This is a genomic window from Sphingobacterium yanglingense, from assembly GCF_004363245.1.
GTDB lineage: Bacteria > Bacteroidota > Bacteroidia > Sphingobacteriales > Sphingobacteriaceae > Sphingobacterium > Sphingobacterium yanglingense.
This window is the reverse complement of sequence record NZ_SNYV01000019.1, coordinates 173,014-230,684: the sequence shown is the minus strand read 5'-3', so window position 1 is coordinate 230,684 and position 57,671 is coordinate 173,014. Positions and strand designations below refer to the sequence as shown.

Annotated in this window: 48 protein-coding genes (1 of these 48 running past the window's edge); 9 read left to right on the top strand and 39 right to left on the bottom strand. The window is 41.0% G+C overall.

Annotated features, from left to right (window positions below; genetic code table 11):
- Nucleotides 1-458: the beginning of a SusC/RagA family TonB-linked outer membrane protein gene (locus CLV99_RS22095; RefSeq protein ID WP_133586688.1), read on the bottom strand. It extends 3,178 nt beyond the left edge of the window; 458 of the gene's 3,636 nt are visible here — the first part of the coding sequence; its start codon is at nucleotides 456-458; the stop codon falls past the left edge of the window.
- A gap of 141 nt (nucleotides 459-599) precedes the next feature.
- Nucleotides 600-1,787, bottom strand: a complete 1,188-nt coding sequence (locus CLV99_RS22090; RefSeq protein WP_133586687.1) for a FecR family protein — start codon at nucleotides 1,785-1,787, stop codon at nucleotides 600-602.
- 140 nt (nucleotides 1,788-1,927) lie between these two features.
- On the opposite strand from CLV99_RS22090, the gene CLV99_RS22085 reads away from it, so the two are divergent.
- Together CLV99_RS22085 and CLV99_RS22080 are read left to right on the top strand one after the other, a co-directional pair.
- Complete coding sequence (locus CLV99_RS22085) at nucleotides 1,928-2,527, top strand: RNA polymerase sigma factor (protein ID WP_133586686.1); 600 nt, start codon at nucleotides 1,928-1,930, stop codon at nucleotides 2,525-2,527.
- Between the two features lie 407 nt (nucleotides 2,528-2,934).
- Nucleotides 2,935-3,573 carry an HdeD family acid-resistance protein gene (locus tag CLV99_RS22080; protein ID WP_133586685.1) on the top strand — a complete coding sequence of 213 codons (639 nt, stop codon included), beginning with the start codon at nucleotides 2,935-2,937 and terminating at the stop codon, nucleotides 3,571-3,573.
- 64 nt (nucleotides 3,574-3,637) lie between these two features.
- On the opposite strand, the gene CLV99_RS22075 is transcribed toward CLV99_RS22080, so the two are convergent.
- The 34 genes from CLV99_RS22075 to CLV99_RS21910 form a co-directional block, all read right to left on the bottom strand.
- The gene (locus CLV99_RS22075; RefSeq protein WP_133586684.1) at nucleotides 3,638-4,075 is read right to left on the bottom strand and encodes a WxcM-like domain-containing protein; all 438 of its coding nucleotides are present in this window, start codon (nucleotides 4,073-4,075) and stop codon (nucleotides 3,638-3,640) included.
- A gap of 247 nt (nucleotides 4,076-4,322) precedes the next feature.
- Nucleotides 4,323-6,305: a polysaccharide biosynthesis protein gene (locus CLV99_RS22070; protein WP_246032835.1), complete on the bottom strand. Its 1,983-nt coding sequence runs from the start codon at nucleotides 6,303-6,305 to the stop codon at nucleotides 4,323-4,325.
- Nucleotides 6,306-6,398: 93 nt separating this feature from the next.
- Nucleotides 6,399-7,196, bottom strand: a complete 798-nt coding sequence (locus CLV99_RS22065) for a tyrosine-protein phosphatase (RefSeq protein ID WP_246032834.1) — start codon at nucleotides 7,194-7,196, stop codon at nucleotides 6,399-6,401.
- 333 nt (nucleotides 7,197-7,529) lie between these two features.
- Nucleotides 7,530-9,992, bottom strand: coding sequence for a GumC family protein (locus CLV99_RS22060; RefSeq protein WP_246032833.1), 2,463 nt, complete (start codon nucleotides 9,990-9,992; stop codon nucleotides 7,530-7,532).
- The gene (locus CLV99_RS22055) at nucleotides 9,926-10,696 is read right to left on the bottom strand and encodes a polysaccharide biosynthesis/export family protein (protein ID WP_246032832.1); all 771 of its coding nucleotides are present in this window, start codon (nucleotides 10,694-10,696) and stop codon (nucleotides 9,926-9,928) included. The genes CLV99_RS22060 and CLV99_RS22055 overlap by 67 nt, the downstream gene beginning before the upstream one ends.
- 161 nt (nucleotides 10,697-10,857) lie before the next feature.
- Nucleotides 10,858-11,838 (bottom strand): MraY family glycosyltransferase, encoded by a 981-nt coding sequence (locus tag CLV99_RS22050; RefSeq protein ID WP_133586682.1) that lies wholly within the window; start codon nucleotides 11,836-11,838, stop codon nucleotides 10,858-10,860.
- A 95-nt stretch (nucleotides 11,839-11,933) separates the two neighbouring features.
- Nucleotides 11,934-12,833 (bottom strand): NAD-dependent epimerase/dehydratase family protein, encoded by a 900-nt coding sequence (locus CLV99_RS22045; protein WP_133586681.1) that lies wholly within the window; start codon nucleotides 12,831-12,833, stop codon nucleotides 11,934-11,936.
- Nucleotides 12,820-14,022: a glycosyltransferase family 4 protein gene (locus CLV99_RS22040; RefSeq protein WP_133586680.1), complete on the bottom strand. Its 1,203-nt coding sequence runs from the start codon at nucleotides 14,020-14,022 to the stop codon at nucleotides 12,820-12,822. The genes CLV99_RS22045 and CLV99_RS22040 overlap by 14 nt, the downstream gene beginning before the upstream one ends.
- Before the next feature lie 45 nt (nucleotides 14,023-14,067).
- Nucleotides 14,068-15,552, bottom strand: coding sequence for a glycosyl hydrolase family 28-related protein (locus CLV99_RS22035; protein WP_162850190.1), 1,485 nt, complete (start codon nucleotides 15,550-15,552; stop codon nucleotides 14,068-14,070).
- Between the two features lie 5 nt (nucleotides 15,553-15,557).
- Nucleotides 15,558-16,574, bottom strand: coding sequence for a glycosyltransferase family 4 protein (locus tag CLV99_RS22030; RefSeq protein ID WP_133586678.1), 1,017 nt, complete (start codon nucleotides 16,572-16,574; stop codon nucleotides 15,558-15,560).
- Entirely contained in the window at nucleotides 16,574-17,599 is a 1,026-nt protein-coding gene (locus CLV99_RS22025; RefSeq protein WP_133586677.1) for a glycosyltransferase, read from the bottom strand. Before CLV99_RS22025 ends, CLV99_RS22030 begins: the two co-directional genes overlap by 1 nt.
- On the bottom strand, nucleotides 17,589-18,797 hold the full coding sequence (locus CLV99_RS22020; protein ID WP_133586676.1) for a DUF6337 family protein: 1,209 nt from the start codon (nucleotides 18,795-18,797) through the stop codon (nucleotides 17,589-17,591). The genes CLV99_RS22025 and CLV99_RS22020 overlap by 11 nt, the downstream gene beginning before the upstream one ends.
- Nucleotides 18,788-20,041 carry an oligosaccharide flippase family protein gene (locus tag CLV99_RS22015; RefSeq protein WP_133586675.1) on the bottom strand — a complete coding sequence of 418 codons (1,254 nt, stop codon included), beginning with the start codon at nucleotides 20,039-20,041 and terminating at the stop codon, nucleotides 18,788-18,790. The genes CLV99_RS22020 and CLV99_RS22015 overlap by 10 nt, the downstream gene beginning before the upstream one ends.
- A 1-nt stretch (nucleotide 20,042) precedes the next feature.
- Entirely contained in the window at nucleotides 20,043-20,903 is an 861-nt protein-coding gene (gene rfbA, locus CLV99_RS22010) for a glucose-1-phosphate thymidylyltransferase RfbA (RefSeq protein ID WP_133586674.1), read from the bottom strand.
- A 129-nt stretch (nucleotides 20,904-21,032) separates the two neighbouring features.
- Entirely contained in the window at nucleotides 21,033-21,881 is an 849-nt protein-coding gene (rfbD, locus tag CLV99_RS22005; protein ID WP_133586673.1) for a dTDP-4-dehydrorhamnose reductase, read from the bottom strand.
- Nucleotides 21,882-22,050: 169 nt separating this feature from the next.
- The gene (rfbC, locus tag CLV99_RS22000; RefSeq protein ID WP_133586672.1) at nucleotides 22,051-22,611 is read right to left on the bottom strand and encodes a dTDP-4-dehydrorhamnose 3,5-epimerase; all 561 of its coding nucleotides are present in this window, start codon (nucleotides 22,609-22,611) and stop codon (nucleotides 22,051-22,053) included.
- A 58-nt stretch (nucleotides 22,612-22,669) separates the two neighbouring features.
- The gene (gene rfbB / locus CLV99_RS21995; protein WP_211348622.1) at nucleotides 22,670-23,725 is read right to left on the bottom strand and encodes a dTDP-glucose 4,6-dehydratase; all 1,056 of its coding nucleotides are present in this window, start codon (nucleotides 23,723-23,725) and stop codon (nucleotides 22,670-22,672) included.
- Nucleotides 23,722-24,942, bottom strand: coding sequence for a UDP-N-acetyl-D-mannosamine dehydrogenase (gene wecC / locus CLV99_RS21990; protein WP_211348621.1), 1,221 nt, complete (start codon nucleotides 24,940-24,942; stop codon nucleotides 23,722-23,724). Before wecC ends, rfbB (CLV99_RS21995) begins: the two co-directional genes overlap by 4 nt.
- Before the next feature lie 3 nt (nucleotides 24,943-24,945).
- A complete protein-coding gene (gene wecB, locus CLV99_RS21985; protein ID WP_133586671.1) occupies nucleotides 24,946-26,064 on the bottom strand; it encodes a non-hydrolyzing UDP-N-acetylglucosamine 2-epimerase in 1,119 nt (372 codons plus the stop codon).
- Between the two features lie 72 nt (nucleotides 26,065-26,136).
- Nucleotides 26,137-26,607: an adenylyltransferase/cytidyltransferase family protein gene (locus CLV99_RS21980; RefSeq protein WP_133586670.1), complete on the bottom strand. Its 471-nt coding sequence runs from the start codon at nucleotides 26,605-26,607 to the stop codon at nucleotides 26,137-26,139.
- A 1-nt stretch (nucleotide 26,608) separates the two neighbouring features.
- The gene (locus CLV99_RS21975) at nucleotides 26,609-27,124 is read right to left on the bottom strand and encodes a winged helix-turn-helix domain-containing protein (RefSeq protein ID WP_133586669.1); all 516 of its coding nucleotides are present in this window, start codon (nucleotides 27,122-27,124) and stop codon (nucleotides 26,609-26,611) included.
- A gap of 165 nt (nucleotides 27,125-27,289) precedes the next feature.
- Nucleotides 27,290-28,153: a glucose-1-phosphate thymidylyltransferase RfbA gene (gene rfbA, locus CLV99_RS21970; RefSeq protein ID WP_133586668.1), complete on the bottom strand. Its 864-nt coding sequence runs from the start codon at nucleotides 28,151-28,153 to the stop codon at nucleotides 27,290-27,292.
- A gap of 41 nt (nucleotides 28,154-28,194) precedes the next feature.
- The gene (locus tag CLV99_RS21965) at nucleotides 28,195-28,584 is read right to left on the bottom strand and encodes a GxxExxY protein (RefSeq protein WP_133586667.1); all 390 of its coding nucleotides are present in this window, start codon (nucleotides 28,582-28,584) and stop codon (nucleotides 28,195-28,197) included.
- Between the two features lie 22 nt (nucleotides 28,585-28,606).
- Nucleotides 28,607-29,458 (bottom strand): dTDP-4-dehydrorhamnose reductase, encoded by an 852-nt coding sequence (gene rfbD / locus CLV99_RS21960; protein ID WP_133586666.1) that lies wholly within the window; start codon nucleotides 29,456-29,458, stop codon nucleotides 28,607-28,609.
- Between the two features lie 187 nt (nucleotides 29,459-29,645).
- Nucleotides 29,646-30,197, bottom strand: a complete 552-nt coding sequence (rfbC, locus tag CLV99_RS21955) for a dTDP-4-dehydrorhamnose 3,5-epimerase (protein ID WP_133586665.1) — start codon at nucleotides 30,195-30,197, stop codon at nucleotides 29,646-29,648.
- Nucleotides 30,198-30,256: 59 nt separating this feature from the next.
- A complete protein-coding gene (locus CLV99_RS21950) occupies nucleotides 30,257-30,604 on the bottom strand; it encodes a four helix bundle protein (protein WP_133586664.1) in 348 nt (115 codons plus the stop codon).
- 26 nt (nucleotides 30,605-30,630) lie between these two features.
- On the bottom strand, nucleotides 30,631-31,683 hold the full coding sequence (rfbB, locus tag CLV99_RS21945; RefSeq protein WP_133586663.1) for a dTDP-glucose 4,6-dehydratase: 1,053 nt from the start codon (nucleotides 31,681-31,683) through the stop codon (nucleotides 30,631-30,633).
- Between the two features lie 194 nt (nucleotides 31,684-31,877).
- Nucleotides 31,878-34,154, bottom strand: coding sequence for a redoxin domain-containing protein (locus CLV99_RS21940; RefSeq protein WP_133586662.1), 2,277 nt, complete (start codon nucleotides 34,152-34,154; stop codon nucleotides 31,878-31,880).
- 66 nt (nucleotides 34,155-34,220) lie between these two features.
- Entirely contained in the window at nucleotides 34,221-35,411 is a 1,191-nt protein-coding gene (locus tag CLV99_RS21935) for a TlpA disulfide reductase family protein (protein WP_133586661.1), read from the bottom strand.
- A gap of 11 nt (nucleotides 35,412-35,422) precedes the next feature.
- Nucleotides 35,423-36,496, bottom strand: a complete 1,074-nt coding sequence (locus CLV99_RS21930; protein ID WP_133586660.1) for a TlpA disulfide reductase family protein — start codon at nucleotides 36,494-36,496, stop codon at nucleotides 35,423-35,425.
- 4 nt (nucleotides 36,497-36,500) lie between these two features.
- Nucleotides 36,501-37,907: a RagB/SusD family nutrient uptake outer membrane protein gene (locus CLV99_RS21925; RefSeq protein WP_133586659.1), complete on the bottom strand. Its 1,407-nt coding sequence runs from the start codon at nucleotides 37,905-37,907 to the stop codon at nucleotides 36,501-36,503.
- A 17-nt stretch (nucleotides 37,908-37,924) separates the two neighbouring features.
- On the bottom strand, nucleotides 37,925-41,419 hold the full coding sequence (locus CLV99_RS21920; protein WP_133586658.1) for a SusC/RagA family TonB-linked outer membrane protein: 3,495 nt from the start codon (nucleotides 41,417-41,419) through the stop codon (nucleotides 37,925-37,927).
- Nucleotides 41,420-41,581: 162 nt separating this feature from the next.
- Complete coding sequence (locus tag CLV99_RS21915; protein ID WP_133586657.1) at nucleotides 41,582-42,634, bottom strand: FecR family protein; 1,053 nt, start codon at nucleotides 42,632-42,634, stop codon at nucleotides 41,582-41,584.
- A 65-nt stretch (nucleotides 42,635-42,699) separates the two neighbouring features.
- The gene (locus CLV99_RS21910) at nucleotides 42,700-43,287 is read right to left on the bottom strand and encodes an RNA polymerase sigma factor (RefSeq protein ID WP_133586656.1); all 588 of its coding nucleotides are present in this window, start codon (nucleotides 43,285-43,287) and stop codon (nucleotides 42,700-42,702) included.
- Nucleotides 43,288-43,750: 463 nt separating this feature from the next.
- On the opposite strand from CLV99_RS21910, the gene CLV99_RS21905 reads away from it, so the two are divergent.
- The 6 genes from CLV99_RS21905 (at nucleotide 43,751) to CLV99_RS21880 (ending at nucleotide 55,679) form a co-directional block, all read left to right on the top strand.
- Nucleotides 43,751-44,140, top strand: coding sequence for a hypothetical protein (locus tag CLV99_RS21905; protein WP_133586655.1), 390 nt, complete (start codon nucleotides 43,751-43,753; stop codon nucleotides 44,138-44,140).
- A 653-nt stretch (nucleotides 44,141-44,793) separates the two neighbouring features.
- Complete coding sequence (locus CLV99_RS21900) at nucleotides 44,794-47,286, top strand: AfsR/SARP family transcriptional regulator (RefSeq protein WP_133586654.1); 2,493 nt, start codon at nucleotides 44,794-44,796, stop codon at nucleotides 47,284-47,286.
- A 254-nt stretch (nucleotides 47,287-47,540) separates the two neighbouring features.
- Complete coding sequence (locus CLV99_RS21895; protein WP_133586653.1) at nucleotides 47,541-50,672, top strand: SusC/RagA family TonB-linked outer membrane protein; 3,132 nt, start codon at nucleotides 47,541-47,543, stop codon at nucleotides 50,670-50,672.
- 11 nt (nucleotides 50,673-50,683) lie between these two features.
- Entirely contained in the window at nucleotides 50,684-52,585 is a 1,902-nt protein-coding gene (locus CLV99_RS21890; protein ID WP_133586652.1) for a RagB/SusD family nutrient uptake outer membrane protein, read from the top strand.
- Nucleotides 52,586-52,602: 17 nt separating this feature from the next.
- Nucleotides 52,603-53,307, top strand: coding sequence for a DUF3823 domain-containing protein (locus tag CLV99_RS21885; protein ID WP_133586651.1), 705 nt, complete (start codon nucleotides 52,603-52,605; stop codon nucleotides 53,305-53,307).
- 104 nt (nucleotides 53,308-53,411) lie between these two features.
- Nucleotides 53,412-55,679 carry a GH92 family glycosyl hydrolase gene (locus CLV99_RS21880; protein ID WP_133586650.1) on the top strand — a complete coding sequence of 756 codons (2,268 nt, stop codon included), beginning with the start codon at nucleotides 53,412-53,414 and terminating at the stop codon, nucleotides 55,677-55,679.
- A 241-nt stretch (nucleotides 55,680-55,920) separates the two neighbouring features.
- Here the strand turns inward: CLV99_RS21880 and CLV99_RS23275 are convergent, their stop codons facing one another.
- The 3 genes from CLV99_RS23275 to CLV99_RS21870 form a co-directional block, all read right to left on the bottom strand.
- Complete coding sequence (locus CLV99_RS23275) at nucleotides 55,921-56,061, bottom strand: hypothetical protein (protein ID WP_162850188.1); 141 nt, start codon at nucleotides 56,059-56,061, stop codon at nucleotides 55,921-55,923.
- A gap of 226 nt (nucleotides 56,062-56,287) precedes the next feature.
- Entirely contained in the window at nucleotides 56,288-56,536 is a 249-nt protein-coding gene (locus tag CLV99_RS21875) for a LytTR family transcriptional regulator DNA-binding domain-containing protein (RefSeq protein WP_162850187.1), read from the bottom strand.
- Nucleotides 56,537-56,572: 36 nt separating this feature from the next.
- A complete protein-coding gene (locus CLV99_RS21870) occupies nucleotides 56,573-56,770 on the bottom strand; it encodes a response regulator (RefSeq protein ID WP_133586648.1) in 198 nt (65 codons plus the stop codon).
- Nucleotides 56,771-57,041: 271 nt separating this feature from the next.
- On the opposite strand from CLV99_RS21870, the gene CLV99_RS21865 reads away from it, so the two are divergent.
- Nucleotides 57,042-57,440, top strand: a complete 399-nt coding sequence (locus CLV99_RS21865; protein WP_133586647.1) for a hypothetical protein — start codon at nucleotides 57,042-57,044, stop codon at nucleotides 57,438-57,440.
- Nucleotides 57,441-57,671: the final 231 nt, after the last annotated feature.

Sequence of the window (57,671 nt, the reverse complement as noted above, 5' to 3'; positions counted from 1 at the left end):
CCAGCAATTCCTTTCCCATTCACATCGACCACCTTTCCCTTTATCTCCTGTTGGATTACCTCCTCATCTCTCAATGAGGCCGGATTTACTGTAATTATACGGTCCGAAATAATATAGTTGAACGGCTGATCGGCAAATATCTCGTCGAGCACCTTTCTTATTTCCATTTTATTTGCCTCGATCGTTACCGGTTTGGCGTTGTTAAAATGGCTCGAGTTCATCAAAAAGCTATAGCCCGTCTGCTTCTGAATTTCATTCAGAGCCGTTTGTAGCCGTTGTTTTTTGAGATGAAGTGTCACCTGTTGTCCAAAACTGCTAGCAGAGGCCTGGATACAAAACAAGAACACAAGTATTGTAGTTAATTTCATTGCTAAAAGTGTAGGATAACTTAGAGCGAACATGATCCTTTGCCTATCCTCAGATTCATAGGCGGACACCATCACTTTTCGTCTTTTCATAATTGTGATTTAAGCACATCTATAAGGAGTTATACATACATTCCTTATATTTGTACTGGTTAAAAAAATTTGTAATTAGTCATTCAACGTTTTTAAACCGTCTACTGGGGGTGCTGGAACACCTCCAGTTCTGTTTTTTTACTACCTCGCTGCTGCGCGTCTTACAAGAACCCTCCTTTCTTTAATTTCAAATTTATAATTGCTGTTTATCTCTATAACTTTTAATAGTTCAGACAATTTCACATTTCTGGATACCGTCCCCGACAACTGCAAATCGTCCAGACCCTGATCAAAAAACACCATCTGTACGTCATACCAGTTCTCTACCTCGCGTAGTATCTCTTTAAAAGAACTATTATCAAATACAAACTTTTCGTTCTTCCAGGCCACAGAACTGGCCGTATGGACATCTGTAATCTCCACCTCATCTGCCACCAATGCCTGTTGTCCAGGCTTCAGGAAATAATCTTTACCTTCTGCCACAATCTTTACCCTTCCTTCTATCAATGTGGTCTTCGCATATTTCTCTCGGGATATCAAGTTGAACGAAGTTCCCAATACCTCGATAATCTGTTTTTGGGAATGCACCCTAAATGGTCTATCCTTGTCCGGTTGCACCTCAAAAAAAGCCTCTCCTTCGACAAATACATCCCGTTTATCCGATTTAAAACTAGTCGGATATCGTATAGAAGAAGCCGCATTTAGCTTGACCAGTGTACCATCATCTAATTTTATCTTCGTAAAGCCTCCCTTCGGTGTATGTATTGTCAGGTAGCTTGGTATATCTTCTGTACCCGTACTATCCTTGTAGATAATCTGTCCATCTTCATCCTTATAGACATTCAATCCATTTTTACTGTATATCAGACCCACCTCTGTCGAATCCACCCGGATAGTTTCACCCGTACCCAGAGTGATCAATGCCACAGGTTCTGCCGGGTCAATATCCCTAGTTTCGATTACCATAAGATCCTCCTCCTTCGGCAGCCATCTCCACTGGTATAGCCCCCATCCCATAGCAACACAGAGACAAGCTGCTACTGCGATCTTAGACACACGTTTCCACACAGGTTGTGCACGGTACTCCTTCAGTTCCTTTACTTTATCCCGTTCGAATAACTCATCTCTGATTCTGTCCAAGCGATACGATATTTCCTCTTCCGGAATTTCTGCTGTATACAAGTCCGGAGTTTCGATACCATTCAAGAGCATCGCTACCTCATCGTCCGACAGGTAATCCAACATAACCATCAGCTCTTCCCTTTCTACCGTATTCAATCCATCTGAAAGGTGTTTTTCCAATAAATCTTTTATTTTTTGGTTTATCATATAAGCTTCTTTTTGGCCAGTCTTTATAATGTATACGCACGAGATCTATAAACTCACTATCCCGATCAGAAAAAAATATATTTTTTTAAAAGGATAAATTCGACTAAATTCACAAGAGTATTATTCTGCTAACCATTACGATGTACAAACACACTATAGACAACGCCACATGCATTGCTTTTATCAGCGGTGATAAAAAAGCGTTCGAGTCTATATACTGTGCTTTTTCTAAATCCCTGTATCGTCGTATTCTTTATCTCATCAAGAATCCCGATGATGCCGATGAGATCCTACATAATATCTTTATCAAGATCTGGACTGGGCGGGAGCATATAGACCCTGATAACAACCTCTACGCTTATTTTATGCAAGCGGCCAACAGTATGGCTATTGACCAACTCCGCAAAAATTTACGGACTCAGGTCGTACACGACAATATCTCACTATTCGGTGAAGGGCGTACCGCCCTATCCGTTGAAGACAGCTACATCGGCAAAGAAGATTGGAAGATTCTAGAATCTGCCATTGAGCAACTACCTCCACAACGGCGACTGATCTTTAAACTCTGTAAAATTGAAGGTAAAAGTTACAAGGAGGTCAGCGAGTCCCTTTCCATTTCTCCTGCCACCATCAGTAACCAACTCGTGTTGGCGATGAAATTTTTGCGCCAGTTCGTAAAGCAGCATCACAAAGAAATCCTTTTATACTGTCTCCTTTTCGACTATATTGGACGCAGATAGTATAAGTCCACCTACCGAGGCTCAACTCAAGAATAGCCATTACGTTAAAAAAAGGTGAATTTTCTCTCAAGAACGCCCCCGGGACAATCACTACGACCGGTCAGCACATCGTCATGACGACCGCGACTACTGGAAGTAGAGAGATAGTAGAGATTACAATCAGCATTACCCGAAGAAAAAGAAATCATTCCTATCCGATTTCTTCGATTTTGATTAAGGGATCATTACAACCCAACAACACTAAAAAAGCACCTCTCTATCCGAGAAGTGCTTTTTTTATAAAACCTAAAGTCACTTTTCTTGTTAATACTTAAAGAAGTCCGTATCTTAAAGAAAAGGCATCTACTATATAATTTTACGGTCATTTATGTATTTCAATTTATCAAACAACCTTTAATATTTTAATTATGCAACATTCATTTTTCAAAACCATTAAAAACTCGGTCAAACACTGGTATATACCTTTAATCATCGGTATACTCCTTATCCTATTGGGCTTCTATACCATCAGTACTCCTGTCGCCTCCTTCTTGGCACTTACCATCCTTTTTTCTTGGTCTTTTATTATTTCGGGGTTATTAGAGATTGTCTTTGCCGTCCAGAACAAGGATGAAATCGAGGGTTGGGGTTGGTATCTTGCTGGCGGTATACTATATACTCTTTTTGGGGCATTATTATTCGCCAATCCTGCCATGTCTGCTATGACACTCACTTTCGTGATCGGCTTTTATATTATGTTCCGTTCTATACAATTGATGGCATTTTCGTTTGACCTTAAACAGTATGGTAGCAAAAACTGGGGCTGGATTACCGTGTGGGCAGTCTTAGGATTAATATTCAGCTTTATCCTACTATGGAATCCAGCTTTTGCAGGCCTTTCCTTAGTCATATGGGTCGCACTAGCTATTATATCCATTGGCTTTTCAGCCTGTTTCCTTGCTTTTCAGCTTAAGGGAATCAAGAACAAAACAGCCGACATGTCCGAAGAATGGAAACAGAAATTCCAGCACCTCAAGGACGAATTCTATCAGCAGCGTAAAGGATAACAATACTTTCAAGCAAAAAGGTCAGCAAGTACATCACTTGTTGACCTTTTTTATTCTATTATCCTTATAAAACCAAAACCCCATCCCTCTTCACAAAGTAATCTACCGGCCAGGTATAATCATCATTTGGGGCATGCTCTATACCATGATCTGCAAATACCAGGAGCTCTGCCCCTTCCTCCATAGCCTGAAAAGCCGTACCATATCCTACCGGCACATGTAATACTTCTCCTTCCTCCTCCCTCAAGATCCTACGTTCTACAGGTAATGTTGCCGAGGCGTTATCCCAGTCATCAATCTTCACCAGATCCAGTACAAACGAACCCGAGAGTACATAAAACCAGCGCTGCTCGATCCGATGGGCACGCCATCCGCGTACCAGCTCTACATCTGCGTTTCTTATACTGTAAAACCGTTTGACCTGCGTCATATCAAATTCATTGACAAAACGGATTGATCCCCGATGGTCGGAGGCTATTCCCCCTTTAATAGTATCTATCATTAATTATACAAGCTATAATATGAAGTCCAAAACATTTACACAACTTACTTTTTCAAAACGTGGCAAGGATTTTGCTCATGACGACATAGTTCTATCTTTTAACTTAACATGTCAAAACTAAATTATTTCTTTCAGAACCTCCCTAACGAAGCGCGAGTATTTACAATAGCCTTTAGTCTTTTTATTGTAGCTGCCGCTATGATGATTTCGACATACTGGCTAGAACCTTAATAAGCCACACTTCATTCTAACCCTCCAGCCCTGAAGAAATTACCTCAGACTTATCCAGCGCTTCATAAATCGAGTTCTGCGATTTAAATTCCGGCACAATCTCTTTCAATAGACCTACCAATTGCATTTGCTCTGACTCCATACAATGATCCGATTCCAAGAGTTTGCACAAGCCAATGATCAGGTTTCTCCTAGACTCCATATCCGATTGGTTGACCTCTGCAATCAATATCTTCGGATGATGCGTCTTTTTCGTGTTTTCATCATTCGCCAAAAGCTCTTCAAATATTTTTTCTCCTGGTCTCAACCCTACGATCTTGATGTCAACATCCTGTGGATAGCGTAGTCCTTTCAGTTTGATCATACGCTTGGCCAGATCTATGATTTTCACCGATTTGCCCATATCAAAAACAAAGATCTCTCCGCCTCCCCCCATTACTGCGGCCTCCTGTACGAGTAGACTAGCCTCCGGTATGGTCATAAAGTACCTCGTGATATCCGGGTGCGTTAGGGTCAAAGGTCCTCCCTTTTCCAGCTGCTTTTCAAAAAGCGGTATTACCGACCCATTTGATCCCAATACATTTCCAAACCTCGTAATAATAAAATTTGTATCCCCAATATTATTGCAAGAACTTACATATATCTCCGCAGCACGTTTCGTTGTGCCCATAATGTTTGTTGGGTTCACAGCTTTATCGGTCGATACCATTACAAACTTGTACGCTTTATATTCCACTGCCAGATCCGCTACAATACGGCTGCCATATAGATTAGTCCACAACGCATCGTAAGGATTGCTCTCCATCAATGGTACATGTTTATAAGCTGCCGCATGAAAAATATACTCGGGATGGTACGTATCAAATATCTTCCGCATATAACGCTTGTCCCGCACGTTGCCCACTACAAATCGGGTTTTCTCTGGATTTTTTAAGCGTATCGTATGCTGAAGATCATAGAGAGCTGATTCTGCCTGATCCAGGAGAATCAACATAGCATAATCCTGGAGAGCAATCTGTCTCGCCAACTCAGACCCTATGGATCCCGCAGCACCCGTGATCAGAATCACCCGTCCCTTCAGCTCTTTTTCTACAACAGGATTCTCCAGTTTTATAGGAGGTCTTCCTAATAAATCATCAATTTTCAACGCGCGTATCTCCCGCTTCTTGCCCTCCTGCCACAGTTTTCTTCCCGGTGGCATGATCTTAAGCTCCACATGCAGTGCATGAAAATGGTCCAACACACTGGCCATGCGCTCCGGATTATTGTCCTCCACCGCAATGATTACCTCTTCGATATTATGGTCACTGATGTAAGTCTCATCGACCTGTCTTATGTCGAGGACCTTAATTCCGGCCATCAGCCGACCTATACGGCTCGACTTATCTTCCACAAAAGCTAACACCTTTACCTTCGAACGTTTATCATCTCTTAGCAGCGAGTAGGCCACGAGAGCCGGACGCGAAGCGCCAAATATTAAAGCATATTTTACCTTACGGTGTGGCAGGAACAGCTTTTCGTAAATGTTACGGTAACATACCCGAGCAGCTACCATAGCTACCATCGTGAGGAAACCATGCATAAAGATCACACTGTAGGATAGGCGTAGATAATCTCCCCATACCGTTCCTTTAGCAACAAAATTACGGATCACAATAGTCGGTATAGCCAATAATAGACAAGCCAAGCCTACCACTTTGAATATATGTACCGCATCCGATATCCCCGTTTGCCGGATTATTCCCTTGTAGCTCTGTAAACACCAGAAGGTCAACGTATATACAGATACAATCAGAATAGACTTCTGTAGCATCAGATCGACCGAAAAGATACCTCTAAAACTATTGATCAACACATTGGACAATAAGTAACAGGTATATACTATGGCGACATCAATCATTAAGACCACCCAGCGCGGATTATCCTTCCGCAATCGTTTTTTTAACTCTCCTAGCCAACTATTGACTTTTATCGACAACTTATCCAATTCTTTTTGCAATTATATAAAAATAGGAAAAATACGCCGTATTCCTCCTACAAAATCGAGCTTGCAAAATCCATGCCGCTTTTAATTGAAACGACTATAAATAAACTAACCGACAGAAACTATCGATTTATTGGGAAGATGCCCCAAGAGCGAAGCATTCTGTATATTACAGGTTTTTAGCAAGTCCCGCACCGGATACTTGGTCACAACATCCTGAAGAGCAGCGAGATGCTTCTCGTGATGCGTATCTGTACCTACAAAGTCGTACATACCAGACTTGATCATCGTCAGCGCCGCTACTTTCACTTCGGTACCATAATACCGACTGATAGACAAGAGATTAAGCTGCAATAAGCAACCTGTATCCTTGATCTGCTTATACATATCAAAGTTGTAATGGTAATAATTATAACGCTCGGGGTGCGCTAGAATAGGTTTATAACCTAGTTTTTGGATATCGGCTATCGTCTGAAACAGTGCCTTGGATTCCGAAAGGTAAGACATTTCTATCAACACGTAGCCACCTGGCATCACACACAAGTTATCTTTTTCGATCAGTTTATCCAATCCCTCATCGATCATATGCTCCGCAGCAGCATAAACTTCCACCTTAGCATCCGTATTTCGTAGTTGCTTATTTAAATCGTCGTATGCACCAGCGATAGTAGATTTGGTATTAGGATGTACACCATCCATGATATGCGGTGTACATATAAATTTTTCAAAACCCAGTGCATGTAACCCTTTAATCAATGCCAAAGATTGCTCCACCGACTGACTACCATCATCTATCCCCGGTAGTAAATGATTGTGCATATCTACCTCTAAAAACGCTAGTTTTCCCAGCGTTCTTACCTTTGCTTCACCTTGTGATCTGCCAAATAACTTCGAAAAAAAACCCATTATCCCCTATTAAAATAAGTTTATGATTATCTAATTAAACGTAACTACTCTCTACTTCGCTACATAGATAGTTGTCTTACTTAATATCGATTTGGTAGAATAGCCTAGACTATATTGATGTTAAGCAAGCTAATATTGTATGCAATATACGTAATAATAAATTAACATTCAATCTGATTTGTATAATATTTATTACAACTATAAAAAACAAACTCAAAAACCAGGCCTTTTATGGCTATATACATAAAAAAACATCATTATTCTGTGCAGAATAATGATGTTTTAGCCAGTAGTAGTATCTAGGCTATCCTTTTATACTCAATCCGAAAGATGTTACTTCCTTTGTAACAATTTCTTGATTTTCCCTTTTATACGCTCACGTAGCGATTTATTTCCCATATCACCATAACCATAACCATAACCGTATCCGTAACCATAGCCCTTAGCAAAGTCCACATCATTAACCACAACGGCCATATTCTTCAGTTTACCTTCCTCATACAGCTCCTTAGGCACATTGAGCAAGCGTTTGTCCAGATAATTGGCACGGGATACATACACCGTAAGATCGGCATTGTGCGCGATCAATAAGGTATCTGTTACTAAGCTAACCGGAGCCGTATCGACGATCACATAGTCATAATGTTCCTTCCCATATTTGATCACATCATCAAAATGCCCATTCATCAATAGCTCTGCTGGATTAGGTGCAATATAGCCCGAGTAGATAATATCAAAGCGGTAACCTTCTGGGGTTTTGAGAATAATATTATCAATATCCATATCCGGATTGATTAGGTACTGCGTAATTCCCACATTAGTATGTTGTAGATGTGACAATCCTAGATAATCCAATACCTTAGGAGACCGGATATCGGCACCGATCAACAGCACCTTCTTGCCCGACATAGATAGAATACGAGCCAAATTGGTCGACACGAAAGACTTGCCTTCGCCAGAAGTGGTTGAGGTTACAAAGATCACCGCCGAATCCTTCTTGGCTCCCAACATAAAGGAGATATTAGTCCGCAATATACGGAAGGCCTCCGCTAGTGAAGAGCGATCATTATCCCGTACCACAGGATCCTCCGAGGTCGGCATCTCTCCCAAGATCGGTGCTGCCAACACTGCCTCTATATCCTTACGGGATTGAATCTTGTTGTCTAATAAGAACCTAAGATATAAGATTCCAAATGGAACTAAAAACCCCACAATCAACGCCCCCAAAAGAACAATAGATTTCTTAGGCGCTACAGGAATATCTGAGCCATAAGCCGCATCTATAATCTTTAAGTTTGCTGGCGTAGCCGAAGCCTTTATCTCTGTTTCTTCCCGCTTCTGCAACAAGAATAGATAGAGCTGCTCCACGATCTGCTGCTGGCGGGAGATATCTTTAAATCCCCGCTCCTGGTTAGGCAATTGCCCCAGTTTCCCTTCAAACTTGTTTTTCTGTGTCTGCAATGCATTTACATTCGACTGCAATACCTTTCTATAATTCTGCAGCGAGAGCTCTAGGCTTTTATTCAATTCGTCAACATTCCGGGTTATATTCTGTACTACCGGATTGTCAGATGTTGCGGACTTGAGGAGATCTTCCCTTTCCAATACCAACGCATTATAGTTTTTAATCGTTGCTTCGATAGAAGGATCTGCAAGCCCCATATTCGAGGGTAATAATGCGCGCTTACTCTCCTCAGCAGTGGATCGCATCATATCCGCCAGACGCAGCTGCGTCTGGTACTCAATCAGTTTACGTTCATTTTCCGTAGCATTCTGCATATAGAGCTGTGCTTCAGACCCCATATCTACTAGATTATTGCGATCTTTATAATCTGCCACCTTCGAATCGGCTGTAGCTAGATCCTTGGATATCAGCTCCAATCGAGAGTTTATAAAATTAGACGTCGCTCTCGTCAGTTGCATTTTATCCGCAGTTATATCTGTATTGTACTGCTCGATCAGACTGTTTAGGATCATTTCTGCCTTCGCCTTATGCGTGTGGCTCATGGAGAAGTTCACAATGAAAGACTGCTTATCCTTATTCGGCAAAACACTGATATCTTTTAGTAAATCATCCACGGTCTTATCAATCGGCTCATAATGTATCTGATACGTGCCATACGCCTTATTCGACACATTTGGTGATAGCAAAGCCTGCCCGAGTGAAGTCGATATTTTCTGTCCCAGCGTATATTGACGTGTACCTTCATCATCATCTTTCCAGCTCGCAGAGCCGCCCTCAACATGTGTAAATGTGAATGAGTAAGAAGAGGAATCAAGTTTTGGATTATTGTTATCTACCCATGTCAGTCGTACCGGCGATTCTGCCTCTAATAATTCAGTCGATTTCACATTACCTTTACTAGCATAAGTGACATTTAACCTATTGATTTCAACCACCTTACGTAGTATTCGTCTAGATTTAATCACATCAATCTGGTCTGTCACAAAGGCAGATCCGCTTCCCATTCCTGTTAACGAAGACAGCTCTGATAAGGCGACCAATTCTCCTCCTTGCTGTTTTTCATCCTGTAAGAGGATTTTTGAGTTCACATTATATATGGGCTGCGAATAACGCAGATAGACAAAAGACGCTATTAAACATAGAACTATAGATACTATAAACCATTTCCAGTAAAAAGCATACTGCTCAAACAGCTGCTTCAGGTTGATTTCTGGCTCTTCTGTTTCTATCTTTCTATAATTATTTGAAGTAGGTTGGTTCATGCTTATTTTTTCGAATTGGTCACCACCAAAGTTATAATAGTAATCATTAGGCTCGTGATAGATATCCACACGCTGGTATCCTGTCCAAAGCGGGAGTTCCGCACCTGCGAATTGTTCGGTTCTACATAGATTACATCATTCTGTGCCAGGTAATAGTAGGGCGAATTCAATACCGAATCGGACAATAGATTTAAGCGTTGCATCTGTTTCTCGCCATTCTGCTCTCGTATCAACAGCACATTATTCCGCTGTCCTTTTATCGTCATATCTCCAGCTAGCCCAAGCGCCTCCAATACCGTAACCCTTTCTTGCTTCATCGTATAGGTGCCAGGAGTACGCACCTCTCCAAGTACAGTCACCTTAAAGTTCGCAAAGGTCAAATTGACCCCAGGGTCTACAATATATTGCTTCAAGCGCTCCCTTATTCTGTCTGTAGCTTCCAACCTAGACAAACCACCTACTTTAACCTTGCCCAATACGGGAAAATCAATCTCTCCATTAGCATCAACCAAATAGGTCGGCTTAAATGCAAGATCACTAGCAGCAGCAGCCTGCATCTGATAAGCATTCTGCTGGTTGAAAGGCTGTGTTGCTTTGATATCTGCCGACGATATGGTGATCGTCAAAAGGTCTTCCTGCTGTATTCTCGGTGTATGCTTGGTATACAGGTTTTCAAGTTCTACAGAAGAAGGTTGTAGATAGATAATCTCCTTGCGCGAGGCGCAAGAGACCAAGACAAGAAGCAACAGTACAGCGAAGTAAAATTTATTCATATTAAATAATCGTCTTTTAAAAGAAATTGGCTTGTCCCAATTCAACAGCATGGCATTCCCAATAATTCAAAGCTTACAAACAAAAATCAAACCATATCAGCACAAACCAACCACAAAAGTAAAATATTAATAGTAATAATAAAACACAAATGCAAATTCCCTTAAACCTTAGCCATATTTGGGTTTACATTAACATATTTCTTAATCAAATATCCCTTCCCTAATAGATATAGCACTGACATTCCAAACAACAAACCAATCGCAAAAACTACCTGTCCATTTAAACTCTCTTGTGCCATTCGAATTACCAATAGCCCAATCAAAAGCTGAACAATGCCATACAACAACGAAACCACCAATTTATTGATTCCCGCTTCATTGCCCAAGTATTGATACAGGTGAGACCGATGCGCTTCGAAAATATTCTCTCGTTTCACTAGCCTTCGAACAATAGTCCACACTGCATCTATCCCATATACAGACAAGAATAATATATAAATTAGACTTTGCGTTTTAATAATCAAAGCCACCAGTGCAAAAAGCAGAATAAAAGCAATCGCTACCGAGCCTACATCACCTGCAAAACACTTTGCTTTTGTACGGAAATTAAAAAAAGTAAAAACCAGTACCGATAGCAAGGTATAGATCAACAAATTGGAATCGATAAAATTTACAGATTGGTTAACCCAAAGTAACAAACCTCCCACAGCCAGACTATAACAAGCCGTAATTCCATTAATCCCATCCATAAAGTTATAGGCGTTGATGACACCTACTACAACCACAAAGGCTATCAAGAGTATATACCAAGGCATAGCAAACAGATGCAGTTCATAAGCCATCAGCAATACTGAGGTAAAATGCACCAAGAGGCGAATCTTGTTCGATAGTGTCATCACATCATCCGCAAAACTCACCACCGTCATCAATGTCAATCCCAGAAAAAACCAAGGATATTGAAATCCCGATAACACGAAAAAAGCCAACGCGCCGAAGTAAAATATAATACCACCACCCCGCAATGTAATCGTCGTATGCGAAGAGCGCTCATTCGGCTTATCGATAATGTTAAACCTATCCGCTGCCTTAAAATAAGCCAGCTCTAAAATAAATAATGAAATAAATACAACTAAATAAACCATCTTTAACGCTTTAACTTCTTAACTTTTTCCCCATTTACCTTTTCCTTTGTTACTCCGTCACTCTATCACTCATTACTATGTCATCCTATCACTCGTCATTCACTTCTTTCACTAAATGACTTAATCGTCTTCTCCAATCCCTCTTTTGCTGTCAACGGCAACTTCTCTATTCCCAACCCTTGCTTAATTTTCTCGTTAGAGACCAACAAATCACTGGTCATTTTCCTAAGACGTGGTGTATTTAATGGAATAGGTACCTTATCTCCAACTTTTGCGATAGCTTTAACCAGGAGTTTCGGTAGTGCTAGAGTTGGCACACGCTTTCCGCTTACCTTCTTTATTATCTCTATAATATCTTTGGTAGAAACAGCGTCGTCATCGGCTATATGATAAATTCCTGTATCCAATTTATCTTGATGCAGTATAATTTGCTCGATAAAGTAACAAAAATTGTCCATAGAGATAAAGGACCGGCTATTATTGAAAGAAGTCAACGGGTAGGGAATCCCCTTAGAAATTAGCTTATAAAGTAGGCCTAAATTCCCCTTATCACCGGATCCATGTACCATAGGAGGGCGTAGGATTATTATTTTTTTGTCGGCCGAAAACTTCTGTTTCATTAACCATATCTCTGCTGCCCGCTTGGATAGTCCGTACCAAGAATTAGGGTGACATTCGTCAGCTTCTGTCAGTGGCTTGGATGACTCAAACTCTTCTAATGCTGCCAACGAACTCACATGAATCAGAAGTGTCGCAGATGATTCTTTAAAAACATGGAAAACTTCCTTAGTAAGTTCTAAGTTGATGTAGTAATAATCCTGTTCGGTAGCTGTTCCTCGGTGATCGTGGGCTTTGCCTACAAGATTGACCAACACATCACAGTTGTTTGCTAAGATTTTCCAGTCTTTCTCCCTTAAAGAGATACACTTTGCTTCATGTAGGCTGTTTAGCAAATTTTGACCGATAAAGCCAGAGGACCCACTAATACCTATCATGATGGACTTTCATTAATACGTCTAACATTTTGTTGGCCAGATAATACTTATCAAAGTGCTGTTTTGCAACATCCAACGCCCGTACTCCCATCGCCTCAGTCTCAACCGAATTATCTTTCATCTGTATAAGCATCTGCGCCAATTGTTTCGGATCACTAGGATCCAAAGTATAACCCACGGCATGTTCCCAAAGAAATTCTTTCATCCAGCCCTGTGTATTCTGAATGATAGGAACCCCAGCGGCCAACGATTCGAAAAATTTATTTGGAGAAGAGGTATCCAGCACCGGAGTACCTTTGAGTGGAACTAAGGAAACAAAAGCATTTTGAACATAGGCCACCAATTCTTCTTTCGACATAAGACCCAAGCGGATAAAGTTGGTCACATTTTCTTTAATTGCTAACGCCTCCAATTCCTCCCGCTGCTGCCCCTCCCCAATCAGCACGATCTTGATATCTTCACGGCCTAAGACCTGTAATTCTTTGGCGGCATTATACAGCCAATAGGAATTGTTCACCATACCGATATTTCCCGTATATATCGCATAGCTTTTCGGTGTAAGGATTGGGGTCAAAAATTCTTTCTTCGTAGAAAATAACTCAATATTCGCAGCATTGGTTACATCAGTTATATTTTCGATCCTAAATCTGCGTTTGATATTTTCTGTCATACCTGGTGAAAGCGTGACGATGTATGACGATGCCCTGTAACATACTTTTTCAAACCAATATGCGATACGCTGAACAATGGGGCTCTTTATAATCCCCAACTCAATAGCACCCTCGGGCCATAGATCCCGGGTTTCGAATACAAGTCTTCTGCCACGTATGTAACGTGCTATTAATCCAGGAATACCGATCGTTATCGGACCAGAAGATGCAATGACCACATCTGCTGGCAGCTTGACGGCATAGTAAGAACACAGTATACTATACTGAAAAAAAGACCATATCCTTTTTAAAAAAATTTGCTTATTGTCAATCGTAACATTTAACACTTTGACATGTATACCTTCAAAACACTGATTTTCAATAAGATTCGTCGCTTTCAAATCAGATTTGCTATATACACTCGTTACCACTGTGACTTCATGCCCATCTTTCACCCATTCTTTGGCAAATTCATAAACTCTAGTTCCCCAAGAGCCTTTGGGAGTAGAGAAGTACTGATAAAAGTATACAATTTTCAAAATAGTCTAAATTTTAATCCACTATATGTTATACACTACTAGTAGCTACTTTATTATTTTACCATTAAAATAATTACCTCTCGCATTTTGAGAAACATTATTAGATTTAACGGATATAACTTGTTTACTTTTAAAAAATCTATTGTTGGAAATAACTCCTTCATAGTTCATCCCGGAAAAAACAATTCCAATATTATCTACATAGAAATTGTTATCGTTTATATCTCCTTTTACCAAATTATTAGCAACAATACCATTACCTTGGGATTTAATATCATTATTTCTCATCAAAATATCACTTGAAAACTTTTTGTTACCCTGCTCCCCAATAACAAAAGCACTATAATTAGTATTTATACCATTTATATTATTTCCGATAATATTTAAATCATGAGCGCCTCCTTCGACATATAGAAAATCTCCTTTTATAATGTTCTTAGCCACGTTATTAACAATAAAAACTTTTGTTGCCTCTTGAATCTTAATAAGATAATCAACATCATTATCTGTAAAAGTATTATTTTCGATTCGCAAATTATAAGAATTCGCTTGATCATCGGAACCTATAGCATATACCTTAGATTTTGGTCTATTTATAATCGATTTAAAAGTATTGCTTTTAATTACGATGTTATTACAATTTTGATCAGCACCAGTTTTATATCTTGTCATCCATATATGACCAACTCCACCAATAAAAGAGTTATTTTCAATTCTAAAATTAGAGTTGCCAAGAATTTTAAATGACAGTTCATACCCCGTTAAATATTCATTTTGTACACTTCCATAAACAGTGTTATTTTCAAAAACGTGATCTTGTCCGGATTCAGAATATTTTGGATTTCTTGCATAATATAAGGCATGTCTATAAATCGTATTTTCAAATACATTGCCGGTAGTACTCGTATTACTTGACGATTGATATACTATACCGTAGCCACCGGCTTTAGCCTTTGGAACGAACGTCATATTTCGAAAAATATTATCATCACATTTTATGTTCTTATTCAATCGATTGAACAAAATGCCTCCAGTAAAACCATCTAGTATACAATTACTAATCACTATATTCTCAACAAAATCTCTTACGTTTATTCCATAAGCGACCATCTGATCTGTTGTATTGCTTTTTATGTTCAGATTTACAATTGTAATGTTTTTTAAATTTGGTGATACATGTATTCCTAAATCGCAATTGCCATCTCCTTTTAGTTCTTTACTACAATTTTTTGTTGAAAAACTCAGTATACAATTAACATCTCCCTTAATAATAATATTATTACTTTTCACGACCAGTTTATTTGATAGGAGATAAGTCCCTTCTGGAAAAAACACAGTTCCTCCTTTTTCGTCAAAAGAATTTAATATATTCTGGATAGCTCGAGTGTCATCAGAAATCCCGTTCCCTTTTGCCCCAACCTCTTTCACATTAATGATCACCTCCTGGACATTAGCCTGTACATTAATATGTAAAAAAAAGCCAATTAAAATTAGCCATTTTTTAATATTAAATCCTTGATTATTTTTCATAAACATCATCTGATAACAAATTTATTAATTACTTCCCATGCATATTTATCAGTATACAAGTATTTTTTTTTATTAATCTCGGATTTAAATTGCTCAAGCTTAAAAGGGTTATTTATCAAGAAAATCACTTTTTCTATAAAGTCATCTTCATCACCCCACTTAGAAATTAATCCAGTTTTCCCATCCTCTATAAATTCATTAGCATACAGCCAATTAGTAGCAACAATTGGCAAATTAGCGAAATAAGCATCTATAATAACACCTGGCATACCCTCGGTATAATACTCTGTAGGGAAGACCATAAAACTATAATGAGAAAGAGTATCAATCACCGAATCTGGATCTAATACTCCCATATAGGAGGCCCTATCTCTTTTCTCTATTTCTTCATAGAAATACTTCTTATCATTTTCATAAATAGGTCCATAAAAATCAATTTTTATATTATTTTGTTCTCCAAACTGGTCAATCATATTAAATAATACACTTAGTCCCTTTTTCCTATTTATTCTTGAAATAAAGACCAACTTATGATTGTCAACGACAGACTGGGTAGCTTGCTTATAGAATTTAAAATTCGGTATTATTTCAACATTTTTAAACCCTTTCAAAATTAGCTCATTCTTCAAAAGCGTTGTTTCTACAAATATTCCTTTAATTCCTTTTAGAAAAAATTTATGAAATGGTTTATTCTTTAAAAAATCACATAACCACCCACCTATGACAAAGTAAAATATCTTCTTTTTCATTAAAAAACAAAGAGGATATAATAACGGAAAAATAAACTTAAGGTTATTGTGTGCAGGAAGGTAAACAATTTTTTTTGCCTTAAAAATTTTGGTCAACAAAATAAAAAACTGAAATTTATCTCGTTTAAAAACCTGGGTATCAAAATAATCAACATCCAAATCATGATTATTTAACAAAGTATAAACATTACGAGTTTTAACCGTTTGGCCATCTATTTGATTAGTATCATAGCCGAAATACCCCAAAACCAAAATCCTATCACTAAACATCATTAATATTTTTTTGTACTTATCCGAAGGTAATCGCTCTTTTCAAACTTTTTAATATTCTTAACATTTTTAAGGACATCCTTCCACATATTAACAAATATAGATAACTTGAAGAATGGCTCTTTATATAATAATCTTAAAGAACTTAGCAAGTGTGCCAATACAGACAAACACCATATAGGAAAGATTAACTGCTCTTTTAGATTAGATAACCGTTGGGAATAATGATAGACCATGTTTCCTATCCTTGCTTCCGAAACTTTTACTCTTGATGCTCCGACTTTATGATATATAATAGCATTATATAAACAAACTATATCTTTATTTTCTTTTCGTAATCGAAAAGCCAACTCGAAATCTTCCTCTCCAAAGAAGAATTTTTCAGTCAGAATCCCAGTCTGTTTCAAATCTAAGAATAATGTGCAGCCCGTACCGTAATCTATTTTTTTTAATCCTTCTTGTGGCACTTCATTATAGTTCATTAATGCATAGTCATATTTTCTAACTCCCAACCAATTAATCATACCACCACAATTCCATATTACATCATTTGGTTCATAATATCGAATCTGAGGAACTACAGCCGCAATACGGTTATTTTGTTTTAATACATCAAACATCTTCCCAAGTGCATTCTCCACAATTTCCGTATCATTATTTAATAACACAGCATACTGCTCATTACTTTTCATTAAAAATTTTAACGCAACGTTATTGCCAGCTGCAAATCCTAGGTTTTCATTATTCCTAATGAAAATAATCTTGTCTCTACTATTGTAAGAAGCAAACTCTTCGGAAATTAAAACTTTATCAGATAGAAAAAGATCGGAGTCATCAATTATTGGATACTTAAAATGTTCTTTGCAATATAATTCAATATTCTGAACCTCACTTACTTCAGAACCATTGTCTACAAGAACAATTGTATAATTATTTTCAATAGTTTCATTTAAAATACTTTCGATACACTTTTGTGTATCGTTCCATCCGTTCCAGTTTAATATAATAATGTTATACCTATGTTGCATTTCTTTTTTTTGTTAAAAAAATTAAATTTAAAAACAATGCAAAAGCAATAGTTTCGTAAAAAAGCAGGGAGTTAAAATAAAAATCAAACCAACCAAAACATATTATAGATAATATAAAAGTATAAAGAGCTAAATACATTAAATTATACGTCAATAAGCCCTTTTTTAAGATTAAATGACAGATAAAAGAAAAAATGAAAATAGCTAAGATAGCAATTTTAGTCCCCCCGTACATATATAATGTTCCGAAAAATGTACGTACATTTATTACTCTACCTTCACCGATATTAGTGAAAATATCTGAAAATGCAACTTTGACTTCTTCTCTATTTCCAGAAATAAGAGCAATCGTATTAAAAATTGGTCTAAAAATCATCTCGGGTTCTAAACCAGTACTTCCAAACGAAGAAAAATAAGCATTCATTCCTGCTGTACCGGAAACATAATATAGTATCATATGATTAAAAATATCCTCTACAGGCGCCCAATCACCAAAAACCATACTATATGAAATATAGAAAACTCCAAATCCAAAAACAAGCGCAGAAATTATATGAACCAATGTAATTCGCTTATTAAAGAAAAACACCCATGCAAAGAAGTAGCTAATCAACAATAATAATATTCCACTCTTCGTACCATAAAAAACGGAAAGAGCCAGTGAAACAAATACGATATAACTACTTTGCAATTTATGAACCTTTTTCCCTTTTACAAATAAGGACAGAAATGAGAAAATAGACAAAAACTTTAATTGTAGTATAAGATGCGCCTGGAACCCCTTTCCTAAATATTCCTCCACAACATCACCTCCAGAGGTTATATACAATCTAAATGCATTGTAGAGAAAATAAGTAAGTATTATTGATAGAAAAAATGTAAAACTAGTCAGCTTTTTACTAAAGATAATAACGTCGTTTTCTTTTTCTAATGTCGATCGAGGAACTATTTTTACGGGAACAATCAAATTAGTAATCACTCCAGCAAACCAGAAGAAAAAGAGCCCAAAAACCCATATATATAGAACATCATAATTAAGTTTATAGTAGCCCAAGCGCTCAGCATTCAAATCATACAATATACATATAGCTAGGAAAGGTACAGACAAAAATATACTTGGGGTATAATATGTATTATACATTCTCCTATCCAAAATTACAATAAGAATCACTGTTAAAATCAAAGCTACTAGCCCCATGATATTACTTTTAGTTTTCTAAACACCAATAATAACAAAATCAATTCGGCAAGAACCATTGCTATCGAGGCACCGATATCTCCCCAAAAGTAAACACAAAAAAAGCACGAGATAATACTAGATAAACCACTTAGCCAAACGGCTTTTGTGAAAAATTTATTTTCTCCTCTATTCACAAGTCCAATTATACCATAGTAATAATTAAGCCCACCCAATAAAATGACAAAACTAAGTATTCTAAGATTAATCACAGTATTGTAAATCACTTCACCTAGATATAATTCTATAATAATAGAAGACAGCAAGCAGATAATTACACTTCCAAAAAGAAAAAATACTGTTAGATATCTTCCCACTTTTTGAAACGATTCCATCACAGTGGTATTATCCTGTACAAATTGCCTACTAAAATACGGATAAAGAGCTGTCACTATAATATTTGTAAAAGACTGCATTGCTTTCACCAATTTCTCAGCAGGTGCATAAAGTCCAACCACCGTATAATTTGTAACTAATCCTAAGATGATAATATTGGATTCTCTATAGAAATTCATACCGATTGTAGACAAAAACAGTTGCCAGCCCTCTTTCAGGTCCGCTTTAATTTGTGAAAATGCTGGTAAAAAGAATTTAATCTTAAATGTTAAGTACACTATAAAAGCAGAAGCTAAAGCCCCCAACATAAAACTTAGCGATTGAAAGGACATTAACAAGCCCATGTCTTGTTCCGTTTGGACAAAGTTATAAATAAAAACAAACGCCACTAATCTGACAACCAAATTAATGATAGTAATAAATTTCATTTTCTCCAAACCTTGGAATAGCCAAACAGGTATCAAGCCTTGCCCCAAAAAAATACCTGATCCTAATAAGTATAAAGATAAAGTATCTGGAATAATAAGGTATAAAACTAGTAGAATAAGAACTAAGATAAACGATATTACTAAACGAATAACAGTGATTGAACTGTATGTTTCAGAAATCAATTGTACATTTCCTTGATTTTTTGCAATCTTATTTGTAGCAGAAAAATTGAAACCATATTGAACTAAAAGGTTCATATAATTCAAGACTGTATAAGCAAATATATATCCCCCATAATTCTCCACTCCTAAACGTTTAATAAGAATAGGAATAATAATTAATGGAAAAATATAATTGACAACATTCAATACAGAAAGTGATAAAAAGCTTTCTAAAATCTTTTTAGCACTACCAGTCTTAAATTTACTAATTATAGCCACCTTACTTAACTAAGCCCACTAAATACTCACCATAGCCCGACTTGCGGAGAGGTTCCGCAATCTTAATTAACTGGAGTTTGTTTATCCAGCCCATACGATAAGCCACCTCTTCAATCGCTCCTATTTTCATACCCTGACGCTCTTCGATGACCTGTACAAACTGACCTGCTTGCATCAATGACTGAATAGTACCGGTATCCAACCAGGCGGTTCCTCGATCAAATACGCCAACCTTCAATTTGCCTCTTTTTAGGTATTCTCTATTGACATCGGTAATTTCCAGTTCACCACGATGCGATGGCTTTATATTCTTCGCAATCTCCACCACATCATTATCGTAAAAATAAAGTCCTGGAACGGCGTAATTTGACTTAGGCGCTACGGGCTTCTCTTCGATAGATACGACATTATTGTCTTTATCAAACTCGACTACGCCATAACGTTCTGGGTCATGTACAGGATAGGCGAATACGACTCCTCCATCTGGATCAGCTGAAGACTGTAATAATTTGGACATCCCTGACCCATAAAAGATATTATCGCCTAATATCAAAGCTACTTTATCATCACCAATAAACTCCTCGCCCAAGATGAAAGCCTGCGCTAATCCGTCTGGGCTTGGTTGCTCCTTGTATGTAAATTTACAACCTAACTGTGATCCGTCTCCCAATAATTTTTCGAAATTAGGTAGATCCTGTGGGGTAGAGATAATCAGTATCTCGCTGATCCCAGCCAACATCAGCGTAGACAAGGGATAGTATATCATGGGCTTATCGTAGACCGGCATCAGCTGCTTAGAGACAGCTAGTGTCAACGGGTGCAAACGTGTCCCCGAACCTCCGGCTAGTATTATTCCTTTCATTCTTTTTAGATATTAGTATTTAGATGTTAGTATTCAGACTTTGTGTCCTAATGCTAATGCCATATTGTTTGTTATTGTGCTGTGTCCCGAATTTACTTCGGGGTTATCAAGAGAACCTGTTATCTAGATTTAAAGACTAGCAAGCATTGCTTGCAAACTATCTTTCCAATCTGGCACTTCTACTTTAAATGTACGTTTTATCTTTGATTTATCGAGTAAGGAGTACTTTGGTCGCTTTGCTGGCGTTGGGTATTGTGTCGTAGAAATAGGGTTGATTGTACAATCCAATCCTTTTATTTCTCTAATGGCTACAGCAAAATCGTACCAGGATATCTCCCCTTCGTTGGAGTAGTGGTATACCCCGCCTACCCAGTCTTCGTCTTCGATGATATCGACAATAGCCTGAGCTAGGTCTTTCGCATAGGTCGGTGAACCGATTTGATCATTAATCAAGGATATTTCATCTCGCTCGGTCATCAAACGGATCATAGTCTTCACAAAGTTATTACCATAGGTTGAATATACCCACGAGGTACGGATTACAATAGACTCCGCATGCCATTTTAGAATTGCCTGTTCGCCTTTCAACTTGGTCAGGCCATAGGTGTTGATCGGATCTACAGGAGCATCTTCGGTTAGCGCGATATCGGAATTGCCGTCAAATACGTAATCGGTAGAAATAGCAATCAGTTTAGCGCCATATAATCTACAATATTGGGCAATCTCTTCGGATGCCAAATGATTAACTACATCGGCAAGTGCAGGTTCTGATTCGGCCTTGTCTACCGCCGTATACGCTGCCGCATGGATGATCAAATCGGGTTGATACATTCCTAAGATGTTTTGAATGATCAAAGTTTGGTCTAAAGGAAGTTGTTTACGGTCTAAGAAATAAGTTTCGTACCTAGGATTTGTTTCTAAGTATTCTTTTAATTCGGAACCGAGTTGGCCATTGGAACCAGTTATTAATATCTTCATATCAATCTTTTTATATCACTCAAGCCGTGACGGGCTTCCACTTTGTATCGCCAAAATGGACCAAAACTCGTCGCTTGATATTTTTGAATGTGTGGATAGTGAACTACCGAACAGCTTTTGCAGTTTTCAAAAATATAGGCGACATTATATAAGCTGTATAACCAGTAACCTACTTTACTACTTCCCTTCTAAAAACATCCTTAAAACTCGGCGCTTCTCTGTCTTTATCGGACAATAACATTTCTTCTACTGAGATCTGCCAGTCTACCGCTAGATCTTTATCTAATGGGTGTACACCACACTCGGATTCTTTGTTATAGTAGTTATCGCACTTGTAGAAGAAGGTTGCTGTCTCACTTAATACCACAAACCCATGCAGGAAGCCACGTGGAACGAACAATTGCAGATTGTTTTCTGCAGAAAGGCGGACAGCTTCGTATTGACCGAAAGTCGGAGACCCTGGTCGAGCATCAACCGCTACATCCAACACTTCACCATCCAATACACGAACCAACTTAGCTTGAGCATGCTCTCCCGACTGCGCGTGCAATCCACGAAGCACCCCCTTTGTAGAGAATGATTGGTTATCCTGTACAAAATGTGTATTCGTGCCGGTCACCTCATTGAAAGTCTTTTCATTAAAGCCTTCCATAAAATATCCTCTGCTATCACCAAATTTTGCAGGTTCTAATATATAACAGCCTTTTAGACTGGTTTCTGTAATCTTCATCTTTATTTAGTATTAAGTATTAAGATATTAGTATTTAGACTTTAAATAGATTTAAAAACTAGTTGTCCTTATATTGTTCACTATAATACTTTTGATACTCCCCAGAGGTTACATTATCTAGCCATTCTTGGTTTGACAGGAACCAGTCGATTGTGATGGATAATCCCTGTTCGAAAGTTACAGATGGCTTATAGCCTAATTCTTGGTTAATCTTCGTCGCATCGATAGCATAACGCAAATCGTGACCTGGTCTATCTTTTACAAACGTGATCAATTGCGCCGCCGTACCTGCTGGTCTTCCTAACTTCTCGTCCATCTGCTTGCACAGTTCTTTGACCAGGTCAATATTCTGCCATTCGTTAAAGCCACCAACGTTATAAGACTGTCCATTATCACCTTGATGAAATACCAGATCGATGGCCTTAGCATGATCAATTACAAAAAGCCAATCGCGGGTGAATTTACCGTCACCATAGATCGGTAGAGGCTTATTGTTTAAGATATTGTGAATACAAAGCGGAATCAATTTCTCCGGAAAATGATTGGGTCCGTAATTATTGGAACAGTTGGTTAATACTACAGGTAAATCGTACGTATCTTGATAGGCGCGTACAAAATGATCTGAAGAAGCTTTGGAAGCCGAATAAGGCGAGTGCGGATCGTAGGAAGTCTCTTCGGTAAATAACCCCGTTTCTCCCAATGTACCATACACCTCGTCGGTAGACACATGGTGAAAACGCTTGCCCTCAAAACTATCCTTCCAAATCTCCCGAGCGGCATTCAATAAATTAACCGTACCGATTACGTTCGTCATCACAAATGCTAAAGGATCACATATTGAGCGATCAACATGCGATTCTGCCGCTAGATGGATAACTCCATCGGGCTTATATTCTTGAAATACCTCTAGAATATGCTTTGCATCCGTGATATCTGCTTTAACAAAAGTATAATTGGACTTATCCTCAATATCTTTCAGGTTCTCCAAGTTACCCGCATAGGTCAAAGCATCCAGATTGATGATGTGATACGATGGATATTTATTTACGAACTCACGTACTACGTGGGAGCCAATAAAGCCTGCACCACCTGTGATAATAATTGACTTTATCATTTTTTTATTGTTACCCCACAAAAATCTAACACTGTTTTATCTGTAGAAATATCTAAAGTTTTAAACTCATTATGCGCCACTAAAAACACAATAATATCTGCCTTTTCTATCGCCTCTTTATAATCTGTTAATTTAAAAATTTTATGTTCATGAACATTAGGTTCTACTATATACATAGCTGCATCTCCAGAGTCCTGTAATACTCTTTCAGCAATATGAATAGCAGGCGATTCGCGCAAATCATCGATATTTGGTTTAAAGGCCAGCCCCATAATAGCTATCGATGGCTGGCGCCCATGTTTTAGCTCAAACTCCAAACGCGCTGTTTTCACTTTCTCCGCGCACCAAAAAGGTTTATAATTGTTTGTAGAACGTGCCTGTGCAATAATACGAGATTCCATGGGGAAGTCTGCAGTAATAAAATACGGATCTACCGCTATACAATGTCCTCCTACACCACATCCTGGCTGTAAAATATTCACCCGAGGATGCTTATTTGCTAATCTAACTAGATCCCAAACATTTATTCCAGCCTTATCACAGATTAGTGATAGCTCATTTGCAAAAGCAATCTGTACATCTCGGGATGAGTTTTCTGTCAATTTACACATCTCTGCTGTACGAGCATTTGTCGGATGTAACTCTCCTTTAACAAACTGACTGTAAAAAGCTAATGCTTTTTGTGTAGAGCCTTCATTAACACCTCCAATCACACGGTCATTATGCACCAACTCATACATTACATTCCCAGGCAAAACACGCTCAGGGCAATACGCCAAGTATATTTTATCTTTTAATTCTGGCCGTTTAGTAAATATTAATTCCATCATCTTCTCTGTAGTCCCAACAGGAGAAGTCGATTCGATAATATATAGATCACCCTCTTTTAATAAAGGGATAATACCATCAGTAGCAGCTTGTACATAGGAAATGTCGGGCTGATGATCTCCCTTAAACGGAGTAGGCACCACAACTAAATATGTATCTGCACCAACTGGCTTCGTAGCAGCCTTTAGAAACCCTCGGCTTACAGCTTCGGCAACTACCTTATCCAATTCGGGTTCTACAATATGGATTTTACCTGCATTGATAGTATCAACTACATGTTGTGAGATATCTACCCCGTGTACTTTTATACCACTATTTGCGATTAGAGCAGAGGTAGGTAATCCGATATAACCTAAACCCACCGTTACTACTTTTGCTTGTATTGACATGATTTATCTTAAATTTTTGATGAAATTAACAATCCGCTCACAAGCTTTTCCATCGCCATAAGGGTTATGTAGTTCACTCATTTGCTTATATCGAGCTGTATAATCCAAAAGCTGCTGAGCTTCTGAAACAATTTTTTGCCTATCAGTACCTACAAGAATAACTGTCCCTGCATCTACCGCCTCCGGTCTTTCGGTAGTATCACGCATGACTAAAACTGGTTTCCCCAGACTCGGCGCCTCTTCCTGCACACCACCGGAATCAGTAATTATCAGATAAGACTGATTCATCAACCAAACAAAAGCTGGATAGGCTAAAGGATCAATTAACTGTATATTATCAATCCCAGACAGGATTTCATATACGGGGCCTTTTACGTTAGGATTCAAATGGACAGGATAAATAATCTGCACATCTGGATTCTTTAATGCAATTTCCTTCAATGCTTCACAAATATTAATAAATCCTTGTCCATGATTCTCCCGTCGATGTCCCGTCACTAATATCAACCTCCTAGATGCATCAACAAGTGTTTTTAGTTCATTAATCTCTTCATTATCTAAATCCCTTACACGCGCAGAACTTTCAAACAAGGCGTCAATAACGGTATTACCCGTTACCAAAATAGTATCTACAGCAATATTCTCTGCTAAAAGATTCTTTTCGGAAGCTACAGTCGGGGCAAAATGGAAATCAGCAATACGTCCAGTGATCTGTCTATTAATTTCTTCTGGAAACGGAGAGCGCTTATTATGTGTACGAAGCCCTGCTTCTACATGGCAAACCCGTGCCCCTGAATAAAAAGCAGCGATTCCAGCTGCCATGGTAGTACTGGTATCTCCATGTACATAGACATAATCTGGTTGATACTCCTCTAAAATAGGCTTTAAACCAATAATAATATCTGAGGTTAAAGAATACAAACTCTGATTAGGCCTCATCAAATCCATATCATAATCTGGTACAAGATTAAAGAAATCTAAAACCTGATCCAACATTTCCCTATGTTGCGCGGTTACACAAACCCTAGTTTCCATATCTGGATGTTTCCTAAATTCTTTTACCAAAGGGGCCATTTTAATAGCTTCTGGTCGTGTCCCGAATACAATAAGATTTTTCTTCATTTACAGTTTTTTATAATTGTGATTTGCTAAAGAAATCCTGTTACTTAATATATACTATGTAGCTCTCTTTTGCTACCCCTTCCCATTTTTCAAGTTCTCCTTGTCCGCTACAATCTTACGTAGTCCCGAACTCGAAAAACGATGATCTCTACCGTTGAAATACAGTTCAATCCCTTTATCTTCGCAGTACTGACGACCAGTAAAATCTCTATTCTTATACTCATCGCCCACAATGCGTACATCTAGCTTAAAGGACCGTAAGATATCTTCCAGATCCTGCTCCGTAGAGTAAGGGACAATCTCATCCACATACTGACAACCACGCAATTGAATATAGCGTTCAACAACGGTCTGTGTGGGCGCATTCTTCTCCGGCCGATCCAATGTAGGATCCATTTGCAGACCACAGATCAAATAATCACATTGACGCTTTGCCTCAGCCAACATCATAATGTGTCCAGCATGCAACAGATCAAAGGTCGAGAAAGTAATTCCCACCCGAGGTCCCGGATTGTAATCCTGTTTTTTCTCCTTATTATCCATATTAAAAGCTTTCTTTTTGATATAGTACTATTTTCGATTTTGCCAATTCAGGTACCTGTGTATACAAGCTCACCTTTTTATTCAGCAATTTTTCAGCCTTGCCTGCTGCCTGCAATAAATATGCCGAATCCACATTATTGCCAATCACTAAGACCTCAATATGTCCAGAATCTAGTCCTTGCGCATAGTCGCCAAGCAACGCAACTTGCTGTACATCACCAGCTCGCTCCAATACCTGATCCACAATTTGATCAATACCTAAAAAATCATGAATTAATCCCTGCAATGAACCAAACAGTGTATGTTTGGAATTTGCACGATAGAAAACCTTCTGCTCACCTTCTTCGCGAACAAGATAACCTGCCTCTGTCAATTGATTGAGCTCTTTGCGAATTGCATTGGTCGATTCATTAAATTCTTCGGCAATACCACGCAGGTACCCGCGATTGCTCGCCGACACAAAAAATTTAATTAATAACTTGAGTCTCGTCTTGGACGTAATCAATGATTGCAACATTGGCTAATAGTGTTGAGTCACAAAAGTACTCATAAAAAAATGAAGTAGGTTAGAAAAAGTGAGAAAAGTTAAGAAGGTTATAGAGTGAAAATGTAAAATCGTGAAACGGTGACAAGCGGTGAAGTAACCGACCATAAACGAAAAAGTGACAGCTTTCACTACCACCTATTTCTTAACCAATCTCATTAGATATTCGCCATACCCTGATTTTTTTAAGGATTCGGCAATCTGAATCAACTGTTCTCTGTCAATATACCCCATGCGATAGGCCACTTCTTCAATCGCCCCGATTTTCATTCCTTGGCGTTCCTCAATGACTTGTACAAACTGGCCGGCCTGCATCAAGGACTGAATTGTACCTGTATCCAACCAGGCTGTTCCCCGATCGAATACACCTACTTTCAGCTTCCCTCTTCTCAGATATTCTCTATTGACATCAGTAATCTCTAACTCCCCACGATGCGATGGCTTTATACCTTTAGCAATCTCTACAACATCATTATCGTAAAAATAAAGGCCGGGTACAGCATAATTAGATTTCGGCTCCACTGGTTTTTCCTCAATAGAAACAACTTTATTTTCTGCATCAAACTCAACTACGCCATAGCGCTCAGGATCATGTACAGGATAGGCAAATACAACGCCTCCATCTGGATCTGCCGAGGATTGCAACAGCTTAGACATTCCTGACCCATAAAAGATGTTATCTCCTAATATCAAAGCTACTTTATCGTCTCCGATAAATTCCTCACCTAATATAAATGCCTGCGCAAGACCGTCTGGAGAAGGTTGCTCTTTATACGAAAACTTACACCCCAACTGTGATCCATCGCCCAATAATTTTTCAAAATTAGATAGATCCTGCGGGGTGGAGATAATCAGTATCTCATTAATCCCTGCCAACATCAGTGTAGACAAAGGGTAATATATCATCGGTTTATCATAGACTGGCATCAACTGCTTGGATACAGCCAGTGTCAAAGGGTGTAATCGTGTACCGGAGCCGCCGGCGAGTATTATTCCTTTCATTCGTGATCTAATTAAAGCGAATTTTCACAAATTAATGCGAATTACGCAGGTTTACTATTAACGATTCTTTTATATGTCAATGACGACTGTCCAAAATTAATCAATATCCCAAGCCTCTTATTTGTTGCTCGTAAATAATTTAATAATTGTTTATTGAACGCTTCCGCCAAAAAATTAACTGATTTAATCTCTAAAATTATATCCTCAAAACAAATAAAGTCTGCTTTAAAATACTTACTCAACTTTTGATCTTCATAATATAAATCTAGTTTCTTTTCTTGTTCAAAAGGAATACCCTCCTTCTTTAACTCTTTAGCGAGGACTTCTGAATAAACCGACTCCAAAAAGCCTGCTCCTAAATTCGAATGAATTTTCATACAGATACCTATGATCTGAAAGCTTTCATTTTTATAGACAATCTCTTTATTCATTGCTCAACTAAATTCGCATCAATTAGCTTAAATTTGCTAGCATTTGCACTAAACTATCTTTCCAACTTGGTACTTCTACTTTAAATGTACGTTTTATCTTTGATTTATCGAGCAGGGAGTACTTCGGACGCTTTGCGGGCGTTGGGTATTGTGTAGTAGGGATAGGGTTGATTTTGCAATCCAGTCCTTTTATCTCTTTAATGGCTATCGCAAAATCGTACCAGGATATTTCTCCTGCGTTGGAGTAATGATACAGTCCGCCTACCCAATCCTCGCCTTCGATGATATCGACAATAGCCTGAGCTAGGTCTTTGGCATAAGTTGGCGAACCGATTTGATCGTTAATAACGGAGATTTCGTCTCTTTCTGTCATCAAACGGATCATGGTCTTTACAAAGTTATTCCCATAAGTTGAATAAACCCATGAAGTGCGAATCACGATACTCTCTGCATGCCATTTCAGAATTGCCTGCTCGCCTTTTAGCTTGGTCAAGCCATAGGTATTGATCGGATCTACAGGCGCGTCTTCGGTCAAAGCAACATCAGAATTCCCATCAAACACGTAATCGGTAGAAATAGCAATTAATTTTGCACCATGCAATCTACAGTATTGAGCAATTTCTTCTGAAGCTAAATGATTAATGGCATCTGCAAGTGCAGGTTCTGATTCAGCCTTATCTACAGCCGTATAGGCGGCAGCATGAATAATCAAATCAGGCTGGTACATTCCTAAGATATCCTGAATAATCAAGGTTTGTTCTAAAGGGAGTTGTTTGCGGTCAAGGAAGTAACATTCTTTGTCTGCATGATCTTTTAATAAATCCTTTAGTTCTGAGCCTAACTGACCATTAGAACCGGTTATTAATATCTTCATCTCAATTTCTTTATGTCACTCAAGTGTTTTATGTCACTCAAGCCGTGACAGGCTCACACTTTTGTCTTGTCAAAAGTGTGCAAAACCGTGTTGCTTAAAAATTTTGAATGTAAGGATTGTGAACTCACTGCAATTTTCAAAATTTTGTTAGGCAACATAATTATTATTTGTACAATTACTGCTTCTTCTACAAAGTAGCTTTAAACTCAGCGAATGATTGTGCTTCTCTGTCTTTATCGGACAATAACATTTCTTCTACTGGGATCGCCCAGTCTATTGCAAGATCTGCATCTAATGGGTGCACACCACACTCGGATTCTTTGTTATAATAGTTATCGCATTTGTAAAAGAACGTTGCTGTCTCGCTTAATACTACAAACCCGTGCAGGAAGCCACGTGGAACGAACAACTGTAGGTTGTTTTCTGCAGAAAGTCGTACAGCTTCGTATTGACCGAAAGTCGAAGATTCTGGTCTAACATCGACCGCTACATCCAACACTTCACCATCCAATACACGCACTAGCTTAGCTTGAGCATGTTCACCCGACTGCGCATGCAATCCACGAAGCACCCCCTTAGTGGAGAACGATTGATTATCCTGCACAAAATGCGTATTCGTGCCCGTCACTTCATTGAAGATCTTTTCATTAAAGCCTTCCATGAAATACCCCCGGCTATCACCAAATTTTGCAGGTTCTAATATATAACAGCCTTTTAGACTGGTTTCTGTGATTTTCATTCTTTGTTGTTGATATAGTTGAGAGAGTTACATTGTGATAAAGTGACAGGGTTACATTGTTAGACCTTTATGCTGTTGATTAGTTTTGTCAGCATATTCCTTATAAAAAATATACTAGAGAAAATCTCCTTAGCTTCAGCGATATAATCTAAACGTTGCGCAATCTTAAGTTGGGTATCCAACTCAGACAAAGAGCCTTGTGCAATAAAAAGAAACCTTATCCATTCGGCTTTACTTTGCCTGCCAGCACCTTCTGCTATATTTGACGGTACAGAAACTGCTGATCTCCGGATTTGACTAGTCAAACCATACACCTCTTCTTTTGGAAAAGATGCCGTCAATGCATAGACCTTTTCAACTAGCGTCATGGATTCTTGCCAAACCTTTAAATCTTCATGCGATTTCATACCTTGTAACCTTATAACTTTGTCACCTATCTGTTATACTGCTCTTGATAATACTTTTGATATTCCCCAGAGGTTACGTTGTCTAGCCATTCTTGATTTGATAGGAACCAATCAATTGTAATGGATAATCCTTGTTCGAAGGTTACAGATGGTTGATAGCCTAATTCTTGATTGATCTTCGTGGCATCGATAGCATAGCGTAAATCGTGCCCAGGTCTATCTTTTACAAAGGTGATCAATTGGTCAGCGGTCCCCGTTGGCCTACCCAATTTCTCGTCCATCTGCTTGCACAGTTCTTTGACCAGATCTATGTTTTGCCATTCGTTAAAGCCGCCAACATTGTAGGCATCACCTGTAGTGCCTTTGTGAAAGACCAGATCAATAGCTTTCGCATGATCAATAACGAACAACCAATCTCTAGTAAATTTACCATCGCCATAGATAGGTAGTGGTTTATTGTTTAAAATATTGTGGATGCACAGCGGAATTAATTTCTCTGGAAAGTGATTTGGACCGTAATTATTCGAACAGTTGGTCAATACCACTGGCAAACCATAGGTGTCGTGATACGCCCGTACAAAATGATCCGAAGAAGCTTTGGAGGCGGAGTAAGGCGAATGTGGATCGTAAGCCGTCTCTTCTGTGAATAAGCCCGTCTCTCCTAAGGTACCATACACCTCATCCGTAGATACGTGATGGAAACGCTTTCCTTCAAAATTATCTTTCCAAATCTCGCGAGCAGCATTCAACAGATTAACCGTACCAATCACATTGGTCATCACGAAAGCCAAAGGATCACTGATCGAGCGATCTACATGCGATTCTGCGGCCAAATGTATCACTCCATCGGGCTTGTATTCTTGAAAAATCGCTAAAATATGCTTCGCATCTGTAATGTCCGCTTTGACAAAGGTATAGCTCGATTTCCCTTCTATATCTTTTAAATTCTCCAGATTACCGGCATACGTCAGAGCATCCAGATTAATGATGTGATACGATGGATATTTATTTACGAATTCACGTACTACGTGGGAGCCAATAAAGCCTGCACCACCTGTGATTATTATCGTCCTCTTCATTCTACGAAAGTAAGAATATTAGAGGGTAAAGTGAAAAAGAGGTAGAAAGTTACAGCGTGACGAGGTGAAACTGTGGAGGCATTAGAAGGTTAGATAGTTAAGAGGGTTGATAGGGTTGAGAAGATTAAAAAGCTACGCCCGGGGTATTATACCACGGGCGCAATCATCTCTAATTTGGCAATAACCTCTCGGCGTTAAAACTTAAATACCTCTTTCAGCTTTGCATCGAGATCTTCATCCGATCCTGCTCCGCTGGCATAACGGCCTATGATAATACCATCAGGGCCTACTAATATTTTGCTTGGTAGCGTGTGTATACCATAAGCTTCGGATTTATCCTCCGACTTATCATACCCGCCATCCGGCGACTTTTTGAGACCACGCAATACATGTTTCCAGACCCCGATTTTATCTTGATCTACGGCTTTACGCCATGCTGCCGGATTGGTATCATCATCCGAAACACCGATGATCTCAAACCCTTTCTTTTTGTATTTGCTATACAACTGCAACAGGTGGGGATTGCCTTTACGGCAAGGTACACACCAACTGGCCCAAAAGTCAATAAGAACATATTGTCCTTTATAATCGGAAAGTTTCAACGGCTTGCCGTTAATATCCGGTCCCGAAAAATCGGCTGCTATCCCACCTGGGGATCCCCCCTGAAGGTTGGCTATTTCGTTCTTCAACTCCTGTCCTGCGGCCGAATTGCGAACCTCAGGCCCCATTTTGTCGTAGAATCCCTGTAGCTCATCCAAGCTCAAACTGCTGACATAGTAACGTAACTGTCCCGCCGATATATGCGAATTGGGATGCTCCCGGATATACGCAAGCTTTTTATCACGTATACGATCATAGTAGGGAGCCATCTGCTCGCGCAACTTTTCACACGCTTCCAATTTTTCATTTAAAATAGATTCGGCAGCCCCCTCTTTCTTCAATCGACCATACTCCATGCTTTTCTTGTTGTAGGCCTCACTTAGAGGTTTTACGAGTGCACTTTCTTCTTTTCCGATAGCATTAAACACCACATTTTCATCCTGGACTTTAGATCCGGCAATCAGTAGCTCTTGTGGTAGGTCGGTATTCCCCGTCAAACTGAGCGCTCCCGGTTCAACGTAAAAGCGCATATACTTTTCATAGGATTGAGGAGCACCTTCCTTGTCTTTTGTAAAATATGCGCTGACTTCAACAGGAGAAGACACCTTACCGATATAGCTGAAGACACCATTGAAGATGCGGGTGCTGTCGGCTACAGTCTTGCCATCGGCACCTTCATAGCGGATGTGGAAGGCGGTGTACTGTTCGGGGTTGTCGACTTTTCCCGATAGAACAAAGGTATTCTGATCCATCTGCGGAGCGCCTAATAACTCCCGAAGTTTTTCTTCCAGCTTATCCCCTCTTAGATTCTTCGCGATAATGGTTCCATTCGGATCCAGCAATAGGTTGGACGGGATGGATTTAATATCATACAGCACGCCAACTTCATTTTTCCAGCCTTTTAGATCGGAGACTTGTGTCCAGCTCAGGTTGTCCGCATGGATGGCCTCTATCCAGCGATTGTGCTGACCTGGATTGTCAAAGGATATGCCCAACACGGTGAAATTTTTATTCTTGAACTGCTGGTAGGCGGTCACCACATGAGGGTTTTCAATCCTGCAGGGCACACACCAGCTCGCCCAAAAGTCAATAAGCACATACTTCCCTTTGAAATCATTCAAGGAAACAACCTTGCCCGAGGTATCTGTCTGTGAGAAAGGTAAGGCTGTACGACCTATGCCCGTCAGCTTATCGGTCTTGATGCTGTGCTCGATATTTTTAATCGGTATGTTATTTTTAGCCTGCGGACTCACTTGCTGTAGGAGTGCATCGACTTCGGCTAGATTATCCCTATCCCGAAGGGTGAAAAACATCGGGTAGACTATGCCTGCACTATTTTTGTGCTTTAAGACAAAGGCTTTATCCAGCTTTTGCTGTTCTTCGTTCAGGGCATCCATACGTTTTCGTAGCTCGGCAGACTTCACGGTGTCCTTTCGATCGAAAGCCGCTCGGAGCTGTTCGTACAATTCCTTACTCCCGTCGACCTGTGGCCGGTTTTGAAACAGATTGTAATAGTCGGCCAGTTTACCGCCTGAGAATTTGGCATCTTTAAACTGGGGTGTTTTACTGGCTATATTTATTTTTCCTTTTTCGAAAAAGAGAAATGTCCCGTTCATCTCTCCCGAACGATCCATTTTGCCCGCTTGCAAAATATAGAAGTCCCCCTGCCCCTCTGGAATATCCAATTCAAATTTAAACCCTTTATCAGTTTGCTGTACAGAATCTTTCTGCCTATCTCCAAATCCCATAAAGTAGATCCACTCTTCCTTTGGTAGTCCTTCGAGCTTGCCTGTGATTAGGGTATTCGGTTTCTGGGCAAAAGCCTGGCTTCCTAGAGACAATACCGAAATGAAAATTAGTTTCTTTAGCATGTTATATAAAGTTAAAAAGGGGCTGTATCACAAAGCGAAGTTTATGATACAGCCCCTTAAAATTTATTAATTAAATATTCGCTTCAGCTCCGCATCTACATCTTCTTTGGATGTTGTATGTACCAGGATCTTACCCGCCTTGTCCAACAGCACATAGGTGGGTAGACTCGGGATGTCATACAATGTAGCTATGCGGGCGGGTCTATTTTTAACCGGAAAATCATCTGCAACCTGCAACCAAGGCATTTTTTCCATGTCCAGTGCTTTAAACCAGTCCGGCCATCCGCTATCATTGGTCACGCCGACGATCTCTAAACCTTTATTATGGTACTGCGCATAGACCTCTTTCCAGTGGGGAATAGCTTTACGGCAGGGACCACACCAGCTGGCCCAAAAATCCAACAGCACGTATTGGCCGCGCAGTGCGGATAATGTAAACTCCGTGCTGTCCGTCTTTAACGCTTTGAAATTTGGTGCTTCTTGTCCGGGCAGTAATGCTTTTTTGATGACTAGAATATTTTCTAGTTCTTTAACGTAAGCCGACTCCTTTGCGGGAGAACTAAGCCCTGTTACCCGCTTTTCCAGATCCGATATTGGCATTGATTCGTTAAACTGCTGATACCGCTGCAATAGATAAGCAACCGCCACCGAAGAGGGATGTGCCTGGATCAAGCTGTCGATACACTGCAGTTCCCATACCTTATGCTGCTCGCCAAATGTACCCATCTCCTCGCGGATAGCTTCTTTACCTTCAGGATTTGACTCGGCTTCGTATTTTTTATTCAAGGCTGTGTATACTTCTTTAGCGGCCAGGCTCTTCGGGTGATTTTCAAAAGCATTATAGATATCTTGATTTTGAGAGCCCTTCACGTTAAACTTGGTTAGGACTGCTCCCTTTCCTCCCTCGTACGCCGTATAGTCATAGTGGGTGGCTCCCGTAGTATCCGCCTCAAACTGCAGGGTGCCCGGTTCCATAAAAAAGGAGGTCGACCAGTTGCCCGGCTCTATCAGCAAGGTCATCATCTCTGGAGTGTTCAGATCACCTTCGAGTGTAAACTTACCATTTTGAATCTGCACACTATCGATGGTGATCGATTTATGTTCGTTCTGATCTATACGCTGTAGTTTCACCATTCCATCCGGAATACCGGTGAGCTGTCCGTTCAACACGTATTTATTTTCTGTTTTATTGCTTGCGCAACCCTGTATCAACAGGAGGGCTGCTGCGAGGCAAGTTAGGGTATTTCTCATATTCATTTCAGTTGTTGTTATTCGAATATTTCAGCTAGTTTTTGTTGTAACGATTCTCCGCGTAGGTCTTTCGCAATGATTTTGCCTGTAGGGTCTACCAACAATGTGCTCGGTATACCGCGTATACCATAATACGTTGATACTTCATTGTCAAACCCCTTAAGCGAAGATACCTGCGTCCATGGCATAGCATCTTCTTTGATTGCTTTGTTCCATTTCTCCGCATTATCATCCAAAGAGATCCCTAATACGGTGAAGTTTTTGTCTTTGTAGGTATTATAGGCCTTGAGCACATTCGGATTTTCCGCCCGGCACGGACCGCACCAACTGGCCCAAAAGTCAACCAATACGAACTTGCCTTTGAAGTCGGCAAAACTCACCGGATTGCCATGTTGGTCATTTTGTGTAAAAGCGAGCATATCCGAACCTAGGGCACTTCGTTGGATAACCGCTAGACGATCTGTCAGCGCTTTCCCCTTCGCTGTATTTAATAGTCCCTTGTCCAATAAGTCATATAATGGTTTCACCTCTTCGAAACTGCCCATGGCAGACCGGTCTTCGACTAGGCTCAGACTGAACGCACTTTTAGGGTGAGCAGCGATGTATTTAGCAGCACGCTGCCTCCGCTCCTCTCGGATACTTTCCATCTCCTGCTCAATTTTCAGCTGCTCTTCGGTCGTTCCTTTGCCCCATTTTTCATAAAGTGGATTAGTCCGTTCCTCTAGATCGGCCAATGTCGCAGCATAGGCGTCGGCCTCATCTTGAAGTTTACTGCCCGTCACGCGTAGATTATAAAGCGAATCTTTATGTGCATCTATTTTAATCGTGCCCGCCTCTAAAAAGGCTTCGGCATAACCGGATGGAAACATAAAGCCGACTTTCTGGGGCTCCCTTAAGAGTCCTTTCCAGCTAAAAAGGTCATTTTTCACCTGTATCGTATCTGACTTCTGGGTAGCGCCATCCATATAGTACATAACAAATTCAGCGTTTCCTATATCTTTTATGCGCCCTGAAACAGTGGCTTCCTGCGCTTGAACAGCTATCGCTGAAATAACAATCGCGGTGGTGGTAATATAATGTTTGTAGTTCATCGTGTTAAAATTTGTTATAGCCTGGATTTTGTTCACCTATGATGGGATTTTTTCGAAATTCCTCTGCAGGTATGGGCAGAATTATCCGATCTCTATCCAGGATGCTGGGTTTGATTTGTTGTATGGTCTGCAGTGGTAGACGGCATAATGTAGTCCAATCCTGACCATCTTCAAACGATAAGTTACGGGCTACTTCTCTATACACCTCGACCAATACCTCGGCCCGGGTCTGTAGTTGTTCTATATGATCAACATTGGTGAATCCGGCATGGCCAAGGATAGTCTTGAGGATGGCCTTAGCGTCGTCGATATTCCCATTGGACCGCAAGATGGCTTCGGCTCTTAAGAGGTATATTTCCGTAAGACGTAGCGCATAAGAATCCTCTTGTTTCGTGCCTCTGTATTTAAGTACGGCATCCTCTTCATCTTGATTGACACCAATCATCCAAACCTTTCGGGGGTCATTATTAGTAAATAAGCTCTTGAAGTAGTCGGTCGTCAGATAAGAGGGCGACTCCCTAAAATAATAAGCTTCCGTCTTAATAACCTGATTCGGCTTCGGCATGATACCAAACATAATCTCTTTACTGCTTATCCCTTTTGTACTAAAGATATCGCGTACATACGTCTCCAGCTCATAAGGCGAGTTCTCGATAATGTCGTTGGTAAGAGAAAGAATTTCCGTGTAATCCGTGGAAGAGCCACGGAGGATAAGCACCCGGCATTTCATCCCTTTTGCGATCCACTGGTTTGCATAGTGGTTCGGATTGGCAACCGGCGCATTTTCGATGGCAAAATCTATATCCGCTAGGATAGATTCATAGCTTTCTTGTACGTTACTCCGCGATTTAGCGAGATTATCGGTGCTTATAAACTCAGTACGTAATAATACGCCATAAGTACTATTTGTGTCGTAGAACTGTGAGAAATAGCGTAAGAGGTTATAATGTCCGTATGCCCGTAGTAAACGAGCCTCTGCAATGATCTCTTCTTTGCGGGACACAGCTATCTTTTCTTCACCTAGTGCTTCGATTTGCTTGATAACCCCATTCGCAGCATTTATCAACTTGTAATTGCTTGTCCACATATCCTCCAAGGGGTAGGTCGTACTGGTGATTCGGCTATTCTCTTCAAAATCTTCCGAACCATACGGGTATCTAATATTAGCGCCCAAAACCGATGGAGACACTTCGTGGTTGCGTGACCACATCACGCTAGGCGTGCCTCGGTCATCTCCGCCTTCCGCAAAGGTCAGATAGACCCCATTCAGCGCGACCTCTGCACTTTTTTGATCAACAATAACGTTGCCCTCTACTTTAGATTGCGTAGGTAATGCATCAAGCTGTTTACTACAGGATACATGTACACCAGCAATTCCGATTGCTACGAGATAATATAAAATATTCTTCATATGTATAATTTCTTTAATTAAAAGCCCAAACGTATACCAAAGGTGTAAGTCCGTGAAGTAGGGAAAGTACTCATATCCCTACCCCCACCGATGACACTTCTAGGGTCATCGCTCACTTCTGGATCAGCTCCTGGATAGGAGGTTACTGTAAATAGATTCATTGCCGAGGCGTAGATGTTCATCTGTTTTATCCTGAATCGATCGAGCAGATCGCTGGGTAGTGAATAGCTTACATTTAGCGTTTTTAATTTTAGGTAAGAGGCATCATAGATGTTGTCATTTGTTATAAAACTGCCTTCACCATAGATTAATCTTGCACGTGTGGCATCGGTATTGGAAGCATTGTACCTGTCCAAGATACGGACACCACGATTGGCTAGACTTTGCATATTCATATCGCTTACATCTTTCTGGTAGAGCAGTTTACCGCCATAGGAAAAAGTGAAAAGGGTAGTCAATGAAAGTCTTTTGTAACGCAGTGTATTCGTATATCCTCCATAAAATTTAGGGATCGTCCTTCCGATGACCTCCTGCTTCCAAAAACCATCTTCGATCTCGTAGTCTACATCACCAATATTGACGTAGGGCTGAAAATAAATGTAATAAGGGAAACGCGTTTTAAAATCTTCGAGCTGCTCCGGCGTCTTGATGATTCCCCGGGATACCCTACCGTACAACAACCCCAGTGGCTCACCTTCCTGAACGACGCTGGTCCCTAAGTTTAGCGCGTTTCTGTCGTTAGGATCCGAGAATGCCTCTCCTTCTATATTCAATACTTCGGACATATTTTTGGATATATTGAGTGCTCCACTCCATCCAAATCGCTCCTTACGGACGAAATCGCCTTGAAGCTCAAATTCTATCCCCTTGTTCTGAATCTTCGCAATATTATAGATCACACTCGAATAGGAAGTACTCGGTGCCGGAGTGATATTGAGTAGGGCACCGTCTGTCACTTTTCGATAGAAGCCTAAGGACCCGCTGAGTCTCCCTTTGAAGAAAGAATAATCCAAAGCGGCATCTTGTTGTGTCGTCGACTCCCAGCGTATATTGGCATTACCCAGCTGCGTGGGTATCAAGGCATTGGAATTGCCGTAAGAATCTGGCGTATACAACGTGCGCCACATATGGTCACCGATAGCCTGTGTCCCGGTACGACCTGCGCTCAATCTAATCTTTAGTTCATCAATCCAAGTTTTATCCCTTAAAAAGGACTCTTCAGAAATACGCCATGCGATGGCACCGGAAGGGAAGTAGCCGGTCTGGTTGCTCGGTCCAAATTTTGAAGACGCATCCGATCGCCCCGTAAACGTCAACAGGTATTTGTCTTTGAACACATAATTGGCCCGGATATAAAACGACAATAAGGCATTCTGAGCCGATGGGTTAGCACCTTGGACACGCACCGGCGTAGCTGCAGAGCTAAGGTTGTTCAAAAAAAAGTCATCGGGATAGCCCCGTCCGGTTGCTGAAAAGGATGCTATCCTATTTTGTTCCCAAGAGGTACCGCCCAATACATTGAGTCGGTGATTTTCATTGAAATCTTTATTCCAGGTCAAGGTGTTTTCTATAAATGTACTCAGCGAGTTGGTATGCGAGTTTGAACCTAATCCCCCGCCAGTAGACTCTCTACCGTAGAATCCACCTACCTCTAGGTAGCTTGGCGTATAGTTAATCTGGTTGTATAGATTTAGATTGGTAGAGATTGTACTTTTAAATTGTAAATCTTTCAAAATATCGTACTCCCCCGAAATCGATCCCAGCAAAAGATAAGTTTTAGCATTATTTGTGGTGGAGGTCAATGCCAGAGGATTTTGATAACCTCTATAATCTTGGCTCAAATCCCCCAAATTGGTAAAAGAACCATCTTGATTATAGACTTCGGCTGTTGGAGGGGCAGTCAATGCCTGTCCATATGCACCACTGATCAGATTATTGTCGGTATAGCCGTAGTTAATATTGGTGATCAACTTGAACTTTGTCCCGATCTGGTTGTCCAGATTTATCTTGCCTGATAGGCGTTTGAAATCTGAACCCAATACAGTACCCGTTTGATCGGTATAGTTTAATGAAGTGTAATATCTTGATTCAAGCCCCCCTCCAGTCACGGATATATCGGCATTATTGGTATACCCCGTCCGCAATACTAAATCCAGCCAATCTGTGTCAGCGTTGCCAAAAAAACTAGGATCATTTAATATACGTAATGATTGTAGAGAAGCCGTATTGGTCAGATTAAGTCCTAATCGTGTACGTTCATCGATCAGGTTTTGCGCCGCCTCTTTCAGTAAGCTTTTGTATTGGGAAGCATTTAACACCTTTTCTGGGAGCGAATTGTTAATACCTGTATAGTAGTTGACATTTAGTTGAGGTTTCATATTTTGCTTACCTCTTTTGGTGGTAATGATCACAACGCCATTTGCCGCTTTGGAACCATAGATGGCCGTTGCCGACGCATCTTTCAAGATATTAATGCTTTCTATGTCATTGAAATTAAGACCTGCCAAATTATTCAATCCCCGCGAAAATGCCCCCGATACACTGTTATTAAATCCTTCTGGCCCATTAGCCGCTTCGATAGGATTGACAATATCCGATTGGGAGTTGATGTAATTGTCCGTGACCACCGTCGGAATACCATCTATGATATATAGCGGATCATTGGTCCCAACCAACGAAGTACCTCCACGTACACGAATCCGTACAGCACCGCCTGGCGAACCATCTGCTTTAGTGACTTGCACACCTGCCGCCTTTCCTGTCAAGGCATCATCCACAGTCATAAAAGGTACATCACGGATCTCATCGACCTTGATCGAAGCGACCGAACCGGTGAGGTCTTTACGTCTCGTACTTCCGTACCCTACGACTACCGTCTCTTCTAGGGTATTTACTCCGGCAGTCATTGTCACCTTTATACCTTCCTGTAGGTGCGAGGAGGTGATGGTGATCGTTTGCGAAACCCGACCCAGGCAGGAGATCCGCAGTGTTTGCCCTGGATTGGCCTCAATGACAAAGCGTCCATTCTGATCCGTTAATACCGCATTATTATTTGCTCCTGAAATAGTCACTCCCGGTATAACTTTTCCCTGCTCATCGGTCACTACCCCTTGTACCTTTGCCTGTAGGCTGGTCGGTTTACGCACCTTTGACAACACGATAAGATAGTCCTTGCTGAGGGTAAAACTCAGATCGGTACCAGCCAGTAATTCTTGAAGTATATCTTTGACCGGCCTGTTGTGGCTCTGCACTTCAAAAGAGCTGCCTAAATCTTCGACAAGGTCTTCGCCATACACAAATCTGTATTTGGTCTGGGCTTCTATTTCCTTGAGTACGGATCCAAGCCTGACCGCCTTCATGTTTAATGTAGCGCGATCATTTTGAGCCCAGGTATTGCCAATAGCGGTCAGATTGAATAGCAGGGCGAGGATGAGGGTCAGTTTCACAACAATGAGTGTTTTTAAAAGTCTCGGGCAATATCTTCCCTTAACGCATATTGCGTTTTTTTTCATAATTTTGAAATGTTAATGTAAACGATTAGTAACCAGGCCTGAGATTAGCCGTCGCAGCCTGTTCTGTTAGTTAACGATTTTAGGGGCGTGCCTGGCATGCTCCTTTTCTTTTATCTACTTTTAACTTTCTGTATACGTCATATTATTGATCTATGTGGTTAGTTAGTTTATACTTATTGTTCTTGGTCCTGTTTTTTTATAATGAAAAGGCATACTCGCCTTTAAACTCTCCAGCACACTTTGTAGTTCTTCACTTTCATCAAAAGCAGCCGTATATTTTCGATCTTTAATACCTGCAGTATCAAATTCAATCTTGATGTTATACCAGCGTTCCAGGGTTTTTGCAATAGAGGATAGGGGCTCATTGACAAAAACCAGTTTTTGTTCAGTCCATGAAGTTTCTACCAATCTTTGCTTACTATCATAATGGGTCATCGATGCCAATTTGTATGCCGTGCTATCGGGCACTTCGACACCGATGCTGCTGCTGGACAGTTCGCTTACGGAGGCGACCACTTTATCCATAGGTTTTAACCTTATGGGTGCTATGTCTTTATTTTTTAAGATCACTTCGGCACTACCTTCTAGTAGCGAGGCTTCGGCATGGTCTTCATTGGCATAGGCCCGGATATTAAGTGTGGTGCCCAGTACGCGTACCGCAATAGTACTGGTACCGATTGTAAACGGAAGGTCTGGGTTTTTAGCCACTTCCATATAGGCCTCTCCCGCTAGTTTGATAGCTCTATTGGTCTTTCCAAACCCTTCCATAACCTCTAACTTGCTGTCTGCATTGAGTTTTACCAACGTACCATCAGCTAGTGTGATCGTTTTTCGTTGGGAGGGTTGTGTCGCATAGACGACATCATTGTTAGCGCCATCATTCATCAAGATCCATAGCGAGGCAATAGAAATAAATAGGACTGCAATACTGGCCGCCGCATAATAACGCCAATTACGACGCTTAGGCAGCTCTTTAAGCGCTCCGTCGAGTAGCATCGGTTTCAGTTTCTGGTAGTTTTCTTCTGCATCGATCGAAGACAGGGCTTGCTGCATGTCCATGAGGGTTATTTTGGCCTGCTCTAGAAGTTGCTTTTTTTGGGGATTATGCATTATATATTCCTCCCATCTTTCGACATCGGCACTGTTTTGTTTCAAAACATAGCGGACAAAAGATTCATCAAGCAAAAAGTCATGAATAGATTGGTAACCCTTCATAAGATTTAAAAAATTAGTCGTTTTAATATATAGAGAGCGGGTGCTCTTATTTTTACCAGTTTTTTTTAGAAAAAAATCAAAAGAGACAATAACTGCTTTAAATTCAATAGGCTAGAATCCTCCTTTAAGGTGGAGATAGCAGTATGTATTTGGTTGTAGATAGCCCTTTTGGTCAATTGGGTCTGTTTGGCGATCTCATCATAGCTTAGCTCTTCATAATAGCGCATGCGGATGAGTTCGCGTTGCCGTTTAGGTAATTTAAGAATAGCATTCTTGAGAAGGGACATCCGTCTACTTTCTTCCTGCTGAACAATAAACTGAAAATCCTGTATGTCCATGTCCGCATCCCATTCGCCCGACAAACTAAGTTTTTCCAGTACTTTATTCTTATTGAGGTCCTTTAACAGTTGGCGCTGGTAGCTTTTAAAGATGTAGCTACCTACGTGGTTTGCGTAAGAAAGTCCTGCACGATTTTCCCAGATATACAAAAACGTAGAGTTAATACTATCCTTGAGTGTATCCCGGTCGTCCGAATATTTTAAGCCATATTGCAGTAAACCATTGTAATAGCTGACATACAATTTTTGAAGAGCATCTTGATCTCCTGCACATAACGCCCCCCACAGCTGTTGTTCTTGTATATCCCTATTCATTTGCCATTCTTTGATCTAAGACGAAATCAAGATTTCATAACGCCTATTAGACTATAACCAAACTTAATAAAATTATTTTAAAACGCATTCGCATCTTTCTGCATTAATGGCGATGCCAATCCATTAACGAGATTTGGTCATCATTCATAATTATTAGATTGACAAGATAAAATAAAACTGTGTAACTAAAAACGGCATAAATGATTAATCATTGGTCCGATCCGGTATCGATGATAGTGCGATAAGCATTCCTTTAAGCCGGGAGGCTCTTCCTTTTTGTCTTGACACAAAAACGAAGGAAAAAAGTCAAGGCTTTGAAATAGTTACGCTAAAAGATCATTATGGCCCTAAAAGTATTTGAGCCGCTACGCTTTTTAAATCCTTTTTTTAACGGGTCGCAATGGTCTTTATTAACGCTACTATTCCATAGGCTATTAATTCTAACAGTTTTAAATAATTAAAAATGCAAACAATAATAACAACTCGTCCTACTTCGCTAGCCCGGGGCTGGCAACGGGAACTCTCTTTAAAAGAAAAGCTATTCTTTGCCTTTCTATTGCTGATTATCGGCTGGATTATGGTATCTATCCTACTGCAGCTGCTCGATACGGCTATAGGCGTCCTCGATTTTGGCACCTTGACCATTGCTGTCTTTGGCCTACTGCTCGGCTGGCTAGCGGTATATATCAGCATATGGCTACAGGAGCTACTGTGGCATTCCTTTAAATCGTTTCGTAAACAATTTGATCATCACTTTAATCAACTATCATCATGGCAACAGTGTATTCTTTATTTTTCGGTGTTCTTTTTACTGCTATATGCAGTTTTAAAGGGGATAGCAGTCGTGTTTTAAGTTTTCTATTCTCGCTCAAGCCGCGAGTGGCTCATACTTTCTTGCTTGATCAAGAAAGTACGCAAAGAAATCAAGGCTTGGTTGCTCGGCTAAATTGTCTTCTTATTTCTGGCAATAAGATAAACTCACTTCGCTCAAACAGGTCTGATTGCTCGTCAGAAATAATCGACAATTCTTTACGCCTTACACAACCTAGGCCGTTTTATCGGGATAGTGCTAGTAGATCCTTACAATCAGAAATAATGTCGCCCGTGAAACCGAGCTTGCGAGCTCACCAAAGGTAATCTGTCATTGGTAGGCGCAGCAGCAACGAAGCAATCTACGTTTTTGATCCCAATAATCAGGACTTCGCTGTAATGTTAGATTGCTTTGTCGTCATTCCTCCTTCGCGCAATGACGTTGAGAAAAGGCTTTTAAATTAAGAACGTCTGAAGAAATTCACTTCAGGCGTATTTTATTGTAATCCTATTAATCCTCTTTTAAACGCTGTAAATTTAAACTTATTCATTCGCCGGGCAATATCTAAGGAAAAATACTTTGGACTTCTCGGCTTTGTTTCCGAGGTAAAAAAACTATCTTTAAATTCGCTTTAAACAAGCTAATTGCTAACCTTTATAAGTCTACTAAAAATTATTTAGTAGTTTGCATACACGATGAGAGATAAGTTTATTGCAGTTCAATTTTCAATCCATGCTATTGCATTCTTACTCCTTGCCTTATCGCATGTAGTTTTTGCGCAGGGACACGGATTATCCTTTCATAGCTATGAAAAAGTTCAGAATGAGCGCACTTCACTATTCTTTCCTTCTGCCTTTGAATTATCGAAAAACCAAGATATCCTCTTACGATTCGATTTAAAATTTAAGCCCAATCAAGTATCTTACTACGGCTACGTATTTCGTATCATTCTAGACGATCAATTTAACATAGACCTTATCTGCGACGATTTCAGTAACCAAAACAAGATGTTCAGCATGGTTGTTGGTAACCAACAGCATGTCTTGAAACTACCTCACAGTGCACCTGGGCTTTATGGCTGGTTGCCAGTGCAGGTGAAAATTTCTCCGCAGTGGGACGCACTGGAAATAAAGATCAATGGAGTCGTACAGACTGTTCGCTTTAACTATAAAGGTAAGGGGCAGGCCAAGCTGTGTTTTGGATCAAATAATATTGCAGGATTTTCCACCACGGATGTGCCTCCTATGTCGGTGCGAAATCTACGGGTTCTGGATAAAGGCGAGCTAGTGAGCCGTTGGCTATTAGCAGAAAGCCAAGGTCATGACGTGTCGGATAGTCTAGGCAGAATAAACGGCGTAACCGATAACCCCAACTGGATAAGAGCCCTACATAGCCGCTGGCAACGGGTAGCCGATATCAAGTTAGGGCCTGCCAGCAGTGTAGCTTTCGACAAGACCAATGAACGAGTCATCTATGTGAGCGATACGGCATTATACATCGTCGATCTAGCTACAAATAGCGTTCAGCGTATTGTCTACAGCAGCGGTCCGCTAGGCTTACAGCACGGTAATCAATCGATGTACCTATCCGAAACCAATAGTCTTTATAACTTTCTACCCGACGAATCCGTATTAAATGTGTTCGATTTTGAAAAGCGGAGCTGGACGAGAACCTTCAAAACTCGTGAAAAAACCGCTTTTTGGCATTCCAATAAGTTTTATTCTCCGCGAGATTCGGCTATCTACGTGCTTGGCGGCTATGGTTATTACATGTATAAAGGTGGGTTAATGAAAGGAAGCTTGCAGACGGCACAATTTGACACGGTATTCACTGTTAACCCGGTCTATTCTCCGCGCTATCTTTCGGGTGTGGGCACCACCTCCGAGGGAGCCTATATTTTTGGTGGATTTGGCAGCCAATCAGGCAAGCAGGGACTAAATCCACACCATTACTACGATATGCTCTATTTCGATTTTGCGACACGCCGGATGCGCAAATTGTGGGAGCTCCCGCGCAGCACCGAAGAATTTGTACTCGCAAATTCCATGTGGATAGACACTTTACAGCAGCATTTTTATGCCTTGACGTATCCAAAGAATATATTTGATAGCGCTATCCAACTGGTACGTGGCTCCTTATCAGGTGGTGCCCTCACTCCCTTGGCAGACAGTATCCCCTTCCTCTTTCAAGATATTAATTCCTATGCCGATCTCTATTTTGCGGCTAAAAATGAACAGCTCATCGCTGTAACCTTATACGATGATGGGACAGAGACCAGCGCGCAGGTGTATAGCCTTTATTTTCCGCCGATGACAGCAGCGTCAGCGGCGCCAGTAGATCGATCATACCCAATCGGATTATTAGCTGGTATCCTTGCTTTGTTGGGACTAAGCCTATGGGGGGTCAGAAAAAAACAGCAGCCACCTATTCTCTCCCAGCCCTTGGACAACGATGTAGTCAAACAGCCTGTCAATAGGGTGTATTTATTTGGAAATTTTCAGGTATTGGATCGTGAAGGCAGCGATATTACGAAAGAATTCACCCCGGTACTAAAACAGCTATTCTTATTTATTGCTTTGCAAACGATCTTGAACAGGTCTGGTGCCAGCTCAGAGCGGTTGTACGAGTTGCTGTGGTCCGACAAAGACCTGAAAAGTGCCAGAAACAACCTTTTGGTCAATATTGGTAAACTAAAAAACGTGTTGGCTGCACTAGATAACATCCACTTGTCCAAGGATACGGGCTACTGGCGATTGCAGTTTGACGAGCATAGACAGGTAGACTTAAGCGATTTTTGGCACATACGGTTTACGCCCGAAAACCGAATCGAACAGATGTTAACCTTATCCGCTTTCTTAGAACGTGGCCCATTTCTAATGGACCTGGATTTCGAATGGATGGACGAAGCGAAAGGATTGGTTGCTTCTAAAGTAGCGGATAGCTATGCTACATTTTTAAAAGAATTCCCTATCCTTACATTTACAGATACCCATCTGATCATCGCAAAACGTATCGGGCATTATGATCTGATGAACGAAGATGCGATGATGGTGCGTTGTTTTATCTTATCGCAAATGGGCTCCCATCAGGAAGCCAAACAGGCCTACGAGTCCTTTGCCGTAGAGTACCAAAAGCTTTATGACGAAGAGTATGGAACCCCTTTCAAGAAGATTATAGCTCGATATTAATATTTTTAAACTCAATTTATAATACTGAAAATCAGTAATTTATATTTTATTTTTGAAAATTAATAAAATATTAAGTCAAAATTATCCATCTCCGTCTTAATTCGTACTATCCAATATATAAACCATAACACGATGGACAAACTATCTATTATCAAAGACAGTTCCTAGTGACTATGCCTAAAAAAGTATAGCCTTTAAGCTGTACACTTTGCTAAATTGAAAAGTATAACTAATTAAACCATCCTTTATAACTTATGAGCATACATCGAAAAAAAACGACGCTTTATATCATGCTTCCTGTTGCATTAGCTTGTTGTATGGGGCCTACCTATGCTGCTGCGCATCGAAGCAATGACGGGATTGTGCTAAATCAGGCACAACAGCATAGCGTGACTGGCAAAATCGTAGACAGCACCGGACAGCCCCTATCTGGTGTCACGGTCCATGTCAAAAATACGGATAGATCGGTCGCAACAGACAGTCAGGGACAATTTAATATAGAAGCCTTTGTGGGACAATTCTTGGTAATCAGTTACCTCGGTGCAAGCGACAAAGAGGTTGTCGTATCCCGTGAATTCATGCAAATCACATTGGAGGTCGATCAAAAAGGATTGGATGAAGTGGTCGTGGTAGGTTATGGCACCCAGAAAAAAGGTAATGTAACAGCCGCGATAGCTACGATCCAATCCAAAGACATATTGACCACCACCAATTCCAGTCTGGCGCAAAGTCTTCAGGGCAAAATCCCGGGCTTACAGATCCGTCAGGGGAATGCCGAGCCAGGCAGCTTTACCTCATCCATCAATATTCGCGGTTTTGGTGAGCCCCTGTATGTGATCGACGGTATCGTGCGCGACGGTGGTGTCGAATTTCAACAGCTTACACCAAATGATATTGAAAGTATTTCGGTGTTGAAAGATGCTTCTGCAGCGATATATGGGCTTAACGCGGCCAATGGCGTTATATTAGTGACCACAAAAAAAGGGCACTCGGGCAAGCCCGATTTTACGTACACTGGCGCACTGGGTGCACAGAAGCCAACCTATGTCACCAAAATGGCATCGGCAGCACAATACCTAGAGATGTATCGCGATGCCATTTATTACCGTGATGGGATCGTGAATATTAATACCGAAGAGTTGGATAAGTGGCGGCAGGGAGTCGAAGGCTATCAAAGTACCAACTGGTATGACGAGACATTTAAAAAATCAGCACTGCAGACTCAACATGATTTTTCGATCAGAGGTGGTACAGATGCCATCAATTACTTTGCAAGCGTAGGCTATTTCAATGAGCAGGGATTGTTCAAAAGCGGTGACATGAAATATGACCGCTACAACTTCAGGACCAATCTCACAGCAAAACTGAGTGACCGCCTAAAAGCAGACATCATGCTATCGGGTAGACATAGCCTGCGTCAATATCCGGGCGGTGATGGATTTATCTGGATGTACAAAGGAACATTTATCAGTCACCCGACCGATGCCCCTTACATTAACCGGGATCCTAACTACCCCGCTAATATCTATAATCAGCAAAATGCAGTCATCATGTCACAGCGGGACTATGCCGGCTATACAGACAGTAAGAATAAAGACTTTATATCCTCAGTAGGATTGACTTACGATGTACCCTTTGTCGAGGGATTGAAAGCCATCGGTACATTAGCATACGATAGCCGGAATATGTTCAACAAAAATGTATGGAAGAACTATAGAGTCTACAATCGCGACATGAGCTCTCTGATCACCAACACTCCACGCATAGCCAATGCCATCGACGATATTGATCGCGTTGTATTCCAAGCACAGCTGGCTTATGACCGTACTTTCAGTGCGGCCCACAATCTGCAGGCTACAGGGATCTTTGAGCAAAAGCGCTTTAAAAAGAAATTTGCGTATTTATGGCGTGAATACGAGTTCTTTACCACCGATGTGGTCGACTATGCATCAGGAAGACAGACGAATCAGGGTAGTGAAATAGAAGAGGCCAACCTCTCGTATGTCGGCCGGATCAATTACGATTACAAAGGCCGGTATCTATTGGGCGCATCCTTTCGATACGATGGTTCGTACCGCTATGCACCAGGCAAGCGCTGGGGATTCTTCCCAGGCATATCCGCAGGATGGCGTATTTCGGAAGAGCCATTTATCAAAAATAATATTGCTTTTATCAACAACTTAAAGTTAAGGGGATCATTTGGCCGTATTGGCGAGAATGTAGGCGATCCATTTCAGCATGTATTGGGCTTCTCACCCGTGACGAACCAGGGAGCCGAATTTGCCGACGGAACCTATACGGGAGGCCTTGCAGCACCGGGAGTGATCAACCCCAGCTTTACCTGGGTGACCTCTGATATCGGGGACATCGGTTTAGAAGCGGCCTTATTCAATAATAAGCTGCGTTTTGAAGTCGATTATTACCAAAGAGAAAAAACAGGTAAACTGATCATACGCAACGGAGGCCTGCCCAATACCTTTGGTGGCAGTATGCCAATCGAAAATTTTGAGAGTGAGCTGACTCGGGGTTTTGATTTTGTAGTCGGTCACCAGCATAAAATAGGCGAGTTCGAATACGGATTAAGTGTCAATATGAATCTGGCTCGCACCATGCATAAGATTGTCGACAAACCCGAGGCGACAAGCAGCTGGGACAGGTGGCGATCGGGCTATGCCGACCGGTGGAACGATCTAAGTTGGGGCTATCAACGCACCGGGCAGTTCCAAAGCATGGATGCTATTTACAATGCCATAGTTTATGATAGGGATAATGGAAATCGGCAATTGCTTCCCGGCGACTATACGTACGAGGATGTAAATGGCGATGGTCTTATTGACGACAAGGACATGCTACCAAATTTTAGAAACCGTACCCCCAAGCTGTTTTACGGATTTGTGATCAATGCGGCATGGCGCGGTGTAGACCTAAACATGGTATTTCAAGGTGCTTCGATGTACTCAATACGTTTTAACGAAGTCTTTTCACAGATGTTTTTCAATAATGGTAATCTCCCGGAATATTTTTATGACCGCTGGCACCTGGCCGATCCATCCGACCCTAATAGCGAATGGGTCTCAGGCAAATGGCCTGCAAACCGGTTTTCAGAACAAATGTCTTCCTCCTATCGAGAGAGTGATGCCTGGCGAATGAAGGCCAGCTACTTGCGGATGAAAAGCATAGAACTGGGGTATACCATAGATTTTAAGAAAAAAGGCGTATCCTATATCAAAGGGCTAAGGCTCTACGGTAATGCACACAATCTGCTTACCTTTTCAGATTCTTTCCTAAAGCAATTTGATCCTGAGCGCCAAGAGGGCGACTATGAAGCAGGCTACAACTATCCGCTGATCAAAAGTTTCAATGTAGGCGTTAATATTACCTTTTAATCCCGAATAACATGAAAAATAACATATGTAAACTGATATTGGCCTGTGGATTAGGTCTAGCTTCCTTCTCATCTTGTTCCAAGTATCTTGATGTCGACCCCAAAAACAAGATTCCGGGCGATGTCGTGCTGACCGATCCCAATGGGGTAAAGGCCTTTTTAGCGAATCTCTATTTTCAGGCACCGATCGAAGATCACGTTTACTTTCCTCGAGAGGGGTTCAATGCGCGGGGCAATACTGGATTCCTTTCATTGGCGCAGTACGGCATGGAAGCCATACATTCGGAATGGCCTAACTGGAACGAATATAGAAATGACTGGTGGGAAAAAGGCTATCGGTTAAACCGAAGTATCAACATCCTACTTGAAACTATTCCGGCGCTCGCTATAGCACAGTCTGAGAAGGACCTGTTGATGGGAGAAGCTTATTTCTTGCGTGCATATACCTATTTTGGTCTGGCAAAGTACTATGGAGGTGTACCCATTATCGACAAAAACCAAGAATACAGCACGGATTTCGAAAGTCTTAAAGTGCCCCGTAACACGGAGAAAGAAACTTGGGACTTTGTGCTAGCCAGCTGTGACGAGGCTATTGCCAAATTGCCGGACAACCATGGAAGTACCGATGTATCCAAACGTCGGGCGACTAAATGGGCGGCCTATGCTTTAAAATCACGCGCGGCGCTGCATGCGGCCTCTCTTGCCAAATATGGGCCGCAAGCCCCTTTATCCGGCGAAGCCGTGACACAAAAGCTAGTCGGCCTAGAGCCTTCGGAAGCTAACCGCTATTACCGCATCTGTATAGAAGCTTCGCAAAAGCTGATGGAGTCCAACATACTTGCGCTGCATAAAGCGACCCCTGCAAATCGCAGTGAAGCAATCAAAGCTTATCAGGAGCTATTTTATAATCCTGCCTCGGCTTATGAAGAAGTCATCTTCTTAAAAGGATACAGTCAGGTAGGAAACAATATTTCGCATGATCTGGATGGTTGGAATGGACCTAACCAAACCTCTGAGGGCTTTCCGCATCGAGGCCGAACCAATCCTATCTTAGAGCTTGTGGATCTTTACGAAGACTATGACCATCCTGGTGAGATCTCCCCCATCGCAACGACGGCCCCAGGTAGTGGCAATAATACCACAGGTTACGATCCGAGCGTTAGCTATCGGCACTTTGATGATCCTGCCGATATCTTTGCAGGTCGGGATGCCCGCTTCTTTGCCTCAGTGATCTATCCGAATGCGACCTGGAAAGGACAGCAGATCGTTATCCAGGGCGGTGTAGTACGACCCGACGGAAGTCTAATGGATAGCCGTGGAAGCTACACTCATGAAGGGGTGACCTATTATACCTATGGCAAACAACAGCCTAATCAATATTCGGGTTTTGACGGATCTGCTGACATGACACGAACCGGCTTCTTGATGCGTAAATTCTTAAATGAAGGCGGCCGATACAACACCTGGCTACAGTCTACCACAGATTATGTAGATATGCGTTACGCAGAAGTGCTGCTTAACTATGCCGAAGCTGTAGTAGAAAGTGGTATAGATGAGAATGGCTCAAAGGCTAAGGCAACAGAAGCGTTAAACGCTGTTCGTTTTCGTGCTGGGCACAGTGTAGCTGTACCGCTGAACCTGGCTAATGTGCTCCGTGAACGTACCGTAGAGCTCGCCTTTGAAAATAAAGGGTATTGGGACTTGATACGTCGACGTACATTTCATACGGTATTTAAGAACAAGGTAAAGCAAGCACTGATCCCGTTAATGGATCTACGTGGCTCAAACCCGCAGTATATTTTCGTCCGTAAAAATGTACCTGGAGCACAGGTGCAGAATTTTCCGGAAAGAGACTACTACAGACCTATCCCGAATGTGGCTGGCAACGGCGCTGTACAGAACCCGCAACACTAACGAAAACACATTGAACCATGAACACAAGAAATACATTTAAAATAGTCGCTCTGAGTGTAGTGCTCCTGTTAGCATCCTGTGGACTGAATGAAATAGATAATTACGAAGGCCCCAATGCTAGCATTTATGGCGCAATATATGATGCAGAAACGAAAGAGCTAATCCAGCAAGATATCGTGAGAGGAGCACAAATTGAATACGTAGAACATGGGTATGCCAATCCGCAGACACAGTATATGGTTATTAAAAATGACGGTACATACCAGAACAAACTCATGTTTGCGAATACGTATACTATACGTGCTGTACGGGGCAATTTCGTACCATCGGCATCGCAGGAGATAAAAGTAAGTGGAAATACGACGCATAATTTTGAAGTAATACCTTATGTGCGTATTAAAAATCCCAACATTAGTCAACAGGGCAATAAAATTATAGCCACCTTCGATTTAGATAAGACAGTCGACAATTCCTTACAGCGAATCGGGCTGTTTGCACATTCCGAAATTAATGTGGGGGAGCCACTACATAAAGTGTCCGCGCAGCAGACCATCAACGGTCCTGTGGACGAAGGGAATACTTATCACTTAGAAATTGATTTGACACAGCATTCGACAAATTTGATGAAAGGTAAATCCTATTATTTTAGAATCGGAGCGCTGATGAATGCCAGCGAAGCCAAATTTAACTATGCGCCGGCCCTACGAATAACGATTCAGTAATAACTAGCTTCTTTCGCATCAACAACCTATTATAACCATACAAGTCGTGTGTTAGCCCTTATCCCTAAACGGGACGAGTGCTAGCACATACTAACTTTGAAAAAATGATAAAAACCTTTCTGTCGCGTTTCTTTTGTTTGTTCACATTTGTTTTAGCAAACAGCTATGGGGCATCGGCACAGCAGTCGGAAAGCCCTGTAGATTATGTAAATCCCTATATAGGTAATATTAGTCATCTTTTAGTACCGACATTCCCTACGATACATCTACCCAATAGTATGCTGCGGGTCTATCCACAGCGCGACGATTACACGGGCGATCAACTTCAAGGCCTCCCGCTGCTTGTAACAAGCCATCGTGGCCGCTCGGCTTTTGGACTCCATCCGATAAACTGGAAGGGAAAGGACAATCTACAACAGATAAGCCCCTATACCTATGACAATGAAGAGATACGACCGTACCAATACCGCGTACGGTTGTTGGATGAGGATATACAGGTCAATTTCGCGCCCTCCCACCAATCGGCCATCTACCAGTTGACATTCGGCCGACAACAGGAAAAAGCTATTGTCCTAACTGCAGATGAAGGCACTATTCAGATAAAGGGACGGCAGCTACAAGCAACCCAACGATTGGACAATAACACGACAGTTTACCTTATTGCGGAGTTTGATCAGCAGCCCACGCTATCGGGCATGATACAAAGTGGAATATTAAAGGAAAGTGAGCGGCAAGCTACGGGTAGCAAGCTGGCCTGTGCACTACGTTTTGCCAGTAAAAACGAAACGATAAAGATGCGTTATGGCGTATCTTTTATCAGCCTGGAACAGGCCGAAAGAAATCTGAAACGCGAAATTTCCAATTTTGAGGTTGAACAGCTGGCCTCTAAGGGGCGCGATCTGTGGAATAATGAACTTTCAAAGTTCCGGGTCAGCAGTTCGAATCTCAAGGACATGGAGGTATTTTACACCGCCTTATACCGATGCTACGAACGTCCAGTAAATATATCGGAAGACGGTCGTTACTTCAGTGCCTTTGATGGACAAATACATGAAGACCCTGTGCCATTTCTTACAGACGACTGGATATGGGACACCTACCGAGCCACCCATCCCTTGCGTATCCTTATTGATGAATCGACGGAGAGTCACATCTTAAGTTCCTATGTTAGAATGGCGGAGCAGATGGACCATTTTTGGTTACCCACGTTTCCGGAAATCACCGGAGACTCGCGCCGGATGAATTCCAATCACGGGGTGGTGACCATAGCCGATGCCTATGCCAAAGGATTAAGAAATTTTGATGTCTTAAAAGCCTACGAGGCTGGTAAGAGCGCTGTTCAAGAAAAAACCCTAGCCCCATGGTCTGGGGCACCTGCAGGCTGGTTAGACGACTTTTATAAACAGTATGGCTATATACCAGCCCTACAGCCCGGAGAAAAAGAGGATGTCGACGAGGTAAACCCCTTTGAAAAGCGCCAGCCTGTGGCCGTCACCCTCGGGACCTCTTATGACGAGTGGTCTCTAGGACAGCTAGCTCTAGCTCTTGGAAAACGTGAAGACGCCGCCACCTTTCTCAAAAATGCACTCAACTATCGGCATATATTTAATAAATCGACCCTTTTCTTTCATCCCAAAGATAAAAAAGGCAATTTCATCGAACCTTTTGACTACCGTTTTGCAGGAGGACAGGGTGCACGGGAATATTATGGAGAGAACAACGGCTGGGTGTACAGATGGGATGTACCGCACAATATTGCAGACCTGATCCAATTAATGGGAGGCAAAGACACCTTCGCAGCTGAACTAGACCGCACATTCCGGGAGCCCTTGGGGCGCAGCAAGTTTGAATTTTACAGCCAGCTGCCCGATCATACTGGCAATGTTGGGCAGTTTTCAATGGCCAACGAGCCCAGCCTACACATTCCTTATCTATATGCATATGCAGGCAAGCCTTGGATGACGCAGAAGCGTGTAAAGGAACTGATTAATCAATGGTTCAGGAGCGACCTCATGGGGATACCTGGTGATGAAGATGGTGGTGGGATGTCTGCATTTGTGGTGTTTTCCATGATTGGTTTTTATCCCGTAACCCCCGGATTGCCGGTCTATACTATAGGTACTCCGTTCTTTGAGGAGGTCAGTATCCAGTTGTCCTCAGGCAAGACTCTTAAAGTGACTGCACCCCATGTTTCGAAAACAAATAAATATATCCAGAAGGCCTGGCTCAATGGCACCCCATTAGACAGGGCTTGGATCGGCCATGAGGAAGTAGTTAAGGGAGGTATCTTGCATTTTGAGATGGGGGACACTCCCAACAAAGAATGGGGTGCAGCAAATCCTCCACCATCCTTTGCCATGAGTGAAGAGTAAATTTTAAACACAATACGCCTGAAGCAAACCACTTCAGGCGTATTGTATTATTCTCCCTTCACCCCTATCTCCAATCTAAATACTAATATCTAACGACTAACTAAACCTTCTCCTTGCACACCGAATACCATTCCCGGAGCTTGACGACCTCGCTCTAGATAAAACGTACGCCCCCCTGTTTTCTGCCGATGCGTACCTCTCTAAGCAGCCCTTCATTCCGGTGCGATACCAATGCGCCCCGCTATATCCCCATTTCGGCACAGGCCTCGACGGTATCCATCAACCAGTCTCCCTCGGATAGTACTAGGTCGCTGATGTGCACGACACGGCGCCTGCTGGGTACAGGACCGTCTTCTATCGACAGATCAACCTCTTTTCGCATAGATGCATTCTCTTTATGAGCAACCAATATCTCCAACAGTTACTGGATACGCTGAGCTGTCTTCAGCAACAATACCTATATTTTCTTGTTTTCCATAGGTTTACAGATTGTTTAGGCCTATCATAAGGTCGTTAAACCACAAATCCACATTTTGCTTGTAAGTGGGACCTATATTTATCTTTTTTGTATTTTGCCCACAGCGGATCGTTAAGATGTCATCTTTGATTTAGCAGGCATAGGACTTGTTGATGATGTATTGATTGTGCACCCTCTTAAAGTCACTGTTGGGCAGGTCTTCTTCAAATATACCAATACCCTCTTTGACCGTTAGGGAGTTCTCGTCTACAAAATATAAGGTCGATTCATCTTTCCCGGATTTGATATAAAACAACTCATCGTAATGCACCAGTGTCTTTTGTCCGTTGCTCTTGATGGTAAGATATCGGCTCATAATCTCCTGAGCAGCTATAGACATAGTTAGTCCAAGCTTGTCCTCTACCTTGCGGAGCATCTACGCCAATCTCGAGAATGTAATGGGGTTCACCAGGTAGTCTATAATATAGGTATTATACGCTGTGGAGGCAAATTCGGTATATCCAGTGACCATTACACAACAAATATCAACAGGTAGCTGTTGTAGCAGATCCATACCATCTAAAGCAGGCATCTCTTTATCCAGAATGAGCAGCTGGACAGAAGGTCTATTCATTAGTTATAAACATAAAATCTTATTTTTAAAGTTGTAATTTTTGGTCGAGAAAGAAATATGTGATATAAAACTCTAATAAATAATCAGAGCACAGCTTGTCCAATTCATCCCTACAAACCGGTTCTAGGAGCTCATAGAAGACAATGTGAACTTAGCTGTGCTAATCAAAATAGCTTATGTAAAAGAAAGAATAAACGCTGTCGCATTATCTCAAATACTTTCGTTACTATCTAATAGACACTAATTAACCCTTTAAATTATAGACTATAATATGAGAACAATTACATGCCTACCTACAATGCTTATTACTGCCTTGCTTTTATTCGGCTGCAAGAAGGAGAATGATTTACAGATCCAGCAGGGAACTTACAAAGGTACCTTTACCGTAACTTACGAATCAGGTACTCATACAGGCCAGACGACAGTAGAATTGAAAGATGAAAGATACACTTGTCTTGCAAACGCAAATAGAATCCCTGCAGGAGGATCAGGAAAATATTTTTTTGATAAAAAGTCAATCACCTTTAATGATGAAAATTTCTGGACCGCCGAATTTGACGGCGGTTTAATATTAAATGGGAACTACGACTATACATTTGACGGTAGGAACCTAAAAATAAACCGAATGAATGAGATAGTAACATATACATATGATCTTAAAATACAATAGGCCAATGTCATAAAAAATCTATTACGGCGGCAAGGAGTCATATAGGGAAGGGATAGCTAAGTGGTCGGACGGAGCGTAAGATAACGAGATGTAAAACTTACTTCACACAAATTGTATACTTAAGTACAGAAACAAAACACTATTTTTGAATAAGCAACAATTAATCAGTCTATTAACTAAGAACTTAGATTATGGGGGTATTGCGAAAGATAGTGTCATCTGTTATCCCAG

Coding starts and splice junctions, on each gene's coding strand:
- CLV99_RS21975 (WP_133586669.1), bottom strand. CDS start 27,124: ATGTTGCAATCATTGATTACGTCCAAGACGAGACTCAAGTTATTAATT.
- CLV99_RS21940 (WP_133586662.1), bottom strand. CDS start 34,154: ATGCTAAAGAAACTAATTTTCATTTCGGTATTGTCTCTAGGAAGCCAG.
- CLV99_RS21935 (WP_133586661.1), bottom strand. CDS start 35,411: ATGAATATGAGAAATACCCTAACTTGCCTCGCAGCAGCCCTCCTGTTG.
- CLV99_RS23275 (WP_162850188.1), bottom strand. CDS start 56,061: ATGCGAAAAGAGGTTGATCTGTCGATAGAAGACGGTCCTGTACCCAGC.
- rfbB (WP_211348622.1), bottom strand. CDS start 23,725: ATGATAAAGTCAATTATTATCACAGGTGGTGCAGGCTTTATTGGCTCC.
- CLV99_RS21910 (WP_133586656.1), bottom strand. CDS start 43,287: ATGAATAGGGATATACAAGAACAACAGCTGTGGGGGGCGTTATGTGCA.
- CLV99_RS21870 (WP_133586648.1), bottom strand. CDS start 56,770: ATGAATAGACCTTCTGTCCAGCTGCTCATTCTGGATAAAGAGATGCCT.
- rfbC (WP_133586672.1), bottom strand. CDS start 22,611: ATGAAGATTACAGAAACCAGTCTAAAAGGCTGTTATATATTAGAACCT.
- CLV99_RS21920 (WP_133586658.1), bottom strand. CDS start 41,419: ATGAAAAAAAACGCAATATGCGTTAAGGGAAGATATTGCCCGAGACTT.
- CLV99_RS22025 (WP_133586677.1), bottom strand. CDS start 17,599: ATGCAACATAGGTATAACATTATTATATTAAACTGGAACGGATGGAAC.
- wecB (WP_133586671.1), bottom strand. CDS start 26,064: ATGAAGAAAAATCTTATTGTATTCGGGACACGACCAGAAGCTATTAAA.
- CLV99_RS22090 (WP_133586687.1), bottom strand. CDS start 1,787: ATGATAAACCAAAAAATAAAAGATTTATTGGAAAAACACCTTTCAGAT.
- rfbA (WP_133586668.1), bottom strand. CDS start 28,153: ATGAAAGGAATAATACTCGCCGGCGGCTCCGGTACACGATTACACCCT.
- CLV99_RS22075 (WP_133586684.1), bottom strand. CDS start 4,075: ATGATAGATACTATTAAAGGGGGAATAGCCTCCGACCATCGGGGATCA.
- CLV99_RS22050 (WP_133586682.1), bottom strand. CDS start 11,838: ATGGTTTATTTAGTTGTATTTATTTCATTATTTATTTTAGAGCTGGCT.
- CLV99_RS21925 (WP_133586659.1), bottom strand. CDS start 37,907: ATGAAGAATATTTTATATTATCTCGTAGCAATCGGAATTGCTGGTGTA.
- CLV99_RS21950 (WP_133586664.1), bottom strand. CDS start 30,604: ATGAAATCGCATGAAGATTTAAAGGTTTGGCAAGAATCCATGACGCTA.
- CLV99_RS21890 (WP_133586652.1), top strand. CDS start 50,684: ATGAAAAATAACATATGTAAACTGATATTGGCCTGTGGATTAGGTCTA.
- CLV99_RS21875 (WP_162850187.1), bottom strand. CDS start 56,536: ATGTCTATAGCTGCTCAGGAGATTATGAGCCGATATCTTACCATCAAG.
- CLV99_RS22030 (WP_133586678.1), bottom strand. CDS start 16,574: ATGATGTTTAGTGATAGGATTTTGGTTTTGGGGTATTTCGGCTATGAT.
- CLV99_RS21905 (WP_133586655.1), top strand. CDS start 43,751: ATGCAAACAATAATAACAACTCGTCCTACTTCGCTAGCCCGGGGCTGG.
- rfbC (WP_133586665.1), bottom strand. CDS start 30,197: ATGAAAATCACAGAAACCAGTCTAAAAGGCTGTTATATATTAGAACCT.
- CLV99_RS21865 (WP_133586647.1), top strand. CDS start 57,042: ATGAGAACAATTACATGCCTACCTACAATGCTTATTACTGCCTTGCTT.
- CLV99_RS22035 (WP_162850190.1), bottom strand. CDS start 15,552: ATGAAAAATAATCAAGGATTTAATATTAAAAAATGGCTAATTTTAATT.
- wecC (WP_211348621.1), bottom strand. CDS start 24,942: ATGTCAATACAAGCAAAAGTAGTAACGGTGGGTTTAGGTTATATCGGA.
- CLV99_RS21930 (WP_133586660.1), bottom strand. CDS start 36,496: ATGAACTACAAACATTATATTACCACCACCGCGATTGTTATTTCAGCG.
- CLV99_RS21965 (WP_133586667.1), bottom strand. CDS start 28,584: ATGAATAAAGAGATTGTCTATAAAAATGAAAGCTTTCAGATCATAGGT.
- CLV99_RS21885 (WP_133586651.1), top strand. CDS start 52,603: ATGAACACAAGAAATACATTTAAAATAGTCGCTCTGAGTGTAGTGCTC.
- CLV99_RS22080 (WP_133586685.1), top strand. CDS start 2,935: ATGCAACATTCATTTTTCAAAACCATTAAAAACTCGGTCAAACACTGG.
- CLV99_RS22085 (WP_133586686.1), top strand. CDS start 1,928: ATGTACAAACACACTATAGACAACGCCACATGCATTGCTTTTATCAGC.
- rfbA (WP_133586674.1), bottom strand. CDS start 20,903: ATGAAAGGAATAATACTAGCCGGAGGTTCGGGGACACGTTTGCACCCG.
- CLV99_RS22055 (WP_246032832.1), bottom strand. CDS start 10,696: ATGAATAAATTTTACTTCGCTGTACTGTTGCTTCTTGTCTTGGTCTCT.
- CLV99_RS21900 (WP_133586654.1), top strand. CDS start 44,794: ATGAGAGATAAGTTTATTGCAGTTCAATTTTCAATCCATGCTATTGCA.
- CLV99_RS21880 (WP_133586650.1), top strand. CDS start 53,412: ATGATAAAAACCTTTCTGTCGCGTTTCTTTTGTTTGTTCACATTTGTT.
- CLV99_RS21895 (WP_133586653.1), top strand. CDS start 47,541: ATGAGCATACATCGAAAAAAAACGACGCTTTATATCATGCTTCCTGTT.
- CLV99_RS22065 (WP_246032834.1), bottom strand. CDS start 7,196: ATGGGTTTTTTTTCGAAGTTATTTGGCAGATCACAAGGTGAAGCAAAG.
- CLV99_RS21915 (WP_133586657.1), bottom strand. CDS start 42,634: ATGAAGGGTTACCAATCTATTCATGACTTTTTGCTTGATGAATCTTTT.
- CLV99_RS22045 (WP_133586681.1), bottom strand. CDS start 12,833: ATGATAGGTATTAGTGGGTCCTCTGGCTTTATCGGTCAAAATTTGCTA.
- rfbD (WP_133586673.1), bottom strand. CDS start 21,881: ATGAAGATATTAATAACTGGTTCCAATGGCCAACTCGGTTCCGAATTA.
- CLV99_RS22020 (WP_133586676.1), bottom strand. CDS start 18,797: ATGGGGCTAGTAGCTTTGATTTTAACAGTGATTCTTATTGTAATTTTG.
- rfbB (WP_133586663.1), bottom strand. CDS start 31,683: ATGAAGAGGACGATAATAATCACAGGTGGTGCAGGCTTTATTGGCTCC.
- CLV99_RS21980 (WP_133586670.1), bottom strand. CDS start 26,607: ATGGATAATAAGGAGAAAAAACAGGATTACAATCCGGGACCTCGGGTG.
- rfbD (WP_133586666.1), bottom strand. CDS start 29,458: ATGAAGATATTAATAACCGGTTCTAATGGTCAGTTAGGCTCAGAACTA.